The following is a 57,671-nucleotide window of genomic DNA, read 5'->3' as shown; positions in this document are numbered from 1 at the left end:
CTGCGGGCGGCGGGGGAGCCCGGTGACCCGACCTCGCCATCGCCCGCGCCCGCGGACACCGGGACCCAATCGTGACGGGCAGGGGAGGAGAGCGCGGTGGGCGGCTTCGGCCCCGGCGTCCGCGACTGCTGCTCGGCACGCTCGCGGTCATCGTCGTCGTCGCCGGTCTCGCCGCGATCGCGTACTTCACCCCGCTGATGGCCGTCCGGTCCACCGACGTGCAGTCCAACGAGGCCGTCCCGGCGGACCAGATCATCGGGGCCGCCAGGGTCGCGGACGGGACCCCGCTGCTGCAGGTCGACACGCAGGCCGTCGCCCAGCGCATCGCGGCCATCCCGTCGATCGAATCGGTGCGCGTGCAACGCAGTTATCCGTCCGCCCTCACCATCACGGTGGTGGAGCGGCAGCCGGTGGTGAAGGTGACCGACGGCGACAAGGTGCACGTCCTCGACCGCTCGGGCGTCGGTTACCTGACCTTCGAGACCTCGACCGGTGTCCCACCGGAGATCAATGCCCTCCCGGAGTTCTCCACCCCGAATCCCGGCCCCAGTGACCCGACGACGGTCGAGACACTGGGCGCGGTGTCCGAACTGCCGGAGTCGATCTCGGGACGCCTCATCGCCGTCTCCGCATCGTCGCCGGTAGACATCGAGTTCACCCTCGAGGGCGACAAGACGGTGGTGTGGGGCGACAGCGAGCGGGGAGCGGAGAAAGCCAGAACCCTCAACGCGCTGTTGACCCGGCCCGCCTCGACCTACAACGTGTCGAGCCCGGAGTTCCCCGCGTTCAGCTGATCGGGTGGCCGTATGTGGCCCGCTGACGTGCCACGTTCCCTCGCGCGTGGGATCGACGGGTACCGCGCAGAAAAAAGACCGGACCAACTTCGCGACACGCCGCCCGCTTGCTGGCGGCCCCGCCCTCGGATGCCTAGCGTCATGCCCAACATCCATCTACTTGACATAACTCTAAATCTATGGTTCAGGTTTAGGGTTTCGGATCGAACGAGGAAGGCGGGCACATGACGCCACCGCACAACTACCTGGCCGTGATCAAGGTTGTCGGCATCGGCGGCGGCGGCGTCAATGCCGTCAACCGAATGATCGAGCAAGGACTCAAAGGCGTTGAGTTCATTGCGATCAACACCGATGCGCAGGCGCTCCTGATGAGTGACGCCGACGTCAAACTCGACGTCGGCCGCGACTCGACCCGTGGTCTCGGGGCGGGTGCCGACCCCGAGGTCGGACGACGCGCCGCCGAAGACGCGCGCGACGAGATCGAGGAGCTCCTCAAGGGCGCGGACATGGTCTTCGTGACCGCCGGCGAGGGTGGCGGCACCGGCACCGGCGGCGCGCCGGTGGTGGCATCCATCGCCCGCAAGCTCGGCGCGTTGACCGTCGGTGTGGTGACCCGTCCGTTCTCGTTCGAGGGCAAGCGTCGTGGCGGTCAGGCGGAGGCCGGGATCACCGCCCTGCGTGAGTCGTGCGACACCCTGATCGTCATCCCGAACGACCGACTCCTGCAGCTCGGCGACGCGCAGGTCAGTCTGATGGACGCCTTCCGCAGCGCAGATGAGGTGCTGCTCAACGGTGTTCAGGGCATCACCGACCTGATCACCACGCCAGGGCTGATCAACGTGGACTTCGCCGACGTCAAGGGCGTGATGAGTGACGCCGGCAGCGCCCTGATGGGTATCGGTTCGTCCCGTGGCGAGGACCGGGCGAAGAAGGCCGCCGAGGCGGCCATCAACTCGCCGCTGCTCGAGGCGTCGATGGAAGGTGCTCGCGGAGTACTGATCTCGATCGCGGGCGGCAGCGACCTCGGTCTGTTCGAGATCCACAACGCCGCCACCCAGGTGCAGGAGGCGGCCCACGAGGACGCCAACATCATCTTCGGCACGGTCATCGACGACAATCTCGGCGACGAGGTGCGCGTGACGGTGATCGCGGCCGGATTCGACGGCGGCGCACCGCGAAAGCGCACCGACATCCCCGCTGCGGTGGGCAAGTCGTCCGTCGGTTCCGGCCAGGCCGGTGCGGTGGCGTCGAAGCCGCAGGACAACGACCCGCTGTTCGGCAAGATGCCTGCCGGATCGGGCGATCCGTTCACCGAGGAGCAGCCGGAGCGGCCGCGTCGCAACAACGTGACCCTCGATGACGACGACGTCGACGTGCCGTCGTTCATGAAACGCTGAGCTCCGCGATGCGGGTTCGTCGCGTGGTCACCGGACGCTCCGGAGGGGTGTCGGTGGCGCCCTACGACTCGTTCAATCTCGGCGATCACGTCGGCGACGACCCGAAGGCGGTGTCGGCCAACAGGGATCGGCTGGCCGAGCAGATCGGTCTGACACCCGGACGGATCGTCTGGATGGAACAGATCCACAGTCGCAACGTCACCGTCGTCGACGGTCCGGTGGACGGTCCGGTGCCGGCCACCGACGCGTTGGTCAGCACCGAACCGGATCTCGCGCTGGCCGTCCTGTCGGCCGACTGCGTCCCGGTGCTGCTGTCCGACGACGAGGCCGGGGTGATCGCCGGTATCCATGCAGGCCGGGTCGGCGCGCGCGTCGGCATCATCCCGGCGACGCTACGGGAGATGATCCGGCTCGGCGCGCGACCCGATCGGATGGGCGCACTGCTCGGACCCGCGGCCAGTGGGCGCCAGTACGAGGTGCCGGCGCACATGCAGCGAGACGTCGAAGAACACCTGCCCGGCAGCGCCTGCATCACCGAGAAGGGCACCGCGGGATTGGATCTGCGGGCGGGCATCCGCCGCCAGCTCCTGGCGGCCGGGGTGTCGGCGGTCGCTGCCGACCCGCGGTGCACGATCGAGGACCGCGAGCTCTTCAGCCACCGGCGGGGCGCCCCGACCGGCCGGCTCGCGTCGGTGATCTGGATCGACTCCTCAGCCGCCCCGGCGGCCGAGTCCGACTCGTCCGATTCCCCGCCGGCACATCCCGAGAACGGCGATGACCGCAGCTGACGGGGACCGCGACGCGCGTCGCGACGACCTCGCGCAGCGTTACGCGGCCGCCCGGGCACGACTCGACGCCGCGATCGACGCCGCCGGGCGTCGGCGCGACGACGTCGAACTGCTGGTGGTGACGAAGTTCTTCCCGGCCGACGATGTCGGTCGCCTCATCGGGCTCGGGGTGCGGTCGTTCGGTGAGTCCCGCGAACCCGAGGCGGGCCGCAAGATCGCCGAGGTGCGCAGCGCCGCGATCGGCGCCGCGGCGAGCGACGCCCGGTTCGACATGATCGGGTCGGTGCAGTCGAAGAAGGCGAAAACCATTGCGGAATGGGCGCGTTCGGTGCATTCGGTCGATCGGGGCAAGATCGTCGACGCACTCGCCCGGGGAGCGCAGACCGCACTCGACACCGGGGCCCGCACGGCCGATCTGGGAATCCTGTTGCAGGTCAGCCTGGACGGCGATCCACACCGGGGAGGTGCCGTCGAGGACGAGTTGCCGGCGCTGGCCGAGCAGGTGATCGGTGCGGACGGGCTCTCGCTGAAGGGACTCATGGTGATCGCGCCCGTCGAAGGGTCGGCGGAGCGGTGGATGCACCGTGCCGCGGAGATCCACCGTCGATTCGTCGAGGAGCATCCCGATGCGCGGCAACTGTCCGCGGGTATGTCCGGTGACCTCGAAGAGGCGGTTGCGCACGGATCGACATGTGTGCGTGTCGGAACCGCGATCATGGGACCCCGGCCGTTAGTCTCTCAGTAATCACATTGGTCACATGAAAACCAGCGAACACAACAACCACACTTGCACCACAGGACTGCTCCCCGGCAGCGTTGGACAACAGAGAGGCCAGCTATGACCACGATGCAGAAGTTCAAGGCATATTTCGGCATGGTGCCTCCGAGTGACTACGAAGACGACTACCTGGAGGAGCCGGGCGGAGCGGTCCGAGGTCCTCGGCCCTACCGCGATGGTTTCTACGCCGACGGCGGGTACCGCGAGCCGGGCTTCCGTGAGGGGCCGCGTGACGCCGACTTCGCCTACGTCGACGACCGGCGTTTCCCGGGGGAGTTCGAACCTCAGGCGTTCGCGCATGGCGGCTACGACCTGAACGGCTTCGACGGCGGCTTCGAGCCCGTCCCCGAGTACGCATACGCCGGGGGGCGGCACAGCGGGGAGCCGGTGGAGCGGATGCGGTCCGCCCACCGACTCGAGCCGCTGCAGCGGCCGGGTATGCGCCCGGCGGGTGTGGCGCGCAGTGGTGCGGGTGGCGATGAGCGAGCAGAACTCGAGCGCGTGTTCGCCGACGGCCCGCTGCACAAGATCACCACCCTGCGACCGTCCGACTACGGGGAGGCGCGCACGATCGGTGAACGTTTCCGCGACGGCAACCCGGTCATCATGGACCTCGTCGACATGAGCAACGACGATGCCAAGCGACTCGTGGACTTCGCCGCCGGACTCGCGTTCGCGCTGCGCGGCTCGTTCGACAAGGTCGCGACCAAGGTGTTCCTGCTCTCGCCCGCCGACATCGACGTCTCGCCCGAGGATCGTCGCAAGATCGCGGAAACGGGCTTCTACAACCACGGCTGAGGCCCTCGGGTCGTCGTCACTGCCTGGCGCCTGAAAGAACGCCCTGGTCACGGGCGGTTGCAGCGCAGGTGCGACATATCAGGCAACCTTGAGGCGTGACGATTGTGTTCCAGGTTCTCTACTACGTGCTGTTCATCTACTGGTTGCTCCTGCTGGCGCGGCTCGTCGTCGAGCTCGTCCGCTCCTTCGCACGGGAATGGCGCCCCACCGGACTGGCGGTGGTGATCATCGAGATGGTGTTCACCGCGACCGATCCGCCGATCCGTGCGTTGCGGCGGGTGTTGCCGCCGATTCCGCTCGGACCGGTCCGGCTCGACCTGTCGCTCATGATCGTGATGATCGTCGTGCTCATCGCCATGCAGGTGGTCAGCTCGCTCAGTCGTAGCTCTGCGGCTGCGCTCGCCATCGCCGGACTCGCATGACCTGGGGGAGCGGTGCGCCGGGGACACCGCGTCGACGGTGAGTCGACACGCCCGCCGTGACCTCTTCGTGACCATCGGTCGCCGGTGGTTTACCGTTGAGTGTCATCATCGAGTGACCGTTTGATTGCAGGACAGCATCGATGCTCTGCTACGAACGGTTCTCGTGTGACAGGATTTGACGCCAGTTACCCAGTGGACTGGTATGAATAAACAGTGACAGCCTGTAGCAAATACTGTGCAGACTGGTATCTGTTTGTTTCAACTGAACAGGGCTTGATCCGGCCATCCAGACAGTTCGACTGACAATGAGGGGAACCGACATGCGGCTGACACCAGCTGATGTGCACAACGTCGCGTTCAGCAAACCGCCTATCGGTAAACGCGGCTACAACGAGGATGAAGTTGATCAGTTCCTCGACTTTGTCGAGGCCGAACTCGCGCGGCTGATCGAGGAGAACGGCGACCTGAAGCAGCGTGTGGAGGAGCTCGAAGGTGAGCTCACCGACGCCCGATCCGGCGCTCCCGCCGCCGATTCCGGTGCGTCTGCGGTGCCGGCCGCCGAAGAGCGCACCCAGGTGTTCGCCGCGGCACCCGAGGCCGCGGCTCCGGAACCGGCCCCGCAGTCGCAGTTCTCCGACGACGACGCGAACGTTCGCGCCGCGCGCGTGCTCGCGCTCGCGCAGGACACCGCCGACCGGTTGACCTCCACCTCCCGGCAGGAGGCCGACTCCCTGGTCGCCGACGCCCGCTCGCGCGCCGACGCCATGGTCTCCGAGGCGCAGTCGAAGGCCGACGCGTTGCTGTCCGATGCCCGCCAACGTTCCGAGGCCATCCTCGCCGACTCGCAGACGCGGTCGGAAGCGCAGGTCCGGCAGGCGCAGGAACGCGCCGACGCCCTGCAGAGCGACGCCGAGCGCAAGCACAGCGAGATCATGGGCACGATCAACCAGCAGCGCACCGTTCTCGAAGGCCGGATCGAGCAGCTGAAGACGTTCGAACGTGAGTACCGCACACGGTTGAAGACCTATCTGGAGTCCCAGCTCGAGGAACTCCAGCAGCGGGGTAGCGCCGCCCCGGTCGAGGGTGGTCGTTCCGACTCGTTCTCCTCCGACCCCGGCAACGGCGGATTCACCAGCTACTCCCCGAGCTAGTCGGCGGACAAGCGGGAGGGTTCTCGTGCTGACGCTGGCCCTGGCGGCGACGCTCATAGGGTTCGTGTTGCTGGTGCTCGGATTGATCACCGGCACGGTCTGGCTGGCGATCTCGTGCATCGTGGTGTGCCTGGTCGGGCTGGGATTCCTGATCGCCGACGTCATCGGAGGTCGACGGGAGCGTGAAGAGCGCACCCTCGCCGACTTCGTCGACGTCGACGAATCGGCCGGTGGTCCCGGTGACCCGGGCGCCGGGGGTCGTTCGTCCGCAGAGCCGGAGCCCGCGAGACCCGGCCGCGAAACCGCCGGCGGTCGTATCGATGCCGGTGGTGCCGGCGCGGATGCCCCGGGCGTCGTCGACCCCGGTGCCGATGTCGCTGGTGAGACGCGTGGGCGCCACGGTCGTGCCGACCTACCGCCGCCACCGCCGCCGGCCCCGCCTCAGCCGGGACCCGCACCCGGGCGCGACGGCACCTACGACGACTACCTGCGCTCGGTCGGCGGATACCCGCCACCCCCGCCGGGATCGCGGCCGCCACGGCCGCCGGCACCCCCACCGGCCGGGTACGGGTCGTCGCAACGACGTGGGGACGACGCGGTGACCGAGTCACTGCCGGTCCAGCCCCCGTCTGCCGAGACCCAGTCTGCCGAGCCCCCGCGCCGCGAATCCACACCGCCGGACGAGCCGCCCAAGCAACGATTCGATCCTCTCGACCCGAACTGGCGGCCACCGCTCGACTGACTCGGGTCCAGACGCGCAGCTTCCAACCTTCCGCTCAGTGTGCTAGCTGAGCGACCGGTTGGAAGCTGCGCGTTCGGTCTCCAGACATCGCGCCCCGGTCGGCGCGGCCCGGGAAAGCGATTCGTCCGGCCGGCGCGTCGAGGGCTACACTCGAACCTGCGTTGATCCGGCCATCACCGGGGAGCACCCGGAAGAACGGGGTCGTGCGACCAGTCGCACCCCCTAGTAGAACCGGGCGGGAGCGGCCCGAGACAGCCGTGGGTTCGCGCGAGGCGCGAGCCGGAGAGTGGCGGCGCACGGATCCATCGGACCGTCGCTGCAAGCGGGGTGGTACCGCGCGGATCGAGTGGTCGTCGACCACAGGTGTGCGTCCCCGTGCCAGAGCAGTCACGACATGCCAGGCACGAGGAGACGACCATGGCGCAGACCCCACCGTTGCACACCCAGGACGCCGAAACACCTGCCGACGCCCGGGTCTATCCCGTGATCGACATGACCGGCGGCAGCCGCGGCGCCCCGTCCTTCCCCGATCTCGAACAGCACGTGCTGTCCTACTGGGCCGCCGACGACACCTTTGCCGCCTCGATCGAGAACCGCGCAGACCGTGAAGAGTTCGTCTTCTACGACGGACCTCCGTTCGCCAACGGACTCCCGCATTACGGCCACCTGCTCACCGGGTACGTCAAGGATCTGGTACCCCGGTACCAGACCATGCGCGGCAAGCGGGTGGAGCGTCGATTCGGCTGGGACACCCACGGTCTGCCCGCCGAGCTCGAGGCGGAGCGTCAGCTCGGCATCACCGACAAGTCGCAGATCGAGTCGATGGGCATGGAGAAGTTCAACGACTACTGCCGTGACTCGGTGCTGCGCTACACGGGCGAGTGGCGCGATTACGTCACCCGCCAGGCCCGCTGGGTCGATTTCGACAACGACTACAAGACGCTCGATCTCGACTTCATGGAGTCGGTGATGTGGGCGTTCAAGCGGCTGCACGACAAGGGACTGATCTACCAGGGCTACCGCGTCCTGCCCTACAGCTGGTACGAGCAGACGCCGCTGTCCAATCAGGAATCCAAGCTCGACGACGCCTACCGGATGCGCCAGGACCCCGCGATCACCGTGCGGATGCCTCTCGTCGGCGACGACGCCCATCCCGAACTCGACGGCGTCAACGCACTGATCTGGACCACCACCCCGTGGACCCTGCCGTCCAACCTCGCGATCGCGGTCAACCCCGACGTCGAGTACGTGCACGTCAGAGCGTCCGACGGCCAGGACTACCTACTCGCCAAGGCGCTGCTGGGTGCGTACGCCAAGGAGATCCCGGACGCCGAGATCGTGCACAGCTACGGGGGTGCCGAGCTCGCCGGCATGTCCTACACCCCGCCGTTCGACTTCTTCGTCGGCCACCCGAACGCCCACCGGATCCTGCTCGGCGACTACGTGACCACCGAGAGCGGCACGGGTGTGGTGCATCTCGCGCCCGCCTTCGGTGAGGAGGACATGGACCTCGCGACCGCCAACGGCATCGAGGTCGTGCAGCCCCTCGACCCGGGCGGTAAGTTCACCGCGCAGGTCCCACCCTACGAGGGCCAGATGGTGTTCGACGCGAACCGGGCGATCATCAAGGACCTCAAGGCGATCGGGAAGATCCTGCGCCACGAGACCATCGAGCACTCCTATCCGCACTCGTGGCGGTCGGGAAAGCCGTTGATCTACATGGCGGTTCCGTCGTGGTTCGTCGCGGTCACCCCGATCAAGGACCGGATGCTCGAGCTGAACAAGCAGATCACCTGGTCGCCGGAGCACATCCGCGACGGTCAGTTCGGCAAGTGGCTCGAGGGTGCCCGTGACTGGAACATCAGCCGGAACCGCTTCTGGGGCGCGCCGATCCCGGTCTGGATCTCCGACGACCCGGAGTACCCGCGCACTGACGTGTACGGCTCCCTCGACGAACTCGAACGGGACTTCGGGGTGCGGCCGGACAATCTGCACCGCCCCTACATCGATGAGCTGACCCGGCCCAATCCCGATGACCCGACCGGCAAGTCGACGATGCGTCGGGTGCCGGAGGTGTTCGACTGCTGGTTCGAATCCGGTTCGATGCCGTTCGCGCAGGTGCACTACCCGTTCGAGAACGCCGACTGGTTCGACGGCGATCCGGAGACCGGCGAGCTGCCGCACAATCCGGGTGACTTCATCGTCGAGTACAACGGCCAGTCGCGTGGCTGGTTCTACAACCTGCACGTACTCGCGACCGCGCTGTTCGACCGTCCGGCGTTCAAGAGCGTGATCGCCCACGGCATCGTCCTCGGCGACGACGGCCAGAAGATGTCGAAATCCAAGCGCAACTACCCCGACGTCAACGAGGTGTTCGACCGCGACGGCTCCGACGCCATGCGGTGGTTCCTGATGGCGTCGCCGGTGCTGCGCGGCGGCAACCTGGTGGTCACCGAACGCGGCATCCGGGAAGGCGTTCGGCAGGCCCTGCTGCCGCTGTGGAACGCCTACAGCTTCCTGCAGCTCTACGCCGAGCGGCCAGCGACCTGGCGTACGGACTCCACGCACGTGCTCGACCGCTACATCCTGGCGAAGCTGTCGGCGACCCGGAACACGATGACCGAGGCCCTCGACGTCTTCGACGTCGCCGGTGCCTGCGAGGCGTACCGGGAGTTCGTCGAGTCGCTCACCAACTGGTACGTGCGTCGTTCCCGCGCTCGCTTCTGGGTGGGACAGGACAGCGACCCCGACGCCTTCGACACCCTGTACACGGTGCTCGAGGTGGCGTCGCGTCTGGCCGCGCCGCTGCTCCCGCTGGCGACCGAGGCGATCTGGCGCGGTCTGACCGGTGGCCGGTCGGTGCATCTGACCGACTGGCCGACCGCGGACGAACTGCCGTCGGACACGGCGTTGGTGACGGCCATGGACGAGGTGCAGGAGGTCTGCTCGGTCGCCTCGAGTGTGCGCAAGGCCAACAAGCTGCGCGTGCGGCTGCCGCTGCCGGGGTTGACCGTCGCGTCGCCGACCGCCGAACAGCTGACGCCGTACACCGATCTCATCGCCGACGAGATGAACGTGAAGTCGGTGACGCTCTCGACCGACGCCGACCTGTACGGCCGGTACGAGATCGCGGTCAACGCACGAGCCGCGGGTCCGCGCCTGGGCAAGGACGTGCAACGGGCCATCAAGGCGGTCAAGAGCGGTGACTGGTCGGTGCAGGCGGGGGCCGACGGCGCCGAGGTGGTCGTCGCCGACGGCATCGAACTGCACGATGGCGAGTACACCCGCCGCCTCGTCGCCGTGGAGCCGGACTCGACCGCGGAACTGCCCGGTGGCCGCGGCCTGGTCGTCCTCGACACCGCCGTCACCCCGGAACTCGAGGCCGAGGGTTGGGCCAAGGACCGCATCCGCGAACTGCAGGACGCCAGGCGCACTCTCGGTCTCGATGTCTCCGATCGGATCGGCGTCCGGCTCGTGGTGCCGGCGAACCGCGCCGACTGGGCACGGACGCACGCCGATCTGATCGCCGGTGAGATTCTCGCGGTCTCCTTCGACGTCGTGGACGCGGAAGCCGGTGCGGCGGGTGGCGTCGAACTCGGCGACGGGGTCACCGCAGACGTGACGAAGATGGCGCGCGCCTGAGTGTGATCTGAGTCACTCTCTGTCACGTCCCGCGGGCGTACGGTGTCTCAGAGGTTGTCCACCTTTTTCGAGAGGAGCAACCCATGAAGACCACTCGACGCCCGCAGGTCGTCGTCCTCGGCGGAGGCTACGCCGGGACCATGGCCGCCAACCGGATCGCCGGTGCCGGCACCGAGCCGGCACCCGACGTGGTGCTGGTCAATCCGCGGCCGAAATTCGTCCATCGCATCCGGCTTCATCAGTGGGCCACCGGAACCGGTGTCGCCGAACACGATTTCGACCAGGTCCTCGGTCGCGAGGTGCGCCTCGTCGTCGACTCGGCCACCCGCATCGACGTCGCCGCAGGGCGGGTCGAACTCGCCGGCGGTGACACCCTCGACTACGACCACCTGGTCTACGCCGTCGGCTCGACCGCGTTGTCCGCGAACACGATTCCGGGTGCGGCCGAACACGGCTATCCGATCGGCGAATGGGAGACCGCCGAGCGACTGCGTGCCCGGCTGGCCGACCTCGCCGACGATGCGTCGGTCACCGTCATCGGCGGCGGACTCACCGGGATCGAGACGGCCGCCGAGCTCGCCGACGCCGGACGGTCGGTTCGACTGGTGTGCCGCGGCGTGCTCGCCCCGTCCTTCGGGCAGCGCGCGCGACGCGCCACCCGCCGACGGCTGACCAAGCTGGGCGTCGAGATCATGGAAGACCACCGCGTGCACAGCATCGGCCCCGGCACCGTGACGGTGTCCACCGGTGAGTCCACCGCGATACTGCCGAGTGCGACGACGGTCGTGGCCGCCGGGTTCGGGGCGCCGGACCTCGCCGCGAAGAGCGGCCTGACCACCGACCGGATCGGGCGACTGGTCACCGACGAGACACTCACCAGTGTCGACGATCCGCGCATCGTCGGTGCCGGGGATTCCGTGGCGCCGTCGGGGCAACCGTTCCGGATGAGTTGCCAGGCGGCCAATCAGCTCGGACCGCACGCCGCCGACACCGTCCGTGCGCGACTGGCCGGTGCGTTGCCGAAACCCGTCGCACTCGCGTTCCTCGGCCAATGCACCTCGCTGGGTCGCCACGCCGCCATCGTCCAGCCGACGCGACGTGACGACAGCCCGCTCGAGACCGCGATCACCGGCCGTACCGCCGCTGCGATCAAGGAACTCGTGTGCCGCAGCGTCATCCTGAGCCTGCGCCTGGAAGGGCGTCATCCGGGTGCCACGCCGTCGTTCGGCCGGCCCCGCGAACTCGCTGAGCCACCGCGCCTGGAGGCGACCGGATGACGGCCGGTACCGACGCGCACGTCGAACGATTCACCGAACTGCGGCCACTGCTGTTCACCGTCGCCTACGAGATCCTCGGTTCGGCCACCGACGCCGACGACGTGCTGCAGGAGAGTTATCTGCGGTGGGCCGACGTCGATCTCGACGCCGTCGCCGACAGCAAGGCTTATCTCGCCAAGGTGGTCACCCGCCAGGCACTCAACATGTTGCGCACGTCCGTGCGCAGGCGCGAGGAGTACGTCGGGCCGTGGCTACCCGAACCGATCCTGCTCGACGAGCGCGACGCCTCCGAGGATGTCGTGCTCGCGGAATCGGTCTCGACGGCGATGCTGGTCGTGCTGGAGAGCCTGGGGCCCGACGAACGCGCCGTCTTCGTGCTCCGGGAGGTCTTCGGGTTCGCCCACGACGAGATCGCCGACATGGTCGGCAAGTCCGTGCCGGCGGTGCGCCAGACCGCACACCGCGCCCGGGCGCATGTGCACGCCCGCCGGCATCGCTTCGAGCCGATCGACTCGGCGCGTACCGCCGAGGTGACCGAGGCCTTCCTGGCGGCCGCGTCGTCCGGCGATGTCGAGCAGCTGATGACCCTGCTGTCGCCGGATGTGGTCTTCACCGCCGATTCGGGCGGTAAGGCCACGGCGGTGCGGCGGCCGGTCAAGGGCGCGCTCGCGGTGGCGCGGTTGCTGTCGGGCTTCAACCGGGTCGGGTCGATACATCCCGACTTCCGGCTCGAAGCGGGGATCTTCAACAGCCTGCCCGGCATGCGGATCTACTTCGACGGCCGTCTGCAGGGCGTGTTCGTGTTGGACTTCGCGGACGGGGTGGTGCACGACATCTTCGCCGTCCGGAATCCGGAGAAGCTGACCGGGATCGAGACGGAGCGACCGATCGCCCGGTGAGCACCTGCGCTGCTCAGTCGCGGGGCGCCTCGGCGAGGGGAGTCAGTGCGCGCTCGATGGCGACGTCGAACAACGCGGCCGGATCGCTGAAGGTGTTCGCGCCGTACTGGCCGAACACCTCGAGGCTGACCGCACCGATGGCGGTCGACCACAGGGTCGTCGCCACCACGAGCGCGGCGTCGGAGAGTTCGACGCCGAATTCGTCCCGGATCGTGGCGAGATCGCTGCGGAGGCCGGCTGTCAGGTCCTGCTGCCGGCACTGCAGTACTCCGTCGGCCTCGGCGCGAGCGACCTCGTCGATGAGCATCGCGACCACCCGCGTGCCGGGCTCCACGGTCTGCTCGGCGGGTGCCGAGTATCCGGGGACGGGACTTCCGTAGAGCAGCGCCCACCGGGCCGGGTCGTCGACTGCCCAGGCGCGGAGTGCGCGGGTTGCGGCGCGTAGGCGGCCCCGATGACGGTCCGGCGGGACTGCTTCCATCGCCTGCTCGACTGAGTCCGCCACGTCGGAATATGCCTCCACCAGCAGCAACGTGAGCAGGTCGTCGCGGCTCGGGACATAGCGGTACACCGCCGACGACACCACGCCGAGATCGCGGGCGACCGCACGGAGTGAGAGGCCTGCGGCGCCGTAGGTGCGCAGGTGCTCGCGGCCGAGTCGTCGGATCTCCGATTCCATCGCCGCCCGATTCGCGGCGCGTGTGGTGGTGGCCATGAGGACATCGTCGCACAACTGAGAGCAGTGCTCTTGATTTTTCCCTCGGGGGCGCGCACACTAGAAAACGAGAGCGGTGCTCTCGATTCTGATCTCACGAAGGGGACTCATCATGCACGCAGCTCAGCCGCACTATCGCGGGCCCAAGGGAATGGACGCCGCCTTCAACCGCGTCGCTCGATGGCTGGTCGAACGCGGGGTGAACCTCGCGGGCGCCCAGACACTGACCGTCACCGGACGCAAGTCCGGCACGCCGCAGACCGTCCCGGTCAACCCGATGCCGTTCGAGGGCCGCGAGTACCTGGTCTCGCCGCGCGGCAACACCCAGTGGGCGCGCAACGCCCGGGTGAACGACGCGGCGAAGCTGCGCCGCGGCCGTCGGAGCCGGTCGGTCCGGCTGGTCGAGGTGGCACCGGCCGACCGCGCGCCGATCATCCGCGCCTACCTCGGAAAATGGGGATGGGAGGTCAAGCGGTTCCTACCCGAGGGGATGGGCACCGAGCCCGACGATGCCACCCTCGCCCGGCACGTCGACGACCTGCCCGTCTTCGAGATCCACTGAGGAATCACCGATCTGCGGCCGCATACGATGCGGGGGTGGACTCCGCCGTCCCGCCCGAGGCCGAGCCCGGGCACGCCGATACCGAACGCAGTGCGCGGTGGGTGATGCATCTCGACATGGACGCGTTCTTCGCCTCCGTGGAGCAGCTGACGCGCCCGACCCTGCGTGGCCGGCCGGTGCTGGTGGGCGGCACCGGCGGTCGGGGAGTGGTGGCCGGTGCCAGCTACGCGGCGCGCGCATTCGGTGCCCGGTCGGCGATGCCGATGCACCAGGCGCGACGACTCGTGGGCCCCGGAGTCGTGGTGCTGCCGCCTCGAGGCGGGGTGTACCGGGTGGTCAGTGCCCGGGTGTTCCGGCTCGTGCGGGATGCGATACCGGTGATCGAGATGTTGTCGTTCGACGAGGCGTTCGGCGAGCCTGCGGAACTCTCCGGCGCCGGCATCGAGGACGTGACCGCGTTCGCCGAACGGCTCCGTGCGCAGATCCGGGACACCGTGGGTATCTCGGCGTCGGTCGGGTTCGGCAGTGGTAAGCAGATCGCGAAGATCGCGTCCGGTCTCGCCAAACCCGATGGGGTGATGGCGATTCCACCCAGCCGTGAGCTCGCGTTCCTGCACGCGCTGCCCGTGCGCAAGCTGTGGGGGATCGGCCCGGTGTCCGGTGACCGGCTGCATCGGCTCGGTATCGAGACGATCGGCGACTTCGCCGCGATGTCCGACCTGGAAGTCGTCTCGGTGCTGGGGGCCACGCTCGGCCCGGCGCTGCATCGTCTGGCCCAGGGCGTCGATGAACGTCCGGTCACCGAACGGGCATCGGCGAAGCAGATCAGCGCCGAATCGACCTTTCCCCGCGACCTCGTCGACCTCGATGAACTCCGGCCCGCCATCGACGCGGCCGCCGAAGGTGCGCACCGGCGGCTGCTCGCCGACGGCCGGGGCGCGCGGACCGTGGTGCTCAAACTCCGGCGCTCGGATTTCTCGATCCTCACCCGGTCGACGACGCTGCCCGCGGCGACCACCGAACTGTCGGTGCTCTCGACGGCGGCCCAGCGGTTGGCCCTCGATCCGCGCAGCATCGGACCGATCCGGCTGGTCGGCGTCGGATACTCGGGACTGACTGCGGTGCAGCAGTTCTCGTTGTTCGCCGACCTGGACGACCTGCCCGACGAGGCCGTCGTCGAGATCGGCGACGTCGACGACGTGGAGGCGGCGTTCGTCACCGCGGGTCCCGAACCCGACGTCGCGGAGCCGACTGCCGGACCGCCGGACGAGACGGCGGCCCCGCGATGGGAGACCGGGACCGACGTGGCGCACCCCGAACACGGTCACGGCTGGGTGCAGGGCAGCGGGCACGGCGTGGTGACGGTGCGATTCGAGACACGGGCCACCGGACCCGGCCGGGCCGTGACGTTCCCGGTCGACGATCCCGCCCTCGCTCGCGCGGATCCCATCGCCAGCCTCGCGTGGCCCGACGTCCGTCCCACCGCGGACGCCGACTGATCCGCAGAACCGTTGCGTATGTGGGTCAGGCGGGGTCGATCCGGGCGAAGAAGTCGCGGACCTCGTCGATCGTGGCGCCGGTGGAGAGCAACGCCAACAACGCGATCCGGGCCTGCGGCGGCCGCAGCCAGCGCGACACGATGGCGCCCGCGCGCTCGAGATCGACGCCACCCCCGCCCCCTCCGTACGTCGGCACCACCGGACCGAAGGGCACCCGCGTGGACACCACCACCACGATCCCCTCCCGGACCGCCGCGCTCACCTCGGCCGTGATGTCCGGGTGGGTGTTTCCGGAACCGGTGCCCGCCAGCACGATTCCCGCTGCGTGCTGGCTCATCGCGGCCGCGATGAGTCCCGGGGACACGCCGGGGTAGAGGCCGAAGGAGTCGACTCGGGCGTGGCCGGTGGCCGGTGGCGGTGCGTCGAGGACGACCCTCGGTATGGCGTCGTGAACGGTGTCGAACGCCTCGAGCGCGGTGGTGGAGGATTTGAACAGCCCACGTGCCGAATGGATTCGGCCACCCATCGCGACGAGGGCGCCGCGACCCCGGTGGTCGGCGGTCGCGGCGGCCCGGATCGCATCGGCGATGTTGCGCGGACCGTCGGCGGTGTGCGAGTCCGCGGTGTGTTGCGCACCGGTGAAGACCACCGGACGGTCATCGATGTGGAACAGGTCGACGAGGTAGGCGCTCTCCTCCATCGTGTCGGTGCCGTGGGTCACCACGACGCCGGTGACGGCGGGATCGGCGAGGGCGTCACGGACCGCGGCGGCAATCGCGAACTGGTCGGCGACCGACATCGCCGAGCTGTCCACGGACATCAGATCCGTCGTGGTCACCTCGACCTCGTCGAACGCGAGGTGATCGCCGTCGGCCGTGCCGAGGAGGTCGTGCCCGGACAGGGCCGGAACCGCGCCGTCGGCGGTCGCCCGGGCCGATACCGTGCCGCCGGTCGAGATCAGGACGATGCGGGTGGCCGTCATGGTGTCCCAGCGTATGGTCTCCGGGCGCCGGGAACCCACGGCGCCTCCCGACCGTTGCGCTTCCGACGTGCGACGACCCGCATCGAATGTTGGGTGCGTTCTCGTCGGTTTGGCATAGTGGTGGGAGTTTTGGCGGCCCCGCAGGGGATGAGCGTCCAGAATCCACCGGGATCTGCGAGACGAACACGCAGACCGGACGAACGACTAGTGAGGGGAATTTTCGGTGAAGTTTCCGAAGATCGTGACCGCCGCGTTGATCGCGGGTGCGGTGGCATCGGTGGCCGCCTGCGGCAGCGATGACAGCGACGTCCCGGCAGTGCCGACGGTGTCGTCGGCGACGGCGGATGCCGGTGCCGGCGACGGCGGGGTGACCGACCCCGATACGCGCCCGTCGGTCGCGACACTGAACCAGATGCTCGAAGAGGCGCTCGACCCGGACATCCCGAACTCGGAGAAGACCGAGCTGGTCGAGGGGTCTGCTGCGGATCCGGCCATCTTCGACGAGCTCGTCAAGGCTCAGCAGGACAACCCGGACGTCACCTACGAGATCTTCCCGCCGGTCATCCCGGCCGGACCCAACAAGGCGTCGGTGAAGGTGCAGGTCAAGCTGCCCGACAACCCGCCGACCACGCTCGATGCCAGCATCGTCTACACCGACGGCCGCTGGAAGCTCTCCCGCGACACCGTGTGCCCGTTGATCACCGCCAACAACGTGCAGACGCCGATGTGCACCGAGGGTGCGTCGGGCTAGCGAGGCCGAACTGATCTGAGGATCGCGCGACCGGAGGCCGGTGGTGCGGGCGAGAGCCCGCGTCGCCGGCCTTCTCGTTTGTGCCGGGTTCGAGGTCCGTCCGACGCGGGCGGCGATCAGCGCCAGGTGACCGACAGCCCGGTCTGCTGGAGCAGTGGCTGCGCCGGGTCGGCGCCCACGAGTTCCCGTGCCCCGCCGAGTTCGATCGACCCCGAGACGGGTAGGCCGCGTGTCAGGTCGAGGGTGAGTTGCCCGGTCCCGGTGTTGGTGAAGCGGGTGATGGTCAGCGAGTCCTGCGAGCCGGGGATCGCGAACACCGAGTTCACCGGCGTCTCCTCGACGGTGACGTCGATGGTCATCCGGTTGCCATCCCAGGCGGCCAGGGTGGCGTCGATCTGCTGGGTGATCGTCATCGCCGAGTCGATGGTGCGTTCCACCCGCCACTGCGCCCCGACCCCGATCGGCTCGGTCGGCAACGGAACCGACATCTGCAGTGCCTGTAGCAGGGTCTGTTCGACCGCCAGTCGCGCCTCGGGGCCCGCGTCGTCGGCGGGCAGCAGGCGCAGCGAGATCGGCATGGATCCGGGGCCGATCGCGAGCCCCGCCCGCGACCCGGCCACCGACTCCAACTGCTCCGCGAGCGCCGCGTCCGGCGAGGTGACCGAGCCCAGGGTCACCTCGAGGTCGGTCGAGTCCGTGCAGTGGAAAACGGCGTCGAGCGGCATCTGGACGGTCTGGGTCTGATCGTCGCCGGCCGAGCGCACCGACGACGTGGTCTCGAGCGTGACCGTCTGTGGGCTGGTCCGATCGGGTGACGCGGCCGGCGGTCGCCGCTCGCCGGTGCCCGCGTCCAGGACGGTGATCTCGGCCGGTGGGACGGGCAGCAGATTCACGCCCTCGAGCCCGGATGTGGACTCCTCGGTGCATCCGGCCGTCGTTCCCGACGGGGTGGCGTCGGTGGGCGGGACGTCTGATCCGCATGCGGTCAGCCCGATCAGCAGGGCCGCCGCGACGGTGAGGCTGGCGAGACGGGGGTACACGGCAGCCAGCGTATGGGAGCGCTCATGGATGATGATGAGGTGGATGATGGACTCATGAGCGAACCGACATCTCCTCCGGTGGACTCCGGCGGTCGGTCGTCGCGGCACGAGAGCCGCCGTGTGGTGCGGAACCTGCTGGCCCTCGCGGCCGTGATCATCGGGCTCGATCTGCTGACGAAGACCCTGGCCGTCGCGTTTCTCGATCCCCAGGACCCGATCGAGATCATCGGCGACGTCGTCACGCTGACGTTGGTCCGCAACAGCGGCGCGGCGTTCTCGATGGCGTCCGGCTACACCTGGGTGCTGACCATCGTGGCGTTGTGCGTGGTGATCGGGATCATCCGCTACAGCAACCGGCTGCGCTCCGCCTGGTGGATCGTCGGGCTCGGCCTGGTCCTCGGCGGCGCCGTGGGAAACCTCATCGACCGCATCTTCCGGTCCCCGGGCCCCCTGCGCGGACACGTCGTCGACTTCGTGTCGGTGGGCTGGTGGCCGGTGTTCAATGTCGCCGATTCCGCCGTCGTCTGCGGTGCGGTGCTGCTCGTGGCCCTGTCGCTGCTGGGCTTCGAGTACGACGGTTCCCGCACCGGATGGGCCGCACGGCGCTCCGGTGGGGGTGACGCCGACGACCGGCCGGCCGCTGAGGACGCCGATGCGTGAGTCGCGATCGATGCCCGTACCCGACGGGCTCGACGGGATGAGACTCGATGCCGGTGTGTCTCGTGTCCTCGGGTTGTCGCGGACAGTGGTCGCCGCGCTCGCCGAGGACGGCGACGTCACCGTCGACGGTGTCGCGGTCGGCAAGTCGCACAAACTGACCGCGGGCAGCTGGCTCGACGTCACGCTGCCGGAGCCCGAGGAACCGCTGCGGATCGAGCCGACCCCGGTCGAGGGGATGGACATCATCTACCACGATTCGGACATCATCGTGGTGGACAAACCCATCGGGGTCGCCGCCCACCCGTCGCAGGGCTGGACCGGCCCGACCGTGGTCGGAGCGCTCGCGGCGGCCGGCTACCGGATCGCCACCTCGGGTGCCCAAGAACGCCAGGGCATCGTCTCGCGCCTCGATGTCGGCACGTCGGGAGTGATGGTGGTGGCCGTGTCGGAACGGGCGTACTCGCTGCTCAAGCGCGCGTTCAAGAATCGCGAGGTCGACAAGGGCTATCACGCGCTGGTGCAAGGACACCTCGATCCACCCGAGGGGACGATCGACGCGCCGATCGGGCGGCACCGGGGCAGCGACTGGAAGTTCGCGGTCACCGCGGCCGGCAAGCCGTCGGTCACCCACTACGACACCGTCGAGATGTTCGCGTCGGCATCGCTGCTCGACATCCACCTGGAAACCGGGCGCACCCATCAGATCCGGGTGCACTTCGCGGCCCTGCACCATCCGTGCTGCGGAGACCTGACCTACGGCGCGGACCCGGTGCTGGCCCAGCGTCTCGGCCTGGCCCGGCAGTGGCTGCATGCCCGGTCTCTGTCGTTCGCACACCCCGCCGACGGACGGCAGGTCACGTTCACCAGTCCCTACCCGGCCGATCTGCAGCACGCGCTCGACATCCTGCGCGACGCCTGACCCGCCGCCGACGGAACCCGGAATCCCGCCGACAGAACCCGGGTCGCCCGACACGCCGGTCCGACACACCGCGCCCCGTCGTCCCATCTGTCACATCGGGCGTGCCATGGCCGAGGCTGTCGGATCATCGGCATACAGTTGGGGCTGCCCGTTGGACACGCGATGGCCGGCACCGCGCGGGTGGGGAAACATTTCGTCGTAGAACATGAGGTGAGAGGCGTCCGTGGCCGATTCGTTCGTTCACCTGCACAACCACACCGAGTACTCGATGCTCGACGGTGCCGCGAAGGTGTCCCCGTTGTTCGCCGAGGCCAAACGCCTGGGGATGACGGCGATCGGTATGACCGACCACGGCAACATGTTCGGCGCGAGCGAGTTCTACAACACCGCCGTCGCCAACGACATCAAGCCGATCATCGGCATCGAGGCGTACGTGGCGCCCGAGTCGAGGTTCAACACCAAACGCGTCACCTGGGGCACCCGGGATCAGAAGTCCGACGACGTCTCCGGCTCGGGTGCCTACACCCACATGACGATGGTCGCCGAGAACGCGACCGGTCTGCGGAATCTGTTCAAGCTGTCGTCGCTGGCGTCGATCGAGGGACAGCTGGGCAAATGGTCGCGCATGGACGCCGACCTGATCGCGCAATACGCCGAGGGCATCATCGCCACCACCGGCTGCCCGTCGGGTGAGGTACAGACCCGGCTGCGACTCGGCCACGACCGCGAGGCCCTCGAGGCCGCGGCCAAGTGGCAGGAGATCTTCGGCAAGGAGAACTTCTACCTCGAGCTGATGGAACACGGCCTGGAGATCGAGCGCCGGGTCCGCGACGGCCTGCTCGACATCGGCCGCAAGCTCGGCATCAAACCACTGGTCACCAACGACTGCCACTACGTCACCCAGGAGCACGCCAAGAGCCACGAGGCCTTGCTGTGCGTGCAGACCGGCAAGACGCTGTCCGATCCCACCCGATTCAAGTTCGACGGCGACGGCTACTACCTGAAGTCGCCTGCCGAGATGCGCGAACTGTGGGACTCGATGGTCCCGGGTGGGTGCGACTCGTCCGTCGAGATCGGCGAGCGCGTGCAGAGCTACGCCGAGGTCTTCACCCACCGCGACCGGATGCCCGTCTTCCCGGTCCCCGAAGGTGAGTCGCAGCAGACCTGGCTGCGCAAAGAGGTCGCGAAGGGCCTGGCGGAGACCCGTTTCGCGGGCACCGAGGTGCCCGAGGAGTACCAGCGTCGGGCCAACTACGAGCTCGACGTCATCATCCAGATGGGCTTCCCGGCCTACTTCCTCGTCGTCGGCGACCTGATCGCGCACGCCCACGAGGTCGGCATCCGGGTCGGTCCGGGACGTGGTTCGGCGGCCGGTTCGCTGGTCGCCTGGGCGTTGGGGATCACCAACATCGACCCCATCCCACACGGGCTGCTCTTCGAGCGATTCCTCAACCCGGAACGTGTCTCGATGCCCGATATCGACATCGACTTCGACGATCGCCGCCGCGGTGAGATGGTGCGGTACGCGACCGACCGGTGGGGTAGCGACAAGGTCGCCCAGGTCATCACCTTCGGCACCATCAAGACGAAGGCCGCGTTGAAGGACTCGGCACGTGTGCAGTTCGGTCAGCCCGGTTTCGCCATCGCCGACCGGATCACCAAGGCGCTGCCGCCGCCCATCATGGCCAAGGACATCCCGGTGTCCGGGATCACCGACGAGAACCACGAGCGGTACGCCGAGGCGGCCGAGGTGCGCACACTCATCGAGACCGATCCGGACGTCAAGAAGATCTATGACACCGCGCTCGGCCTCGAGGGGCTGATCCGTAATGCGGGTGTGCACGCCTGCGCGGTCATCATGTCGTCGGAGCCGCTCACCGATGCGATCCCGGTGTGGAAGCGTGCCCAGGACGGCGCGATCATCACCGGCTGGGACTATCCCTCGTGTGAGGCCATCGGCCTGTTGAAGATGGACTTCCTCGGTCTGCGCAACCTCACCGTCATCGGTGACGCGATCGAGAACATCAAGACCAACCGCGGCACCGATCTCGATCTCGATGCCGCCCCACTCGATGACCCGAAGACCTACGAGTTGCTCGCCCGCGGTGACACGCTGGGTGTGTTCCAGCTCGACGGTGGCGCGATGCGCGAGCTGCTCAAACGCATGCAGCCCACAGGGTTCGAGGACATTGTCGCAGTGCTCGCGCTGTACCGTCCCGGTCCGATGGGCATGAACGCCCACAACGACTACGCCGACCGCAAGAACGGTCGCCAGCAGGTGAAGCCGATCCACCCCGAGCTCGAGGAACCTCTCAAGGAGATCCTGGCCGACACCTACGGGCTGATCGTCTACCAAGAGCAGATCATGCAGATCGCGCAGAAGGTGGCCGGGTACTCGCTCGGTCGAGCCGACATCCTGCGTCGTGCGATGGGCAAGAAGAAGGCCGAGGTCCTCGCCGCCGAGTTCGAGGGCTTCGAAGAGGGGATGAAGTCCAACGGCTTCTCCTCTGCCGCGATCAAGGCGCTGTGGGACACGATCCTGCCGTTCGCCGGATACGCCTTCAACAAATCGCACGCCGCCGGCTACGGCCTGGTGTCGTTCTGGACCGCCTACCTCAAGGCGAACTACAAGGCCGAGTACATGGCCGGCCTGCTCACCTCCGTCGGCGACGACAAGGACAAGGCGGCGATCTACCTGTCGGATTGCCGCAAGCTCGGCATCACGGTGCTGCCGCCCGACGTCAACGAGTCACAGCGTCACTTCGCGGCGGTCGGCGGCGACATCCGCTTCGGTCTCGCCGCTGTGCGTAACGTCGGTACGGGTGTCGTGTCGTCGATCCTGGCCGCGCGTGAGGAGAAGGGGAAGTTCACCAACTTCTCGGACTACCTCGGCAAGATCGACGTCACCGCATGCAGCAAGAAGGTCACCGAATCGCTCATCAAGGCGGGCGCCTTCGATTCGCTCGGCCATCCCCGCAAAGGGTTGTTCCTCGTGCACGGCGACGCCGTCGAGTCGGTCATCGGCACGAAGAAGGCCGAGGCCATCGGTCAGTTCGACCTGTTCGGTGCCGCGGGCGGAGACGACGGCTCAGCCGACGACAGCCTCGCCGAGGTGTTCGCGGTGAAGATTCCCGACGAGGAGTGGGAGTCCAAACACAAACTCGCCCTCGAGCGCGAGATGCTCGGGCTCTACGTCTCCGACCATCCCCTCGCGGGTGTCGCGCACGCCATCGCTGCGCAAACCGACACGTCGATCACCCAGCTGTTGGAGGGGACGGTGCCCGACGGGGCGCAGATCACGATCGGCGGCATCATCTCCGCGGTGAATCGTCGGGTGAACAAGAAGGGTGAACCGTACGCGGTGGTGACCCTCGAGGACATGGTCGGTGGCGTGGAGGTCTACTTCTTCCCCCGTGCGTTCTCCGTGTTCGGGATGGACATCGTTCCCGACAACATCGTGCTGATCAAGGCGCGGGTCAACGTTCGTGACGATTCGACGATGATCAGCGCCAACGACCTCGCGGTGCCGGATCTCGCTGCGGTGGGGACCGCGAAACCGGTGGCGCTGACCCTGAGCGCCCGCATCTGCACCCCCGACCGTGTGCAGGCGCTCAAGCAGGTGCTGTCGCGTCACCCCGGCACCGCGGACGTGCATGTGACGCTGATCAGCGAACAGCGGTCCACGGTGTTGCGGCTGACCGAGGCCCTGCGGGTCAGCCCGAGTTCGGCGTTGATGGGCGATCTGAAGGCCCTGTTGGGGCCGAGCTGTCTCGGCGGATGACCTCAGGCCGGCCTGGTCGGACGTGAACGTCATCACATCCGAACAGCAAGTTTCGGCCCACCGAACATTTTAGTTCCGGACGCGTTACACTGGCGTGCAGTGGAGAACACCCAGCCCGTGATCACCACCGAGCACGAGGAGCGTCATGACCGCAGCGAACATCTCCGGCCTGGTCGAACTCCGCCCCGCGCGGGTGCGCTCGCTCCCGCCGACGGTCGTCATCGCAGGTGTCCGGTGGCCGGCGTACAAGGTCCACGCCCTGCTCGTGGCGGTGCTCGTCGCCGTCGGCGCCCTGCTCATCACCGGATCGGGCCAGGTCGTCGCCTGTGCCGCCGGGGCGGCATTGCTGAGCATCTGGTGGGGCGAACGACTCTGGGTCACCCGCCGGAGCGCATGAGCGGCGTGCGATAGCCACAGTGACTTGGTGAATCCACCTTCCTTCCGAAGGAAGGTGGATTCTTCATTTCCGGGGTGCCTGCGGCCGCTCAGCGACCCGGGTATGCGGCGGTCGCACCTCGATCGAAGCCACCGGGGATCTCGTAGATTCGTCCGTCGAAACCGGCGCGGAACAGTCGGCCGGCCGAGAACCCACGGTCGCCGCGTCCATAGGACACCACGCTGGCGAATCCGGCACTCGACCCGAGCACACAGAACTGCCCGGGTGAGGTGACGCGGACGATCTGCCCGCTCACGTTGAACGGCACCACCGGCCGATCCCGCGAATCCAGCGTCAGCCCGTCGGGTGTCGCGGTGACATCGACGCCGCCGAGATTCAGCAGGCTCTGCACGATCCGCGGGTTCGACGTGGAGATGCGACTGACGCCCGGATTGACGAACGTCCGTGAGACGTAGAGCCATCGGTCGCCGCGGCCGAGGACGGCGCCGTTCGCGCTCGGCAGCGAGCCCCAGTCGGCCTGTACCGCACCGTTCGGGTAGGCGCGTCCGACGAGGTTGCCGAAGTCGTTGGTGGCGTAGACGATCCCGTTGCCGGCGACGTCCATCCCGTTGGATGCGGACAGTCCGCGCACCCAGGGCCGCATCGCGAGGGTGCCGATGTCGAGGCGTGCGATTCCGGCGTGACGCAGCGCGTCGCCCGCGACGACGCGGGGATCGGCTCCGTAACCCACCAGCAGTGTGCCGTCCGGCGTCCAGGCCAGCCCGCCGGCACCGCTCTCGGGTACCCGGGCGATCGGAACCGCCGGCGCACCCGGTGCGGACAGCCGGAACACACGGCCCGAGATCAGGTCGGTGGTGTACATGCGTCCCGCGGCGTCGACGGTCAAACCCTGCAGCGCAGCACCCGGGACGACACCGACCAGCCGCGGTGCCTGGCCCGCGCCGGCGCAGATCGGTGCGGCCGATGCGGTTCCGGGTGCAATGGCGGTCAGCAATGCGGCGACCATCGATATGGCGGCCGCGATCACCCCGGCAGCGGGAAGCCGTCGTCGGTGTGGTCGGGGCCGCCGGCCCGGAGCGTGGGAACGACGATCGTCAGGGTCCGAGCTGCTGCGTCCGAACATGCCGGCCTCCCGCATCGGTGGTGGTCGCCTGCCACCCGGGATCTCGAACGGCTACGGCGTTGGCCCTGTGCGGAGTCTATGCCGCCCGCGAGGAGCCGTCGAGGAACGAACCCGACCCGACCCGGCGCCGTGACCTCCCGCGCGCCGCCGATCGGGGCAGGTGAGAGCATGGAGATCGTGAGTACCCAGCAGGCACCGGTTCATCAGCACGACCACCAATTGACGGGCGACGCCGTCAGCGCGTCGGTCGAGCGAATCGCCGCCGCGGTCGCCCGCACCCCGCTCGAGGAGGCACCCCGCATCTCGGCGGCCATCGGAGCACGGGTCCTGCTCAAGCGTGAAGACCTGCAGTCGGTGCGCTCGTACAAGATCCGCGGGGCCTACAACGTGATGGCGCAGCTGTCCTCCGAGGAGTTGGCCCGCGGGGTGGTGGCCGCCAGCGCCGGCAACCATGCACAGGGTGTCGCGTTCGCGTGCCGGTCCATGGGGGTGCGCGGTCGAATCTACGTCCCGACGACCACGCCGAAGCAGAAGCGCGATCGGATTCGTTGGCACGGCGGGGAATTCGTGGAGCTGCTCGCGGTCGGGGAGACCTACGACGCTGCTGCCGCGGCGGCGCAGGCCGACGTGATGCGCACCGGGGCGTCGTGGATCCATGCATTCGACGACCCGCGTACGGCCGCCGGTCAAGGCACCATCGCCCACGAGATCGTCGAGCAGCTCGGTACCGTGCCCGACGTCGTGGTCGCCCCGGTCGGCGGCGGCGGCTGCCTCGCCGGGATGGCGACCTACCTCCGGTCGGTCGGCGACGACGTGGCCATCGTCGGCGTGGAACCCACCGGTGCCGTGTCGCTGAGCGCCGCACTCGCCGCGGGCGGGCCCGTCACGCTGGACACGATCGATCCCTTCGTCGACGGTGCGGCGGTGAAGCGGATCGGTTCGATCGGGCACCGGGTGATGTCGTCGCTGGGCGCCACCATCACCGATCACCCGGTTCTCGCCGAGGTCGCCCCCACGTCGGCCGTCGATGTTCTTCCCGCCGATGCCTGCCATGTCACGTCGCCGGGCAGCGTTCACATCACCCACGTCGACGAGGGCGCGATCTGTACGACCATGCTCGCGCTCTACCAGAACGAGGGGATCATCGCCGAGCCGGCCGGCGCGTTGGCCGTGACCGCGCTGTCGTCTCTGCAGATCGCGCCGGATGCGACGGTCGTCTGCCTGGTGTCCGGCGGCAACAACGACGTCTCGCGCTACGGCGAGATCATCGAGCGGTCGCTGGTCCACAAGGGTCTCAAGCACTACTTCCTCGTCGACTTCCCGCAGGAGCCGGGCGCGCTACGCCGCTTCCTGAACGAGGTCCTGGGACCGGACGACGACATCACCCTGTTCGAATACGTCAAACGCAACAACCGCGAGACGGGTGCCGCGCTCGTCGGCATCGAGCTGGGCGAGCCTGCCGGGCTCGCCGGACTGATGGACCGGATGTCGCACTCACATCTGCATTGCGAGCGCCTGGAACCGGGCACGCCGGCATACGACTACCTGACCTGACCGCGTAACTCCCGCTGATCGAGTAGACCGGAGCGTGACCCTCCCGTTGATCGAGTAGACCGGAGCGCTAGCGGAGGTCGTATCGAGATCTATTTCGCGGCAAGGGATCTCGATACGGTCTCGCCTAGCGGCTCGCCCTACTCGATCAGCGGTTGGGGGTGTCTTTTGTCGATCGAGTGGACCGGAGCGTGACCTCCCGTTGATCGAGTAGACCGGAGCGCTAGCGGAGGTTGTATCGAGATCTATTTCGCGGGAGGGGATCTCGATACGGTCTCGCCTAGCGGCTCGCCCTACTCGATCGGCGGTTGGGGGTGTCTTTTGTTGGTCGAGTGGACTGGAGCGTGATCTCCCGTTGATCGAGTAGACCGGAGCGCTAGCGGAGGTTGTATCGAGATCTCGCTGGGCGGCTGGGGATCTCGATACGGTCTCGCCTAGCGGCTCGTCCTACTCGATCAGCGGTTGGGGGTGTCTTTTGTTGGTCGAGTGGACTGGAGCGTGACCCTCCCGCTGATCGAGTAGACCGGAGCGCTAGCGGAGGTCGTATCGAGATCTCGTTGGGCGGCTGGGGATCTCGATACGGTCTCGCCTGGCGGCTCGTCCTACTCGATCAGCGGTTGGGGGTGTCTTTTGTTGGTCGAGCGGGCTGGAGCGTGACCGTCCCGTTGATCGAGTAGACCGGAGCGCTAGCGGAGGTTGTATCGAGATCTCGTTGGGCGGCTGGGGATCTCGATACGGTCTCGCCTGGCGGCTCGTCCTACTCGATCACCGGTTGGGGCGGCTCGTCCTACTCGATCAGCGGTACGGGGTGGCTCGCCCTACTCGATCAGCGGACCATCACCGAAGCCTTCCGATCACGACATTGTGCCCCGGACTGCGCACCGCAGCGTCATCGACGGTCACGTCCTCCCACACCAGCGCCGGGTCCATCCGGATCGGCACGGCCGTCTCGTCCTCGCCGAGCACGCACACGACCACCCAGCCGCCCCGGAACATCGCGAACCAGCCGGCGTCGTCGTCGAAGTCGGTGGTGACGGAAGCGAATCCGGAGGCGGCGAAGTCGGCCTCGGACTTCCGCAGCGCGACGAGATCCCGGTAGAACGCGAGCATGCGCGCGTGCTTGGGCTCGTCGAGCTCCGACCAGTCGAGCTTCGACGACTCGAAGGTGGCCGGATCCTGCGGATCGGGTACCTCCGCCGCGTCCCAACCGTGCTCGGCGAACTCGCTGCGTCGCCCGGTCCGCACCGCCTCGGCGAGTTCCGGTTCCGGGTGGGAGGTGAAGAAGGCGAACGGGGTGGCGGCGGCCCATTCCTCGCCCATGAACAGCATCGGCGTGAACGGTGACAAGAGCACCAGGGCCGCTTTGATCGCGAGTTGCCCACTATCGAGGTACGCCGACGGCCGGTCGCCGGTCGCCCGGTTGCCGACCTGGTCGTGGTTGCAGGTGTAGGTCACCAGCGCCGAGGCCTCGATGATGTCGGTCGGGATCGGCCGGCCATGGCGGCGGCGGCGAAAAGACGAGTAGGTGCCGTCGTGGAAGAAGCCGCCCTCCAGAACCTTTGCCAACCCGTCGAGACCGCCGAAATCGGCGTAGTAGCCCTGGCGCTCACCCGAGACCGTGGCGTGGATCGCATGGTGGATGTCGTCGTCCCACTGGGCGGCCAGCCCGTAGCCGCCCAGTCGACGGGGGGTGATGAGCCGCGGGTCGTTGAGGTCGCTCTCCGCGATGAGGGTCAAGGGTCTGCCGAGTTCCTCGGCGAGCCGGTCGGTGGCGACGGCGAGCTCTTCGAGGAGGTGGACGGCACGGTGGTCGGCGAGCGCGTGCACGGCGTCCAGACGGAGACCATCGACGTGGAAGTCGCGAAGCCAGCGCAGCGCGTTGCCGAGAATGAACGCGCGTACCTCGTCGGAGTCGGGCTCGGCCAGGTTCACCGACGACCCCCAACTGGTGGTGCCCTCGGTGAGATACGGGCCGAAGTCCGGTAGATAGTTTCCCGACGGCCCGAGATGGTTGTAGACCACGTCGAGCACCACACCGAGACCACGCGAGTGGCAGGCGTCGATGAATCGCGCGAATCCGTCGGGCCCGCCATACGGTTCGTGCACGGCGTACCAGGCGACCCCGTCGTAGCCCCAGCCGTAGGTGCCGTTGAAGGCGTTGATCGGCATCACCTCGACGACGTCGACGCCGAGCGCCACCAGATGGTCGAGCCGGCCGATTGCGGAGTCGAATGTGCCCTCCGGGGTGAAGGTGCCGATGTGCAACTCGTAGAGCACGGCACCGCGCATGTCGATGCCGGACCAGTCCTGGTCGGTGAAGGTCGACTCGTCGAGTCGGTGCAGGGCGGACGCCGAGTGCACTCCGTCGGGCAGGCGGACCGAGCGCGGATCGGGCAACGGGTCCCCGCCGTCGACGACGAACCGGTAGCGCACGCCGGCGCGGTCCGCAGTACGGATCTCGCTCGGGATCGCGCCGGACGGGGACATCCACCATTCCGGCTCGGACGGGTCGCGCTGCAAGGCGACATCGGTGGTATCGCCGGCATCGGTACCGATGACCAGGGTGACGGTGCCGGCGGCGGGTGCCCAGACACGGATCTCACCCGGATGCGACGGCGGTGTGTAAGGACTCGCCGGGACCGAAATGCGAGTATTTCGCGCACGTTGGTCGCTCGTCCCAGTTATGGTGTCCGGAGCCCCTGACTGATCGGTCATCCAACACAAGGTATGTCGCGGACGCTACCGCCGCAGATGTCGGTACTGTGACCCGTAGCACAAGCAAGATATCGAAGCGAGGTATATTACCGGGCCGGGGGTCGTCGACAGGGGGAAGCCGTGCTCGAGTGGTCTGACAGGACACTCTGCACGGATCATATATGTGATATGACGAGCCTCGATCAGGGGCAGCCGACAGCAGGGGCAGGGGAGTGACGACTGACACGGCGACCTCGCGCGGCGAGGGCACACGTGGTTCCGGCGGTGTTCGTCGGTGGTTCCGTGAGCACGTACTGGCGTCGTTCGACACCTTCGGCCGGCAGATGGCGATGTTCGTCGAGGTCTTCCGCGTCCTGATCGTCGACCTCGTCAAGGGCCGGTTCCCGTTCCGGGAGTTCGTCCGCCAGTGCGCCTTCATGGCCAGCACCTCGGTGTTCCCGACCCTGTTGGTCGCCATCCCGATCGGCGTGATCGTCTCGATCCAGGTGTCCAACATCGCCGGTCAGATCGGTGCCACGTCGTTCTCGGGTGCCGCCACCGGTCTCGGCGTCATCCGGCAGGGCGCGCCGTTGGTCACCTCGCTGCTGCTCGCCGGTGCGGTGGGGTCGGCCATCGCCGCCGACCTGGGTTCCCGCACCATCCGCGACGAGATCGACGCGATGCGGGTGATGGGTGTCAACCCGGTCGAGCGCCTGATCTCGCCGCGACTGCTGGCCACCATGGTGGTCAGCTTCCTGCTCTGCGGATTCGTGTGCTTCGTCGGGTTCATCACCGGCTACGTGTTCAACGTCTACTTCCAGGGCGGCACGCCGGGCAGTTACACGGGCACATTCGCGTCATTCGCGTCGGTGGCCGACCTGGCCTTCGCGATCACCAAGGCCGTCATCTTCGGGGCGATCGTGGCCATCGTCGCGTGCGATCGTGGGCTGACCACCAAGGGTGGGCCGGCCGGCGTGGCCAACTCGGTCAACGCCGCGGTGGTCAACTCGGTGTTACTGCTGTTCACCGTCAACGTCGCGCTGACCCAACTCTTCGCGATCCTCGTCCCGTCGAGGGTGGTGTGACGTGACCGCATCACGCTACGTACCGCCGCTCCTGCGCCCGGTCGAGGCGGCCAAGGGCCTCTACCGGGGCCCGCGGAACGCGCTCGCCGCGATGGGGCACCTGATCACCTTCCTGGTGAAGTCGATCGGTTCGGTCCCGATCACGTTCACCCACTACCGCAAAGAGGTGTGGCGGCTGCTGTCCGACGTCGCCTGGGGCAACGGCGCGATCGTCGTCGGCGGCGGCACCGTCGGCGTCATGGTCATCCTCGGCATCATGGGCGGCGCGACGGTCGGCATCGAGGGTTACACCGCGCTCAATCTGCTCGGCATGTCGCCGTTGACGGGTGGTCTGTCCGCGTTCGCGACGACCCGCGAGATCGCCCCGCTGCTCGCGGCAACCGCGTTCACCGCGCAGTCGGGGTGCCGGTTCACCGCCCAGCTCGGTTCGATGCGGATCAGCGAGGAGATCGACGCGCTGGAATCGATCGCGATCCGCCCGCTGCCGTATCTGGTCACCACCCGGATGTCGGCCGCGGTGCTCGCGATCGTCCCGCTCTACTCGGTGTCGCTGGCGGCCAACTACCTCGCCTGCCAGGTCATGTTCCAGCTGCAGAGCGGCCAGGGCGCGGGCACCTACCTGTACTACTTCAACCAATTCCTCGTCTCCGGGGACATGGCGTTCTCTTTCGTCAAGGTGATCGTCTTCGTGCTGCTCACGACGTTCATCCAGTGCTACTACGGGTATTTCGCCTCAGGCGGACCCGAGGGAGTGGGGGTGGCCGCGGGTCACGCGATCCGCATGGCGATCATCGTGATCGTCTTCGCGAATCTGGTCATGACACTGGTCTTCTGGGGCACCTCGCCCGGAATTCAGATATCGGGTTAGGGGGACAGACCGATGCAGATCGACACCGACGGCCGCAACCCCTCGCTCCCGCAATACATCCTGCGCGGGGTCGCATTCCTCATCGCGCTGCTCATCCTGTTCGTGCTGCTGTTCATGCGCTACCAGGGCGTGTTCACCTCGACCGTCCCGGTGACCGCGAAGCTCACCGACGTCGGCGACGGACTGATCACGCAGGCCGACGTGCGCTACAACGGGCTGATCGTGGGGTCGGTGAAGTCGATCGAACTCAGCGACGAGGTGGGGCCGCGCAATCTCCAGTACAAGAACGTCGAGATCGACATCGACCCCGACCAGGCCGACGGCATCCCGGAGAACGTCACCGCGCGCACGGTTCCGGCCAACCTGTTCGGTGTGAACTCGGTCCAGCTCATCCGGCCCGCCGACCCCAGCGAGGACCATCTCACGTCGGGGACCACGATCCCGGCCGACGAGTCGTTGCCCACGCTGAAACTGCAGGACGCCCAGAACGAGTTGCGAATCCTGTTGCAGGCCGTCCCACCCGAGGATCTCGCCTCGGTGCTCGGCGTCATCGCCGACGCACTCGAAGGGGGCGGCGCGGTGTTCGGCGCGTTCGTGCCCCTGCTGGACAACTACTGGCAGACCATCAACGCACAGTTCCCGCCGGGTGCACCGGGCGGCTTCGACAACTTCGACAACGCGGTCCGGGGTCTGGCGGAATCCACGCCCGAACTGCTCGACACCCTGGGCCGCAGCGTCATCCCGGCGATGACCGTCGCGGAGAAGCAGCAGGAACTGACCGCACTGTTGTCGGCGGGCCAGGGCCTCCTCGACGAGACCCAGGCGTTGTTCGCGGCCAACGGGGACAGCGGCAAGCGCGTGGTGGGTGATCTCAACCGGCTGATCGGTGCCGCGGTGCTCGAGCCGGAGTCACTGCCGCAGGGGTTGGAGGCACTCAACAACCTCGCGGCCCGGGTGCTCACCGTCTTCACCGGTGTCAACGGCCATCCGCAGCTCAACATCGGGGTGAACTTCGGTGCGTTCGAGCGCTACACCCGGCAGAACTGCCCCGTCTACAACGGGGGGCCGTACGGAACGATGCGCGGCCCGAACTGTGTCGGCCCCGGCACCGGCACCGGCCCCACGAGTTCGGGTCCGCTGACGATCTATCCGTCCGACGGCATGCGCCGTGCCGCGGAGACCTTCGGGATGGTGTCGACGTCCGGTGACAAGGTGACGTTGGGTGAGGCGCTGCGCCGCCAGCCGAACACCGCCGACACACTGATGCTCGGACCACTCGTGCAGTCGTCGCAGATCGTGCCGGACGCACCGGGCGAGCGGGAAGGGGGCCGCTGATGAGCCACGGACAAACCAGTATTCGCAGGCCCCTCATCGGTTTCTCGATCTTCGCCGTCATCGCGGTGTTGCTGACCTACGTCATCTGGTCGACGCTGGAACGTGCGCTGCCGGGCGACACCCGCACGTACGACACCGTCTTCAACGACGCGTCGGGTCTGGCCTCCGGCGACGATGTGCGGATGGCGGGTGTGCGGGTCGGTCGCGTCGACGAGATCGTGCTCGACGACGGGCGCGCCCGGGTGAGCTTCGAGGTGCTGACCGATCAGTCGGTGTTCACCAACACCAAGGCGGCCATCCGCTACCAGAACCTGATCGGGCAGCGGTATGTCGCGTTGTCGCTGGTGCCCGACGAGCCCAGCAACCCCCTGCCCGCCGGGTCGACGCTGCAGCAGCCGTCGGAGGATTCGTTCGACGTCACGGAGTTGCTCGCGGGATTCCAGCCGGTCTTCGAGACGCTGGAACCCGATCAGGTGAACGCGTTGTCGGAGGGTCTGATCCAGGCGTTCCAGGGCAACGAGGTGTCGTTGAGCTACACGGTCGCCGAGGTGGGTCAGGTGGCCAGTGACATGGCCGACCGTGATGCGGTCATCGGGGCCATCATCGACAATCTCAGCGGCGTCATGCGTGACCTCGCACTGCAGGGTTCGCAGGTCGGGACAGTGATCGACAGCATCTCCACCCTCATCGAGAACCTCAACGCCAACTCGGCCGCGTTCGGTCGCTCGGTGTCCCAGATCGGGGAGACGGCAACCGGTTTCGCCGACGTCCTGGCCCGCAGCCGCTCGTCGCTGGCCGGCGCCGCCACCGACGCGCGCGCCGCGACCGACACACTCATCGCCAACGGCTCCAAGCTCGACGGGATGGCCTTCCAGCTGCCGATCTTCCTCGGACACTTCCCGATGGTGCAGGGGCAGGGAGCGTATCTGAACATCTACGCATGCGACCTCGACATCGCGATCGGTGACGTTCTCTTCCCGCCCGGGATCATCAACAAGATCGGCGGCACCAAGCACTCGGAGGTGTGCCAATGAGTAGGTGGCGCAACTATTTCCGCGAGAACAAGCGGATGTGGTACGGCGTGATCGGCGCCGTGGTGATCGTGCTGCTGGTCCTGGGCGTCACCGCTCTGGCCCAGGCGCACCTCGGCAAGAAGACCTACGTCGGTGAGTTCGCGCAGGCCGGCGGCATCCGTCCCGGCGACAAGGTGCGCGTCGCCGGCATCGACGTGGGCGAGGTCAGCGCCACCGACCTCGCCGGCGACCAGGTGGACGTCACCATGAAGGTGAACGACGACGTCGACGTCACCGCGAACGGGTCGGCCGAGATCAAGATGTCGACCCTGCTCGGACAGCGCTACGTCGATGTCACCCTGGGTGATTCGCCCGACCTGCTCGACGGCGACCGCATCACCGACACCCGGGTCCCGTATGACCTGCAGAGGACCATCGAAGAGGGCACACCGATCATCGCGGGCATCGACGACGTGGAACTCAGCGAGAGCATCCGCACCCTGAACCTGCAACTCGCCGGCGCACCCGCGGTCACCAAGCCGACGCTCGACTCGCTGACCGCCATGTCGGAGATCATCACCAACCGGCGCGATCAGATCAACCAACTGGTCAGCGACACGAAGGCCGTCACCGCGATCGTCGACGACAGCCAGGCTCAACTGTCCATCATCGTCGGTCAGGGTCAGCAGCTCGCCGAGAAGATCGCGACCCGGGAGGCGCTGGTCACCCGGATGCTCGACGGCATCGCGGAACTCGCCGAGCAGGCCCGCGCCGTCGCACGCGAGAACGGCAACCAGTTCGCGCCGATCATGGCCAACCTCAACACCATCTCGCAGGGTCTGGAGAAGAACCGGGCGAACCTGCGCAAGATGCTCGAGGTCCTGCCGCTGACGGCACGCACCACCAACAACGTCCTCGGCGACGGCCCGTACGCCAACGGCTACCTGCCGTGGGGCATCTTCCCCGACAACTGGTTGTGCACCGCCCGGGTGGTGGACGGATGCTGACAAACCGTATGCGTCGTTCGATCGCCCTCACGGCGGTGTCCCTGTTCGCCGTCTTCGGAATCTCGGGATGCTCGCTCATCCCGGCATCGTGGACCTCCGCGTTCGGTTGGGCCATCGAGGCGACCGCCTACTTCGACGACGTCTCAGGTCTCTACGAGGGCAACGACATCGCCGTGCTCGGCATGCCGGTGGGCCAGGTGACCTCGGTGCAGCAGCAGGGCGGTCGGGTCAAGGTCACGTTCACCGTCGACGAGGACGTCCCGGTGCCCGCCGACGCCACCGCGGCCATCGTCAACACCTCGATCGTCACGACCCGTCACATCGAACTCACCCCCGCCTACACCGAGGGGCCCGAACTCGTCGACGGCGGGGTGATCGAGGAGACGAAGAGTCCGGTGTCGGTCGGCGAACTGTTCGACTCGATCGACCGTTTGATGGTGTCGTTGTCGGGCGACGGCCCGGGTGAAGGGCCGATCGCGGACATGATCGACATCACCGCCGGCATCACCAGCGGCAACGGCGAACGGATGCGAGTCGCGCTGGACGAACTCGGCCAGGCGGCGGAGGTGGCCTCCGGCAACGGCGACGCGCTCGTCGACATCATCCGTACAGTGCAGGACCTCACGTCGACATTGGTCGCCAACTACCCGAAGATGACGGCCTTCTCCAACTCCATCAACGACGTGTCCCAGATGCTGCGGACACAGGCGCCCGGTCTGCAGGCCGTGCTCGGCGACCTCAATGTGGCTCTGCAGAACACCACGGTCTTCCTGCAGAACAACTCCGGTGCGATCGGTTCCTCCACCGGCCGGCTCGCGGCGCTCGCGGCCAATCTCAGCGACTTCTCCCGCCAGGTGGTCGAGACCATCGACCTCGGCCCGCTGCTGTTCCAGAACCTGAGCAACTCGGTGTCACCGGAGCAGGGAGCCTGGCGAGCACAGGTGCTCCTCGACAAGTCCCTCATCGACACCGAATTGGTGTCGACGTTCTGCCAGGCGATCAACCTGCAGGAGAACGGTTGCCGAACGGGACGGCTCGAGGACTTCGGCCCGGACCTCGGGGTGTTCTCCGCGATGTTGGAGTTGGCGAAATGACCCGGGACGGAGTGCGGCCCTTCCGAGCGGTCGGCGAACCGCGGAGCCCCCGGCGGCTGCGCCGGCGCGGGGTGGTGACGCTGACGGCGGCCGCCGTGCTGGCGATGTCCGGGTGTGGGGTGGTGCCCGGGCTCACCGTCGAGCAGATCCCGCTGCCGGCACCCGGCGGCATCGGTGACTCCATCGACATCACGGCGACCTTCGACAACGCCCTCAACCTGCCCACGCGCGCGAAGGTGAAGCTCAACGGTATGGATGTCGGCCAGGTGTCCGACATCGTCGCCGAGGATTACACCGCGGTGGTCACCATGCAGGTCGGCGACGCCACGCAGCTGCCCGTCGGGACGGGCGCCGAGCTGCGCCAGGCCACGCCGCTCGGTGATGTGTTCGTCGCGCTGCTGCCGCCACCCGGCGAGCCGGAAGGCTATCTCGCCGACGGCGATACCCTGACGGGTCCGACGTCGGCGGCGGCCACGGTGGAAGACCTCTTGGTCAGCACCGCCGGGGTCGTCGACAGCGGATCGATCAACTCGCTCACCGTGATCCTGATCGAGCTGAGCAAGGCGGTCTCGCCGAACCCGGATGCGTTGTCCGGGTCGATCGAGGGCCTCACCACCGCGATCACCAAGTTCAACGAGAACGCGTCGCGGGTCGACGAGTCGATGCGCCAGACGAGCGTGCTGACCGGTCAGCTCGCGGCCGGCCGCGCCCAGATCATGGCGTCGATCAACAAGCTCGCACCGGCGGTGAACGCGGTGAACAGCCAGATCGGGCAGATCCTGACCACACTGGACAAGACCAACCAGGTGACTGCGGCGACGAACGACTTCCTCGGCTCCGAATCGGACAATCTCGTCGAACTGCTGGCGCACCTCGAGACCGCCCTCGACGGACTCCGGGAAGGGGCGGTCACGCTGGGCCCGCTGGCGGACAATCTCGCCGAACTGACGCCGAAATGGGTGAAGGCGACCCCGGGTAGCGCTGCCGCGTTGTCGTCGAAGGTGTACTACCTGAACCCGGGTGTCGGATTCGACTCGGCGACGCGGTTGCCGGAACTCGAGGACGTCGACGCGGCCTCGGAGGCGTTACAGCAGACGCTGACCCGACTCCTGGCGCGGCTCAACGGAACACAGGGGTGCTGCGGATGAGCGCGTCGGGAGGCCCGATCATGTGGCTGCGCAAGCATGCGGTGTTGTTCGGCAACCTCGGGTTGATCCTGGTGATGCTGGTCGGCCTGGCGTATCTGTCGTTCGGAGCGCTGCGCTGGGATCCGTTCCAGGGCACCTATCAGCTCACCGTGCACTTCCCGAACTCCGGTGGGCTGCAGGAGACCTCGGGTGTCACGGTGCGTGGCGACCGTGTCGGCGACGTCGAGGACATCCAGGTGCAACCGGACTCCGTCGACGTGACCGTCGCGATCGCCGAGGACGTGAAGATCAACCGCAACGCCGTGGTCGCCGCCCTCGGACTGTCCGCCGCGGGTGAACAGTACGTCGACTTCCAGCCGGCCACCGCCGACGGTCCGTACTTCACCGACGGCGACGAGATCAACATGAATCAGACCCGGGTCACCGCGCCGTTCCCGGGAACACTGGAGGCGACGCTCGACGTCGTCGACCAGATCGACCCGGTGAAACTGCGGTCGGCGATCGACAACCTGGAGGTCGGGCTCGGCGCCGACGGCACCGGCGACAACGTCCTGGAATCGTTGTTCGTCTCCGGCGGAACGATTTTCGCCGACCTCGCGCGGGTGTTGCCGGAGACCACGGAACTGATCTCGAACACCGGCACGATCCTGCAGACGACCGCCCAGATCCAGCCCGATCTCGGGACGACCGTCGATTCGCTGAGCACCATCGTCAATGCCGCGGTCGCCGCCGACCAGGAGTTGCGGACGCTGCTCGATCGGGGGCCGACCCAGCTGACCAGCCTGACCGGCTCGCTCAACCAGATCCGGGATCCGGTCACCGACGTGGTGGGCCAGCTCGTCGACATCGCGCGTCAGGGCGCACTCCGGGCGCCCGCGATCGCCAATCTGTTGCCGTCGATTCGGGACGCGAGCGTCAAGAGCCTCTCCATGTTCCACGACGGTGCCTGGTGGGCGTTCGGATCGGTGTATCCGCGGCCCCACTGCAACTACGCGGTCACGCCGGTCCGGCCGACCAAGATCCTGGAACTCACCGTCCCGACGAATCTGTACTGTGTCACTGAGGATCCGCAACAGCAGATCCGGGGATCGGCCAACGCACCACGGCCGCCCGGTGACGACACCGCCGGTCCGCCCCCCGGTTTCGACCCGAACGCGCGAACCGTGCCGCTCGACAAATGATGTGAAGAGTAGGAATGACCGAGCAGGACAAGCCGACCGACGACTCCGCAGAGACCGAGGTCGACGAGACCCCCACAGCCGAGGCCACCCCGCGACCGCGGACGAAGGCCGCGCGTAAGTCGGGTGGATCGTCGGCGCGGCCGTCGACCGACCGTGAACGCGACGAGACCACCGCACAGACCGACGAACCCGGGAAGATCCCGTCGTCGGAACCACGTCAGTTCTCGTTGACATTCACCAGCGCAGGCCTGGCGAAGGTCGCCGCCGCGATCATCGCGATCGTTGCAGTCGTCGGCGTCGCCTTGCTCGGGTGGGGGTATTACCAGGAGCGTCAGCGACTCGACGCGTTCGACGGCAGCAAGGCGGCCTCCGAGGAATTCGTCACCAAGTTGGTGAGCACGATGACCAAGGACGGGGTCGGCAGCATGAAGGAGCTGCTGGGCCCGTTGTCGACCGGCGAGTTCCGCCAGCATCTCGAACAGCAGCAGTCCGACACCGCCGAAGCGGTGGAGCAGCTCAACCTGCAGGACGCCGAGTCGGCGGTGAAGTCGGTGTCGGTGGAGACCTTCGACACCGATACCGCGCGCACCGCCGTGCTGATGGAGGTCAGCGGTACGAGCACGCTCGCGCCGGACGGTGGCCAGAGCCTGATGTTGATGTGGCTCGATCTGCGCAAAGAAGACGGGCAGTGGCTGGTGTCGGAGCTCAGCGGGGCGCAGGCCGGCATCGGGCCGGAACAGGGTGGTGGCGCCACGCCGCCCGCGCCGGAACCGCAACCGGCTCCGGCGCCTGCGCCGGCGGGCTGACACAGACCGTCTCGGCGCTCCGGTCCCGGCAGGTCTCGAGCGGTAGGTCGTGCGGAGCTGTAGCGTTCACTCGGCCGGGGTCAGCAGGGCCAGACCGTGCCAGGTCGCCAGGTCGGCGAGCGATAGCGTTGCCTCCCGGAACTTTTCGCCATCGGCGCCGGAGGCGAGCTCGTCGCGCCACCGACCCGCGGGGAGGGTGACGGTGGTCGACGCCCGGTCGTGGTCGGACAGCGCATGGGTGAAGCGGGTCGCGACCACGACGACGCGCGGGTTGTCGCCGGCGGTCCGGGCGAAGGCGATGACGTGATCGGCGCCCCGTCCCTCGGCGTGCACGGGCAGATAGCCACTGCCGGCGCGGAAGGCCTCAGCGTGCTCGGCGCGCACTCGCAGGGCGGTTCGGACGAGCCGGGTCTTGGGGTGGTCCGTGGACTGCGTGTGATCCACCGGTCGTCGGTTGTCCGGGTCGACCAGCGAGTCCTCCCACCATTGGGTGCCCTGGTAGACGTCACCGACCCCGGGACCCAGGAGCGCGATCATCTTGCGGCCCAGCGCTTCCGACCGCCAACTGGGGGCGATCTCGGTCACCAGCCCGGAGATGGCCTCCGCGGCGGGCCCGGACGTGATCGCCGCGATCCAGTCCGAGAGTGCGGATTCGAAGTCGTCGTCGACCTCGGTCCAGGTGGTGCGCAGGCCGGCTTCACGGACCGCCTTGGTCGCGTAATCGGTGATGCGGCTGCGCAGGATGTCGTCGACCGCACCATCGGTCGGCCACACGCCGATGATGTTCTGCAGCAGAAAGTAGCCGGTCAGATCGTCCGGAGGCGGGGTGGACCGCCAGATCGTGTCGACCATCATCGACCATCGTTCGGGCACCTGGGTCAGCACGGCGATACGTGCACGCACATCCTCGCCGCGTTTGGTGTCGTGTGTCGAGGTGGCCGTCATCGCCCACGGCCACTCACGCGCCCGGTGGACGTTGTGCGCGTGGAACTCCCGTAGACCCATCGTCGGGTCGGCCGGGTCGCCGCCCACCTCCTGGGCCGACACCAGGCGGGCCGTGCGATAGAAGAGGCTGTCCTCGACACTCTTCGCGGTGACCGCCCCGCACGTCTGAGCCAACCGTGACGTGGCCGCACCCGGACTCGCCGTGGCGCGCACCACCAGCTCCATGGCGGGGGCGAGACGAGCTGTGCGCGAGGTGATCTCGGATGCGATCCGCTCCAGTCGCGGACGCAGCGCCGGGTAGTCGGCGCGATACACCCCCAGGTCGGCGATGAGTTCGGCGGTCGCTTCCTCGACCGCCTCGGCGTCGGCCGACGGATCGGAATGGGTGACCGCACGCACCAGGCGGCGGTGCTCGGTCGGGAACATCGAGCGCAGCGTGGTCAGCTTGCGGTCACGCTCGGTGCGGTGCAACCACGCTCCGTCGCCGGGGACGCCGGTGATCCGTTCGTGGATCTCGCCGAGTTCGATGACCCCGGTCGGTGCGGTGAACACCGCGTCGATGACCCGCATCTGGTCGTAGCCGGTGGTGCCGTCGACCGGCAGGGTGGGCTCCAGCGGTTCGTCCGGGGCGAGGATCTTCTCGATGTAGAGGAGGCGGTGTTCGCCGATGTCGCCACGCAGGCGCCGGAGATACGACTGCGGATCCCACAGACCGTCCGGATGATCCACCCGGACACCGTCGATCAGGTCCTCGTCGATGAGGTCGAGGAGCCACCGGTGGGTCGCCTCGTACACCGCGGGCTCCTCCTGGCGGAGGCCCGCGAGCTCGTTGACGGTGAAGAACCGTCGGTAGCCGATCAGGCCGCTGTTCCACGGCACCAGGCGGTAGTGCTGCCGGTCGTGGACCTCGAGTGGGCTAAGTGCACCGGTGCTGCCGGGAGCGGTCGGGAAGACGTGGTCGTAGTAGCGCAGGTGCCCGTCCTCGACCACGAGTGGGGACAGGTCGCCGTCGGCGGCGAGCACGGGTAGCGCGATCTTGCCGTCGGCGCCGTTCGCGGTGGAGAAGTCGACGTCGAAGAAGCCGGCATAGCGCGACGCCGAACCATAGCGCAGCAGGTCGCTGAACCACGGGTTCTGCGACACGTCGGCGACCCCGGTGTGGTTCGGCACGATGTCGATGATCAGGCCCAGTCCGAGAGCTGTTGCGGCGCTGCGTAATTCGCGTAGACCGGACAATCCGCCGAGTGCGGGGGCGACACCGGGCGGCGGCACCCAGTCGTAGCCGTGCATCGAGCCGGCGGTGGCGCGGCCGATGGGGGAGAGGTAGAGATGGCTCACCCCGAGTTCGGCGAGATGGTCGAGGATGCCGATCACCTCGGCGAAGCCGAAGTCCGGGGTCAGCTGGATGCGATAGGTCGCGACGGGTTCACGTGACCCGCCGGTGGCGGTCGAGCGGTCGGTCGTCATCGGTGGCGGCTCACGCCGTCCGGCGCAGCACCAGCACCGATCGCCCGCCGACGGGCACGGTCTCCTCGGCGGCGGCCGTCAGATCCGTGCTCCCGGTGGGGTCGGTGGTGTCCAGTTCACCGATCCATTCCGCGCCCCACGACGCCGACGGGAGCCGGAAGTCGATGTCGCCGTCGTGGGCGTTGAAACACACGATGAAGCTGTCGTCGACGATCTTCTCGCCGCGCTCGTCGGGCTCGCCGATGCCGTAACCGTTGAAGTAGACGGCAAGACTGCGGCCGAAACCGCTGTCCCAGTCCTCCGACGTCATCTCCTGACCGGCCGGGGTGAGCCACACGATGTCGAGGGCCTGATCGCCCCAGCGGATCGGTTTGCCCGCGAAGAACCGTCGCCGCCGGAACACCGGATGACCGGTGCGCAGCTCGATCGCCTTGCGGGTGAACTCGAGCAGGTCGGCGTTCTTCTCGGCCAGCGCCCAGTCCATCCACGCCAGCTCGGAGTCCTGACAGTAGACGTTGTTGTTGCCCTGCTGGGTGCGCCCGAACTCGTCGCCGTGCGCGAGCATCGGGGTGCCCTGGGACAGGAAGAGGGTCGCGAGGATGTTGCGTTGCTGCCGGGCACGCAGTTCCAGGATGTCCGGGTCGTCGGTGGGACCTTCGACGCCGCAGTTCCACGACCGGTTGTGACTCTCCCCGTCGCGGTTGTCCTCGCCGTTGGCCGAATTGTGTTTCTCGTTGTAGGAGACCAGATCCCGCAGGGTGAATCCGTCGTGGGCGATGACGAAGTTGATGCTCGCCAGCGGGCGTCGTCCGGTGGCCTCGTACAGATCCGACGAGCCGGTCAGGCGCGAGGCGAACTCGCCCAGGGTGGCCGGCTCGCCTCGCCAGTAGTCGCGGACGGTGTCGCGGTACTTCCCGTTCCACTCGGTCCACAGCGGCGGGAAGTTGCCGACCTGATAGCCACCCTCGCCGACGTCCCAGGGTTCGGCGATGAGCTTGACCTGACTGACCACCGGATCCTGTTGGACGAGATCGAAGAACGCCGACAGACGGTCCACGTCGTGCAGCTCCCGGGCCAGGGTGGACGCGAGGTCGAAACGGAATCCGTCGACGTGCATCTCCAACACCCAGTACCGCAGCGAGTCCATGATCAGTTGCAGGGTGTGCGGGTGGCGGCCGTTGAGGCTGTTGCCGGTTCCGGTGTAGTCCATGTACATCTCAGGATTGCCGTCGACCAGCCGGTAGTAGGCGGCGTTGTCGATCCCGCGGAACGAGATCGTCGGCCCCAGATGGTTGCCCTCGGCGGTGTGGTTGTAGACGACGTCGAGGATGACCTCGATGTCCGCGCGGTGGAACTCCCGCACCATGGCCTTGAACTCGGTCACCGCGCTGGCGGGCTGCTCGGGCTGCGACGCGTACTCCAGATGGGGGGCGAGGAACCCGAAGGTGTTGTATCCCCAGTAGTTTCGCAGCCCCTTGTCGAGCAGCACGAAATCCTGCATGAACTGGTGCACCGGCATCAGTTCGATCGCGGTGACGCCGAGGGACTTGAGGTGGTCGATGATGACCGGGTGGCACAGGCCGGCGTAGGTGCCGCGGAGATGTTCGGGCACATCGGGGTGCGTCGCCGTCATGCCCTTGACGTGCGCCTCGTAGATCACGGTCTGGTGGTAGGGGTGACGCGGGGCCCGGTCGCTCTGCCAGTCGAAGTACGGGTTGATCACCACCGACACCATGGTGTGGCCGAGCGAGTCGAGTTGCGGCATGTCGGACGGGTGCGCCGACGCCATCGGCACGCTGGGGGTCGCCGTGCCCGACACCGCCGGTTCGGGCTGGCCGCTGGTCGCCCGCACCCGGTCGGTCTCGATGATCTCGTCGCCGGTGGCGGCCGTCGGTTTCGCTGCCGGGGTCGTGTCGGCGCCGGACGCCGGCTCGGCGGTCTGGTCCCCGGGTGCCGTGTCCGCCTCGTCGGACGGTTCGGGCGCATCCTCGGCGGAGGGCTCCTCGGCAGGGGCGGCCATCGCGTAGGAGAACAACGAGGCATCCCCGTCGAACGCCCCGTGGAATGCCTTGCCGTACGGGTCGAGCAGCAGTTTGCTGGGATCGCACCGGAGCCCCTGCGACGGGTCGTAGGGACCGTGCACCCGGAAGCCGTAGAACTGTCCGGGTCCCACGTTGGGCAGGTAGCAGTGCCAGCAGTAGCCGTCGACCTCTTCGAGTCGGATCCGCTGTTCCACGCCGGCGCTGTCGATCAGGCAGAGGTCGACCGCGGTGGCAACCTCGGAGAACAGTGAGAAGTTCGTTCCCACACCGTCATAGGTGGCCCCGAGGGGATAGGCGTTCCCGGGCCAGACGATGAACGGGGTGGAGTCGGCCGGCGTCTGGGTGTAGTCGACCGGGGCGGGGACGTTGGCGATCTCCGCGGGACCGGATGTGCTCGATCCGCCGGTGGCGGGGGCCGCGAACCTGGTGAACTCGGCCTTCGGCGATTCCATGAGAAAACACTAGCGGGCCGCGGTCACCTGTTCATCTCGGACAGAATGGCTTCCGGTGTGATATCGGGCGCTGCCCTCACGGCCCCGGTGGGGCGGTCCAGGGTGCGGTCGCGGCCATCTGCCGACCGAGTTCGTCGGTCAAACTGCGGACATACGTGGCACTGAGGTGATGCCAGTCCTTGTAGACAACGATGTTGCCGACGACGGCGGGGCAAATCTCGGCGTCGCACACGCCGTCGGACAGATCGAGGGCGTGGAACATCGGGCGGGTGGCCGCGAGCTCGTCGGCGGGGTTCTCCGGTGCCAGCGCCACCGCACGACGGGTCGCGCAGCTGGTGGCCGAGCCGCCGTCGGCCAGACAGGTGGGTGTGTCGATCAGTCCCTGCGCATTGTGCGGCCAGGGAGTGTCCCGGATGCCGAACACCTCGATGCCGGAAGCAATGAATTCGTCGAAGATCGGCGGATAAGTGGGCGGCACCCAGTCGCCGGGCTGGTAGTCGCGGGGCCGTGTCGCATTGGTGAACACCGCGTCGGGATCGTCGGCGATCACCTTGTCCACGACGCGCATGACCCAGTCATGACACTCGGGGTAGGGGACTCCGTCCTGTTTGGGGACGAGTTCGGTCGACATCGGACAACCCATCTTCAGGTACGTGGTGACCTTGAAGTGATTGCGCTGGCCCAGCAGGTCCAGCGCCGAGATCCACATCTCGGCGTGGGAGCCGCCGATCAACGCGATCGTCCTGGTCGCGGTCGGGTCACCATAGACGCCGACATGAATCCTCGGGTCCTCGAAGTCGCTCATGTACCCGTCGGTGGAGGTCTCCGGAAAGTCCTGCGTGACCATCAGCGGCGATGGCTGCGGGTCGACGGCGGGAACCGGCCAGCCCTCGAGCAGGGCACGTGCGCCGGGGTAGGTCCGCGGATCGAGGTTCTTGGTGTCGACGACCATCGTGGCCACGCGGTGGTCCCAGACCTTGATGCCGATACCGGTGACCAGAGTGCCGATCACCAGCACCGACGTCACCACCGAGGTGTAGGTGACCCACTGCCTGCGACCGTCGCGGCGGGCGTGTGCCGGCTCGGCGCGGCCGCCGCGCAGCGGGTCCTCGATGTAGCGTTTGGTCAGCCACGCGAGGCCCACCGAGAGGGCCAGCAGCCCGACACCCTCGATGAAGTTGGCGTGGTTCTTCTCCCGCCAGGTGAGGTAGAAGATGAGCAGGGGCCAGTGCCACAGGTACAGCGCATACGCGATGGTGCCCAGCCACACCGGCCAGCGACTCGCCAGCATCCGATTGACCGGTGGCAATCCCTGTGGCGCGGGTGTTCCGGCACGCGGTCGTTCCAGCGCGGTGGCCCCGGCCCAGATGATGAGCAGGGTCGAACCCACCGGCACCAGCGCCCACGGGCCGGGGTACGCGTTCACGCCGTCGATCCACCAGCCGCACGTGACGATCAGCGCGAGTGCGACGACTGCGGTGACGGTGCGCAGCCAGCGCGGCACCCGCCAGCTCGGCAGCCAGATGGCGAGCAGTCCGCCGGCGAGCGGCTCCCAGAGACGCGAGAAGGTGTCGTAGTAGTTGAACTGCTGATTGACGCCCATCCGCATGTGCGCCCAGTAGAACGAGACGAGTGCCACCGCGAGGACGGCGAGGCCGACCAGGAGTCGGATGGCCCGTGGGTCGGCCACCGGGGCGATGAATCGCGCGACGAGTTTGATGAGCGCGGCGAACGCGAGCGCGACGACCAGGGTGAGTACGAAGAACTGTCCCTGCACCGACATCGACCAGATGTGTTGCAGCGGGCTGTTGGCGGAGCTCGCCGCCAGGTAGTCCTGCGAATTGAAGGCCAGATGCCAGTTCTGGTAGTACAGCGCGCTGGCGATCAGCTCGCGGCCGATGCTCACCCACCGGGTCTGCGGGATCACGACGACGGTCAGGACGGCGACAGCGATCAGCACCGTGAACAGGGCCGGGATCAGTCGTCGCAGCAGCCGCTTGAGCCGTGGCCACGGATTGATGGTGTCGCGCAGCGTGACATGGGTGGCCTGGCTGTGGATCGCATGCCGCAGCAACGACCCGACGAAGAAGTACCCCGACAGGACGAGGAAGACGTCCACACCGCCGGAGACGCGTCCGAACCAGACGTGGAAGCACGCGACCAGCGCGATCGCGATCCCGCGGAGACCGTCGAGGTCCGTGCGGTACGCGGGCACGTTGTCCGCCGGGGCCCGATGGGTCGAGGCGGTGGTGGGGGTGGTGGCTGCCACGGACTGGGGCGTCTCTCTGCTCTTCTGTGCTCGGGTCCCGGTGCTCGAGTCCGGTGCCGGGTGTCCCGGAGCGATTTACGCAGAGCAATTTACAGGTCGAAGCTGTGATATCCCGATTCGGTCCGGTGCGACACACCGTGTGCCACACCCGCCCCTGACCTTTACGTTCTCTTGACTTCAGCCGAGCTCTCGACGTCCGCCGAGGTGACGGCGGAGCGATCCGCGCGCAGGCGCGCACCGTCGAGGATCACCCCGAGGCCGTCGCCGAACTCGCCGCCGAAATCGCGTCCGGACGGTCCGGTCACCTGCAGGCGCTCCATCTGCGCGCGCGTCTGCTCCTCAATCGTGAGTCCGATCGCGAGCTGACACACGGCGGTCGCGACCGCGTGGGCGTCGCGATCGCTCAGTCCGCCGTCGCGGGCGGCTGCCGCCAACTGCGTCACGATCGTCTTCGCCGACAGCCCGCTGGCCCAGCTCGACGAGACGACCTCGGCGCTGTCCGGAACCTCGAGCAATGCCGCGCGCAACCCCCTGGCGAGGTGGGCAAGTCGGTCGTCCCACCGCAGGTGGGTGGGTGCGTCGGGTATCTGCTCGAGGATGTCGTCGGACAACGCGGCCAACAGGGTCTGCTTGTTCGGGAAGTGCCAGTACAGCGCATTGGGACGGACTCCGAGGTCCGCGGCGAGCCGCCGCATCGACAGGTCGGCCAGGCTGTGCTCGGCGAGGATGTCGCGGGCCGCGCGGAGGACATCGACTCGGCTGTTGCTCACCCGCCCAGCGTAGGCGGCCTGTACAGCGTTCAGGAAAAAGCCTGTACAGTGTTCAGGAAATCGCGTCCTGGACACCGTCCAGGGCGACCGCCCGAGACGCGCCGCCGGCGTGGACTCGCCGACACCGTGAGGACGATCTGGCGTGGACCAGCCCACCATCAGCCGTATCGATGCCGAGCACATCTGGCATCCGTACGGTGCGATGCCGGCGCCGGTGGCGCCGCTGGTGGTGCGCGGTGCGCGCGGCGTTCGGATCGAACTCGCCGACGGCCGGCACGTCGTCGACGGGATGAGTTCCTGGTGGGCCGCCATCCACGGGTATCGGCATCCGGTGCTCGATGCCGCCCTGGTCGAGCAGTCGGCGTCGATGTCGCACGTCATGTTCGGCGGCCTCACCCACGAACCGGCTGCGCGGCTGGCCGAACTGCTCGTGTCGATCACCCCCGACGACCTGCAGAAGGTGTTCTTCTGCGACTCCGGCTCGGTCTCGGTCGAGGTCGCGGTCAAGATGGCGCTGCAGTACTGGCGCAGCTGCGGCGAGACCCGGCGCACCCGACTCCTGACGTGGCGTGGCGGATACCACGGCGACACCTTCACCCCGATGAGCGTGTGCGACCCCGAGGGCGGCATGCACTCGATGTGGACCGACGTCCTGACCGATCAGGTGTTCGTCCCACCGCCACCGGTCGGGTTCGACGCCGACTATGTCGCGGTTCTCGAGGCGGCCGTGGCCGAACACCGCGACCGGCTCGCCGCGGTCATCGTCGAACCCGTCGTGCAGGGTGCCGGGGGCATGCGGTTCCACGACCCGCGCTACCTCACGGAGTTGCGGCGCATCTGCGACCGTGCCGGTGTGTTGCTGATCTTCGACGAGATCGCCACCGGGTTCGGACGTACCGGGGAGCTGTTCGCCGCCGACCACGTCGGGGTCACCCCGGACATCATGTGCCTCGGCAAGGCACTCACCGGCGGCTACCTCACCCTCGCCGCCACCCTGTGCACCACCGAGATCGCGCAGACGATCAGCGAAGGCGAGGCAGGCGGACTCGCCCACGGCCCGACCTTCATGGCGAATCCGCTTGCCTGCGCGGTCGCCGTCGCCGCGATCGAGCTGCTGCTGTCGTCGGAGTGGCGCCAGCGTGTGCGCGCGATCGAACGCGGCCTGAACGACGGCCTCGGTGACCTCGCGGGCAAGGGCGGGGTCGTCGACGTCCGCGTCCTCGGCGCCATCGGCGTGGTGCAGCTGGACCGGCCGGTCGACATGGGCGCCGCGACGTCGGCGGCGGTCGATTCGGGGGTGTGGCTGCGGCCGTTCCGCGACAACGTCTACGTGATGCCGCCGTTCGTCTGCACCGACGACGACATCGCCACCATCTGCCGCGGCGTGCGCGCCGCCGTCGACGCCTGCCTGTCCGCCGACCTCGCCGTGGAAGGTGCCCGATGACCACCACCGATTCCGTGCTGTCGGACCTGCTCGACACCGCCACCGCGCGCGAGGACGCGCTGGGTTGGCTCGCCGAGGAGGCCGAGCGGGTGAAGTCCGCCGGACTGCACCGCGACCCGGTCGTCCGCCGCGCCGAACTGCCGATGATCAACCTGGCATCCAACGACTACCTGGGACTCTCCACCCACCCCGACGTCGTCGCCGGCGGCCACGCCGCACTGGACACCTGGGGTGCCGGGTCGACAGCGTCTCGGCTCGTCGTCGGCACCACCGCCGCACACGTCGACCTCGAGGACGACCTCGCCGGCTTTCTCGGATTCCCCGCGGCGCTCGCATTCTCCTCGGGCTACCTCGCCAACATCGGCGCGATCACCGCGCTCGCCGGACGCGGCGATCTCATCGTCAGCGACACCGGAACCCATGCGTCCCTGATCGACGGGTGCCGTCTGTCGCGGGCACGGGTGGTGGTCGTGGACCGCGGCGACCACGCGGCCGTGCGCGATGCGCTGCGGGCCCGCACCGAAGCCCGGGCCCTGGTGGTGACCGACTCGGTCTACAGCATCGACGGTGAACCGGCGCCGGTGGCGGAGCTGTACGCCGCCGCTCGCGACGGCGGCGCCGCGCTGCTCGTCGACGAGGCCCATGCCGTCGGCGTCCGCGGTCCCGGCGGGCGGGGACTGATCGCCGAGCTCGGCCTGTCCGGGGCCCCCGACCTGGTGATGACGACCGTCCTGTCGAAGTCGCTCGGCGCCCAGGGCGGCGTGGTGCTCGGCCCCGAACTGCTGCGATCGCATCTCATCGACCGCGCTCGCACGTTCATCTTCGACACGGGGCTGAACCCGGCAGCGGTGGGCGCCGTACACGCCGCGTTGCGCCTGCTGCGAGCCGATCCGTCGATGCCCGGACGGTTGCGCGACAACGCCATTCGCCTCGCGGAAGCCGTCGGCGCGCCGATGCCGTCGGCCGCGGTGATCTCGTTGATCGTCGGCGACCCGCGAGCCGCCGTCGCGGCTGCGGCACACTGTCGCGACCGTGGTGTGCTGGTGGGCTGCTTTCGGCCACCCTCGGTTCCCGCCGGCACCTCGCGGCTGCGGCTGACCGTGCGCGCCGACCTCGACGTCGACGTCGTCGACCATGTCGCCGACGTCGTCAACGAGGCACTGACCACGGTGGGCGCCCGATGACGGCGCCCGGCCGCGTCATCGCGGTCGCCGGTACCTCGACCGATGTCGGCAAGACGATCGTCACCGCGGCGCTGGTCGCCGCCACCCGCGCCGCCGGGCGCTCACCCGCGGTGTGCAAGCCGGCGCAGACGGGGATCGGGCCCGGCGAACCGGGCGACCTCGCCGTCATCGACGACCTGGCGGGACCGGTTGCCACAGCCGAATGCGTCCGCTATCCCGACCCCCTCGCCCCGGAGACCGCCGCCCGACTGGCCGGGCTGTCGGCGCTGGACCTCGACACCGCATCGGAGGCGATCGCCGGGCTCGCGGCGGCTCACGACGTGACCTTCGTCGAGGGTGCCGGCGGGGTGTTGGTCCGGCTGGCCGGCGGCCTCACCCTGCTCGACGTCGCCGCCGTTGCCGACGCCCCGATCGTCGTCGTGGTCCCGGCCGGACTCGGCGCCCTCAACCACGCGGAGCTGACCACTCGCGCCATCCGCGCCCACGGCCTGCGCCCGGCCGGCCTGATCATCGGGTCCTGGCCGACCGACCCCGACCTCGCGATGCGCTGCAACCGCGACGACCTGCCGCGACTGACCGGGGTGCCGATCGTCGGGACGATCCCGGCGGGAGCCGGCGATCTGGAGCCGTCCGAGTTCCGCCGCCGCGCCCCCGGCTGGATCGATCGCACCTGGCTGCTGCGCGAACTCGCCCCCACCGCCCCGCCGACGGAACCCCGATTCGCGCCGACAGCACCCACTTTCGCGCCGACAGCACCCTCCACGTCACCGAACCGACAGTCCACAGAAGGAGTTCTCCCGTGACCCAGGCCCCCGTCGCCCCCGGCTCCGCGCAGTCGCAGACCGCCGACGACATCCTCACCGTCGCCCGCACACAGGTGCTCGAGCAGGGCCAAGCGCTCGACCGCGAGCAGGTCCTGCAGGTGCTGCGTCTGCCCGACGACCGGCTTCCCGAGCTGCTCGAACTCGCCCACGACGTGCGGATGCGGTGGTGCGGTCCCGAGGTGGAGGTCGAGGGCATCATCTCGCTGAAGACCGGAGGCTGCCCCGAGGACTGCCACTTCTGCTCGCAGTCGGGCCTGTTCGAATCGCCGGTGCGCAGCGCCTGGATCGACATCCCGTCGCTGGTGGAGGCGGCCAAGCAGACCGCGAAGACCGGCGCCACCGAGTTCTGCATCGTCGCGGCGGTCCGCGGCCCGGACAAGCGTCTGCTCAGTCAGGTCGCCGCCGGCATCGAAGCGATCCGCAACGAGGTCGACATCCAGATCGCGTGCAGCCTCGGCATGCTCACCCAGGAGCAGGTCGATCAGCTCAAGGACATGGGTGTCCATCGCTACAACCACAACCTGGAGACCGCGCGCAGCCACTTCCCGAATGTCGTCACCACGCACACGTGGGAGGAGCGATGGGACACGCTGCGGATGGTGCGCGACGCCGGCATGGAGGTGTGCTGCGGCGGCATCCTCGGCATGGGGGAGAGCCTCGAACAGCGCGCCGAGTTCGCCGCCGACCTCGCCTCCCTCGAACCCGACGAGGTCCCGCTGAACTTCCTGAACCCGCGGCCGGGCACCCCGTTCGGTGATCTCGACGTCCTGCCGGCGTCCGAGGCGCTCAAGTCGGTCGCGGCGTTCCGGCTCGCTCTGCCCCGCACGATCCTGCGTTTCGCCGGTGGCCGGGAGATCACGCTCGGCGACCTCGGTGCCAAGCAGGGCATCCTCGGCGGGATCAACGCGGTCATCGTCGGCAACTACCTGACCACCCTGGGGCGTCCGGCCGAACAGGACCTCGATCTGCTGACCGATCTGTCGATGCCGATCAAGGCACTCAACGACAGCCTCTAGGCTCGAACACGTGACCATGTCGACGACACCGGACCCCGCGCCCACCCTGGCCCCGTCACCCGTCGCGCCCGAGATCCCCGGCCCGCTCGCCCAGCCGTGCCGGTTCGGCGTCTACACCGGCCTGGAACTCGAACTCCAGGCGGCCGACGCCGTCCCGACCTCGGCTCGGATGGGCCTCGAACCGCCGCGGTTCTGCGGGCAGTGCGGCCGGCGGATGGTGGTGCAGGTGCGCCCCGACGGCTGGGGTGCGCGCTGTTCGCGTCACGGGACGGTCGACTCGACCGAACTGGGACAACGGTGACCGACCCGGCGCCGAGCGCGCCGGTCATCCCCGAAGAGTCGCCCGCGGCCACCTTGCGACGGCACTCGGCCGACCGGCCGATCGCCGCGCTGGCCGCGGTCGCCGGCGCGATCGTCCTGCTCGGCGTCGTCGTCGGGGTGCTGTGGGCGGTGGTGACGCCGGCCTTGACCGGCCGGGTCGTGTCCGCGGATTCGGCGATCGTGCCCGCCACCGCGTTCGGTTCGGAGTTCGCGGCGGTCGGCACCTTCGCATTGCTGTTGTTCGGGTACGGCATCATCGCGGTGCTCATCGGCTGGATCGCATGTCGGGCCTGGCGCGGGCCGGTCGGATTCGTCGTCGTCGCGGCGGCGACGGTGGCCGGCTCGATCGTGGCGGCCGTCGTCGGCACCTGGGTGGTCGACTGGCGATTCGAGGATCCGCGGGCGATGCCGGTGGGATCGACCTTCTACGTCGTCCCCGACCTGTGGCTCGACGGAGCCGTACGCGGCGGATTCGGTGGCAGCTGGGTCCTGTTCGTCTGTGCACCGCTGGCCGCCGCCCTGTTCTACCTGGGTGCGGCGCTGGCGTCGCGCACCGCGGATCTGGGTGTCGGCGACCTCGACGAAATGCACGAACCGGCCGCGGCCGGCTGACCGGCACCTCCGCCGGGCGACCCGCTCAGCCGGTCTGGACCGGGCTGCCGACGACGACGTCGGCGAGCTTCTCGACCGGCACCTCGAGCGATCGGGCCAACGCGACGACCGTCGCGAACGACGGGGTCAGCAATCTCCCGCTCTCGATCTTGCGCAACGTCTCCGGGGAGATCCCCGCGCGGTCGGCGACGTCGGCGACCGTCCGGTCGGCACGGGATTCCCGCAGCACCCCGCCGAGCCGTCGGCCGGCGGCGATCTGTTCGGGGGTCAGCGGGGCGCGCACCATGCCCAACCCTAACCCGGACCGGTATGAAAATACCGATGACGTCGCGTACCGTGAGGCGGGAAGTGGTATTTAAATACCGACACAGCGGAGAGGGCATCGTGATCGAACTGAAGAGTCGCGACGAGGTCGCCGCCATGCGGGTGACCGGACGATTCATCGCCGACCTGCTCGACGACCTGTCAGCGCGCGCCGAGCCGGGCATCAACCTGCTCGACCTCGAGATGCGGGCACGCGAGCTGATCGAGCGACGCGGGGCGGTGTCGTGCTACTGGGACTACGCGCCGTCCTTCGGCCGCGGGCCCTTCCGGAACGTGATCTGCCTTTCCCTCAACGACGCGGTGCTGCACGGTCTTCCGCACGACGAGGTGCTCGCCGACGGGGATGTGCTGAGTATGGACATCGCCGTGGCGATCGATGGGTGGGTCGCCGACTCGGCCCGGACGGTGATCGTCGGTTCCCCGCGCGACGACGACGCATTCCTGGTCGAGACCACCCGGCTGGCATTGGCCGCCGGGATCGACGCCGCGCGACCCGGCAATCGGCTCGGCGACATCTCGGCCGCGATCGGCACGGTCTGCACCGAGCGGGGATTCCCGGTCAACACCATGTTCGGCGGGCACGGCCTGGGTCGGACGATGCATGAGGATCCGCACGTGTCCAACCAGGGGCGCCGGGGAACCGGCATGCGGTTGCGGCCCGGCCTGACCCTGGCGCTGGAACCGTGGCTGGCGCACAGCACCTCGGACATCGTCTACGATCCGGACGGCTGGACGATCCGGTCCGCCGACGGTTCCCGCACCGCGCACAGCGAGCACACGATCGCCGTCACCGACACCATTGCCGAGGTCCTCACCGCCTGAAGCGGGTCACATCGGCGGTCGCAGGGTCGCGAACTCGTCGGTCACGCGAAGTTGTTTGTCGGCGAACGCGTACAGCGCGGGCGGACGGCCCCCGGAGCGGCCGGTCTTGCCGACGGTGCCGGTGGCGACCACCACGGCCCGGCGACTCAGAATGCGCAGCAGATTGGTCGTGTCGACCGCGTAACCCAATGCAGCGCAATAGATCTCCGACAGTTGCGACATGGGGAACCGACTCGGGGCGAGCGCGAACGCGATGTTGGTGTAGGACAGCTTCGCCGCGAGCCGATGCCGCGCGGCCTCGACGATCTCTGCGTGGTCGAATGCCAGGGTGGGCAGGGCGTCGACCGGATGCCATGCGCTGGCGTGCGGTAGTTCGGTCGGCACATCGCTGGGGACCAGCGCCAGATACGTCGACGCGATGGTGCGGGTTCCCGGGAGCCGGTGTGGATCGGAGAACACGGCCAACTGTTCGAGGTGGGCGATGTTCGCGATCGCGACCGAATCGGCGACGGCCCGTCGCGCGCTGGTCTCCAGCGTCGCGTCGGCCGCCACCGCGCCACCGGGCAGCGTCCACGGTCCGTCCGTGTCGTGTCCGAGAAGGACACACAGCACCGGGTCGGTGTCTGCGGTCATCTCCTGCACCTGGAACACGGCGGTCAGCGTCTCGACCTCCACGTCCGATGTCCCGGCGGCTGCGGGCGAACTCGGCGGGGGCGTCGGCATGGCGTCGATTGTAGGGTGACCGGCGGCGATCCTCGGGCCGCCGCGGTGCGCCACACCGTCGGTGCGCTCACAATTCGTCGAGCGACATGATCCCGTCCTGGATGGCGCGTGCGGCGAGCGCGGCCTTGGTCCGAGCAGTCCGGTCGACGGCCGTGTACTTGGCACGAATCCGGGTCAGGTGTGTGTTCACCGTGCCGATCGAGATCGTCAATTCCTCGGCGACGGCGATCTTCGAATCGGTGAGCAACCAGGTCCGCAGCACCTGGATCTCGCGGTCGGTGAGTCCGGGGCGGCGGCGCACCACCACGCCGGGGCTCGATGCCTCGGGGGTCGGGGGGTGTGCAGAGTGGGTGCCGCCGAAAGCGGGCGCCGGGCGGGACGGTGCCGGCGGGCTGGGCCGTGTGGTGGCGGCGGGGGTGACCAGGTGCATGTGGCCCCGCGCGCGCGGGTCGTCGAGGGGCCGTCGCACGGTGGCCGGGTGCCCGTGGGCCGGCGGTGCCGGTGTGGGCGCCCCGGGCTGACCGGGGAGCGGCATCCGTCGCGCGGTGAGGCGGGCGAGTGCGGCCTCCCGGCGCTGGGCCGCGGCCTCCGCGCGCCGGCTCGCGCCGGGTGCTGCCCCCAGCGGGCCGGCGGGACGCGGTGAGGTGGGTGGTGCGTCGAACGGTGAAACGGTCATCGCGCTGCTCGCAATCTGCTTTACGGCCCCCGGGCTCGGTCTCCCGATGTCGACCTGACCCGGACGGATGTGTGGGTACATCGATGACGCTAGGTTTCGGGCGCGCCGGGGTAACGAGTAGTCGACTACTCGAATTGCCGACGGGAATGGCGCAGATCGACCCGGTGTTACGATGGACATAGTTTTCGATCACCAGTCGAAAACTTCAGGCGCCGGGGCCGGCCCGCCCCGAGCCAGACGCGTGAGGAGTGTCCGATGAGCATCACCAGCGACCGCCCAGCCGTGGCCGACACAGCAACCGTCACGGTCGGTCTGATGGACGCCGAGTGGACCGATGGTCCCGGCGGATACGGCGGTGTGGAGCCCACGCCGGAATGGGCCGACGAGGTGCGCCGGCTCGCCCGCGCCCGCAACGCGACCCTGCTTGCGCACAACTACCAGTTGCCGGCCATCCAGGACGTCGCCGACCACGTCGGTGACTCGCTGGCGTTGTCCCGGATCGCCGCCGAGGTCGACGCCGACGAGATCATCTTCTGCGGCGTGCACTTCATGGCCGAGACCGCCAAGATCCTCAGCCCGGACAAGCGTGTACTGATCCCGGATGAGCGCGCCGGCTGTTCGCTCGCCGACTCGATCACCGCCGACGAACTGCGGGAATGGAAGTCCGAACACCCCGACGCCGTGGTGGTCTCGTACGTGAACACCACCGCCGAGGTGAAGGGCCTCACCGACATCTGCTGCACGTCGTCCAATGCGGTCGACGTGGTCGCTTCGATCGATCCGGATCGGGAGGTGCTGTTCCTGCCGGATCAGTTCCTCGGCGCGCACGTGAAACGGGAGACCGGGCGCGACAACATCCACATCTGGGCGGGCGAATGCCACGTCCACGCCGGCATCAACGGCGACGAACTCGCGGACCAGGCGAGTAGTCACCCCGACGCCGATCTGTTCATCCACCCGGAATGCGGGTGTGCGACGTCGGCCCTCTACCTGGCCGGGGAAGGTGCCGTGCCGGAAGAGAAGGTGAAGATCCTGTCCACCGGCGGGATGCTCGACGCGGCCCGCGAGACCGGCGCCAAGCAGGTGCTCGTCGCGACCGAGATCGGCATGCTGCACCAGCTGCGCAAGGCTGCCCCCGGCGTCGACTTCCAGGCCGTCAACGACCGTGCGTCCTGCCCATACATGAAGATGATCACCCCGGCCGCCCTGCTGCGGTCGCTACGCGAGGGGCGTGACGAGGTGTTCGTCGCCGACGACGTCGCAGAACGTGCCCGCAAGAGCGTCGAGCGGATGATCGCGATCGGTAACCCGGGTTCCGGTGAGTGACGGTTTCGTCGGACAGGTCGGGGCAGCGGCGGAGCTCGACCTCGCTGTCACCGACGAGGTCCGCGCACTGATCCGGACCGCCCTCGACGAGGACCTCCGCTACGGTCCGGACGTCACCACCGCCGCCACCGTCCCCGCCGACGCCACGACCGACGCGGCGATCGTCAGTCGCGGACACGGCGTGATCGCCGGGGTGCCGGTGGTTCTCGCGGTGCTCGACGAGGTCATCGGAGCCGGCGGTTACTCGGTGACCGCCGCTGTCGACGACGGCGCCCACGTGGGCCCCGGCGACGTCGTCCTGGGCATCCACGCGCCGACCGGCGCACTGCTCACCGCCGAACGGACCGCCCTGAACCTGATCTGCCATCTGTCCGGCATCGCGACCGCCACCGCGCTCTGGGTCGACGCCGTCGACGGCACCGACACCAAGGTGCGTGATTCCCGCAAGACCCTCCCCGGGCTGCGTTACCTGCAGAAATACGCGGTCCGCGCGGGCGGGGGAGTCAACCACCGGCTCGGGCTGGGCGATGCCGCGCTGATCAAGGACAACCACGTCGTGGCGGCCGGTTCGGTGAGCGCGGCACTGTCCGCGGTCCGCGCGAGCGCGCCCGGCCTCCCGGTCGAGGTGGAGGTGGACTCGTTGGCCCAGCTCGACGAGGTGCTGGCCCTCGAACCGCAACTCGTCCTCCTCGACAACTTCGCGCTGTGGGAGACCCAGATGGCGGTGCAGCGACGCAACACGCGCTCACCGCAGACGAAGCTCGAGAGCTCGGGCGGGTTGACGCTGGACGTCGCCGGTGATTACGCCCGCACCGGCGTCGACTATGTCGCCGTCGGCGCACTCACCCACTCCGTCGCCGCGCTCGACCTCGGCCTGGACATCCCCGCGCCCTGATCCCACGCGCTTACGCGCACCCTCCACCCAGACGCGCAGGCAGCAGCAACCTGCGCGTCTGGTTGGTGGGTGCGCGTTCCCGTTCCACGTAGCTCGATACGGGAGGGTGTGTTCGCCACGCCCCCGACCGGATTCGAAACCAGGTGGCGCCACCCCATATCCTGAAGGGGAACCCCAGCTCACCAGGAGAGAACATGCTCGCCCGAACCGACCTGCGCGGTGCCACGCCGACGCTCGCAGAACTGCGACGTGCGTTGCCGCGCGGGGGCACCGATGTCAACGCCGTCCTCGACACGGTGGCGCCGGTGGTCCATGCGGTCGCCGACGGGGGCACCGAGGCCGCACTCGGCTACGGCGAGAAGTTCGACGGCGTGCGCCCGACGTCGGTGCGCGTACCGGCGGCCGTGATCGCCGATGCGCTCGACCGGCTCGACCCGGCGGTCGCCGACGCGCTGCGGGAATCGATCGCGCGGGCCCGCACGGTGCACGCCGACCAGCGTCGGGAGACCACCCGCACCCAGGTGGTCGACGGCGGCGTGGTCAGCGAGAAGTGGATCCCGGTCCGTCGGGTCGGCCTGTACGTCCCGGGCGGCAACGCCGTCTACCCGTCGTCGGTGATCATGAACGTGGTCCCGGCACAGGAAGCGGGAGTCGGTTCCC

51 protein-coding genes (2 of these 51 cut by a window edge) are annotated in these 57,671 nt (G+C 68.3%); 39 read left to right on the top strand and 12 right to left on the bottom strand.

Annotated features, from left to right (window positions below; all coding sequences use genetic code 11):
• From murC to sigJ, 12 genes are all read left to right on the top strand, one after another.
• Positions 1 to 75 carry the final stretch of a UDP-N-acetylmuramate--L-alanine ligase gene (gene murC / locus V1Y59_RS08805; RefSeq protein WP_330504452.1) on the top strand. 1,503 nt of this gene lie to the left of the window's left edge, so only the last 75 of its 1,578 coding nucleotides appear in the window; its start codon lies off the left edge, out of view; the stop codon is at positions 73 to 75.
• Positions 72 to 794: a cell division protein FtsQ/DivIB gene (locus V1Y59_RS08800; protein ID WP_330504451.1), complete on the top strand. Its 723-nt coding sequence runs from the start codon at positions 72 to 74 to the stop codon at positions 792 to 794. The genes murC and V1Y59_RS08800 overlap by 4 nt, the downstream gene beginning before the upstream one ends.
• A gap of 224 nt (positions 795 to 1,018) precedes the next feature.
• The gene (gene ftsZ / locus V1Y59_RS08795; protein WP_330434677.1) at positions 1,019 to 2,191 is read left to right on the top strand and encodes a cell division protein FtsZ; all 1,173 of its coding nucleotides are present in this window, start codon (positions 1,019 to 1,021) and stop codon (positions 2,189 to 2,191) included.
• 8 nt (positions 2,192 to 2,199) lie between these two features.
• Positions 2,200 to 2,979: a peptidoglycan editing factor PgeF gene (pgeF, locus tag V1Y59_RS08790; protein ID WP_330504450.1), complete on the top strand. Its 780-nt coding sequence runs from the start codon at positions 2,200 to 2,202 to the stop codon at positions 2,977 to 2,979.
• On the top strand, positions 2,966 to 3,724 hold the full coding sequence (locus tag V1Y59_RS08785) for a YggS family pyridoxal phosphate-dependent enzyme (RefSeq protein ID WP_330504449.1): 759 nt from the start codon (positions 2,966 to 2,968) through the stop codon (positions 3,722 to 3,724). Before pgeF ends, V1Y59_RS08785 begins: the two co-directional genes overlap by 14 nt.
• Before the next feature lie 93 nt (positions 3,725 to 3,817).
• The gene (locus V1Y59_RS08780) at positions 3,818 to 4,555 is read left to right on the top strand and encodes a cell division protein SepF (RefSeq protein ID WP_330504448.1); all 738 of its coding nucleotides are present in this window, start codon (positions 3,818 to 3,820) and stop codon (positions 4,553 to 4,555) included.
• A 95-nt stretch (positions 4,556 to 4,650) separates the two neighbouring features.
• Positions 4,651 to 4,977, top strand: a complete 327-nt coding sequence (locus V1Y59_RS08775) for a YggT family protein (protein WP_330504447.1) — start codon at positions 4,651 to 4,653, stop codon at positions 4,975 to 4,977.
• A gap of 320 nt (positions 4,978 to 5,297) precedes the next feature.
• On the top strand, positions 5,298 to 6,128 hold the full coding sequence (wag31, locus tag V1Y59_RS08770; RefSeq protein WP_330504446.1) for a DivIVA-like cell division protein Wag31: 831 nt from the start codon (positions 5,298 to 5,300) through the stop codon (positions 6,126 to 6,128).
• Between the two features lie 25 nt (positions 6,129 to 6,153).
• Entirely contained in the window at positions 6,154 to 6,870 is a 717-nt protein-coding gene (locus V1Y59_RS08765) for a hypothetical protein (protein ID WP_330504445.1), read from the top strand.
• 417 nt (positions 6,871 to 7,287) lie between these two features.
• Positions 7,288 to 10,512: an isoleucine--tRNA ligase gene (ileS, locus tag V1Y59_RS08760; RefSeq protein WP_330504444.1), complete on the top strand. Its 3,225-nt coding sequence runs from the start codon at positions 7,288 to 7,290 to the stop codon at positions 10,510 to 10,512.
• 83 nt (positions 10,513 to 10,595) lie between these two features.
• A complete protein-coding gene (locus tag V1Y59_RS08755; RefSeq protein ID WP_330504443.1) occupies positions 10,596 to 11,789 on the top strand; it encodes an NAD(P)/FAD-dependent oxidoreductase in 1,194 nt (397 codons plus the stop codon).
• A complete protein-coding gene (sigJ, locus tag V1Y59_RS08750) occupies positions 11,786 to 12,688 on the top strand; it encodes an RNA polymerase sigma factor SigJ (protein WP_330504442.1) in 903 nt (300 codons plus the stop codon). The genes V1Y59_RS08755 and sigJ overlap by 4 nt, the downstream gene beginning before the upstream one ends.
• Positions 12,689 to 12,701: 13 nt before the next feature.
• Here sigJ and V1Y59_RS08745 read toward each other — a convergent pair whose 3' ends face one another.
• Positions 12,702 to 13,403, bottom strand: a complete 702-nt coding sequence (locus tag V1Y59_RS08745) for a TetR/AcrR family transcriptional regulator (protein ID WP_330504441.1) — start codon at positions 13,401 to 13,403, stop codon at positions 12,702 to 12,704.
• A gap of 112 nt (positions 13,404 to 13,515) precedes the next feature.
• Here V1Y59_RS08745 and V1Y59_RS08740 point away from each other — a divergent pair, with 112 nt between their 5' ends.
• Complete coding sequence (locus V1Y59_RS08740; protein WP_330504440.1) at positions 13,516 to 13,965, top strand: nitroreductase/quinone reductase family protein; 450 nt, start codon at positions 13,516 to 13,518, stop codon at positions 13,963 to 13,965.
• A gap of 104 nt (positions 13,966 to 14,069) precedes the next feature.
• Positions 14,070 to 15,464, top strand: coding sequence for a DNA polymerase IV (locus tag V1Y59_RS08735; RefSeq protein ID WP_431309138.1), 1,395 nt, complete (start codon positions 14,070 to 14,072; stop codon positions 15,462 to 15,464).
• Between the two features lie 25 nt (positions 15,465 to 15,489).
• Here the strand turns inward: V1Y59_RS08735 and V1Y59_RS08730 are convergent, their stop codons facing one another.
• Entirely contained in the window at positions 15,490 to 16,446 is a 957-nt protein-coding gene (locus V1Y59_RS08730; protein ID WP_330504438.1) for an asparaginase, read from the bottom strand.
• A gap of 223 nt (positions 16,447 to 16,669) precedes the next feature.
• Here V1Y59_RS08730 and V1Y59_RS08725 point away from each other — a divergent pair, with 223 nt between their 5' ends.
• A complete protein-coding gene (locus V1Y59_RS08725) occupies positions 16,670 to 17,197 on the top strand; it encodes a WKL family lipoprotein (protein ID WP_330504437.1) in 528 nt (175 codons plus the stop codon).
• A gap of 116 nt (positions 17,198 to 17,313) precedes the next feature.
• On the opposite strand, the gene V1Y59_RS08720 is transcribed toward V1Y59_RS08725, so the two are convergent.
• Positions 17,314 to 18,237 carry a hypothetical protein gene (locus V1Y59_RS08720; RefSeq protein ID WP_330504436.1) on the bottom strand — a complete coding sequence of 308 codons (924 nt, stop codon included), beginning with the start codon at positions 18,235 to 18,237 and terminating at the stop codon, positions 17,314 to 17,316.
• A gap of 54 nt (positions 18,238 to 18,291) precedes the next feature.
• Between V1Y59_RS08720 and lspA the strand changes: the two genes are divergently transcribed.
• The 4 genes from lspA to V1Y59_RS08700 all read left to right on the top strand — a co-directional run bounded on the left by lspA (position 18,292) and on the right by V1Y59_RS08700 (position 23,994).
• On the top strand, positions 18,292 to 18,897 hold the full coding sequence (gene lspA / locus V1Y59_RS08715) for a signal peptidase II (RefSeq protein ID WP_330504435.1): 606 nt from the start codon (positions 18,292 to 18,294) through the stop codon (positions 18,895 to 18,897).
• A complete protein-coding gene (locus V1Y59_RS08710; RefSeq protein WP_330504434.1) occupies positions 18,890 to 19,816 on the top strand; it encodes an RluA family pseudouridine synthase in 927 nt (308 codons plus the stop codon). Before lspA ends, V1Y59_RS08710 begins: the two co-directional genes overlap by 8 nt.
• Positions 19,817 to 20,039: 223 nt before the next feature.
• Positions 20,040 to 23,597 (top strand): DNA polymerase III subunit alpha, encoded by a 3,558-nt coding sequence (dnaE, locus tag V1Y59_RS08705; RefSeq protein ID WP_330504431.1) that lies wholly within the window; start codon positions 20,040 to 20,042, stop codon positions 23,595 to 23,597.
• Between the two features lie 145 nt (positions 23,598 to 23,742).
• A complete protein-coding gene (locus V1Y59_RS08700; RefSeq protein WP_330504430.1) occupies positions 23,743 to 23,994 on the top strand; it encodes a hypothetical protein in 252 nt (83 codons plus the stop codon).
• Positions 23,995 to 24,082: 88 nt separating this feature from the next.
• Here V1Y59_RS08700 and V1Y59_RS08695 read toward each other — a convergent pair whose 3' ends face one another.
• Positions 24,083 to 25,000, bottom strand: a complete 918-nt coding sequence (locus tag V1Y59_RS08695; RefSeq protein ID WP_330504596.1) for an SMP-30/gluconolactonase/LRE family protein — start codon at positions 24,998 to 25,000, stop codon at positions 24,083 to 24,085.
• A gap of 285 nt (positions 25,001 to 25,285) precedes the next feature.
• On the opposite strand from V1Y59_RS08695, the gene ilvA reads away from it, so the two are divergent.
• Positions 25,286 to 26,671: a threonine ammonia-lyase IlvA gene (gene ilvA, locus V1Y59_RS08690; RefSeq protein ID WP_330504428.1), complete on the top strand. Its 1,386-nt coding sequence runs from the start codon at positions 25,286 to 25,288 to the stop codon at positions 26,669 to 26,671.
• A gap of 834 nt (positions 26,672 to 27,505) precedes the next feature.
• On the opposite strand, the gene treZ is transcribed toward ilvA, so the two are convergent.
• Positions 27,506 to 29,383 carry a malto-oligosyltrehalose trehalohydrolase gene (gene treZ / locus V1Y59_RS08685; protein ID WP_330504427.1) on the bottom strand — a complete coding sequence of 626 codons (1,878 nt, stop codon included), beginning with the start codon at positions 29,381 to 29,383 and terminating at the stop codon, positions 27,506 to 27,508.
• Between the two features lie 212 nt (positions 29,384 to 29,595).
• Here treZ and V1Y59_RS08680 point away from each other — a divergent pair, with 212 nt between their 5' ends.
• Genes V1Y59_RS08680 through V1Y59_RS08640 form a run of 9 tightly spaced genes read left to right on the top strand, consistent with a single transcriptional unit; the run spans position 29,596 to position 38,899 of the window.
• On the top strand, positions 29,596 to 30,447 hold the full coding sequence (locus tag V1Y59_RS08680; RefSeq protein WP_330504426.1) for an MlaE family ABC transporter permease: 852 nt from the start codon (positions 29,596 to 29,598) through the stop codon (positions 30,445 to 30,447).
• A 1-nt stretch (position 30,448) separates the two neighbouring features.
• The gene (locus tag V1Y59_RS08675) at positions 30,449 to 31,315 is read left to right on the top strand and encodes an ABC transporter permease (RefSeq protein ID WP_330504425.1); all 867 of its coding nucleotides are present in this window, start codon (positions 30,449 to 30,451) and stop codon (positions 31,313 to 31,315) included.
• A gap of 12 nt (positions 31,316 to 31,327) precedes the next feature.
• Positions 31,328 to 32,650: an MlaD family protein gene (locus V1Y59_RS08670; protein WP_330504424.1), complete on the top strand. Its 1,323-nt coding sequence runs from the start codon at positions 31,328 to 31,330 to the stop codon at positions 32,648 to 32,650.
• Positions 32,650 to 33,684: an MCE family protein gene (locus V1Y59_RS08665; protein WP_330504423.1), complete on the top strand. Its 1,035-nt coding sequence runs from the start codon at positions 32,650 to 32,652 to the stop codon at positions 33,682 to 33,684. Before V1Y59_RS08670 ends, V1Y59_RS08665 begins: the two co-directional genes overlap by 1 nt.
• Positions 33,681 to 34,670, top strand: coding sequence for an MCE family protein (locus V1Y59_RS08660; RefSeq protein WP_330504422.1), 990 nt, complete (start codon positions 33,681 to 33,683; stop codon positions 34,668 to 34,670). Before V1Y59_RS08665 ends, V1Y59_RS08660 begins: the two co-directional genes overlap by 4 nt.
• On the top strand, positions 34,664 to 35,764 hold the full coding sequence (locus V1Y59_RS08655; RefSeq protein WP_330504421.1) for an MlaD family protein: 1,101 nt from the start codon (positions 34,664 to 34,666) through the stop codon (positions 35,762 to 35,764). The genes V1Y59_RS08660 and V1Y59_RS08655 overlap by 7 nt, the downstream gene beginning before the upstream one ends.
• Positions 35,761 to 36,912 carry an MlaD family protein gene (locus V1Y59_RS08650; protein WP_431309132.1) on the top strand — a complete coding sequence of 384 codons (1,152 nt, stop codon included), beginning with the start codon at positions 35,761 to 35,763 and terminating at the stop codon, positions 36,910 to 36,912. The genes V1Y59_RS08655 and V1Y59_RS08650 overlap by 4 nt, the downstream gene beginning before the upstream one ends.
• Positions 36,909 to 38,093: an MlaD family protein gene (locus V1Y59_RS08645; RefSeq protein ID WP_330504420.1), complete on the top strand. Its 1,185-nt coding sequence runs from the start codon at positions 36,909 to 36,911 to the stop codon at positions 38,091 to 38,093. Before V1Y59_RS08650 ends, V1Y59_RS08645 begins: the two co-directional genes overlap by 4 nt.
• Positions 38,094 to 38,107: 14 nt before the next feature.
• Positions 38,108 to 38,899: a hypothetical protein gene (locus V1Y59_RS08640; RefSeq protein ID WP_330504419.1), complete on the top strand. Its 792-nt coding sequence runs from the start codon at positions 38,108 to 38,110 to the stop codon at positions 38,897 to 38,899.
• Positions 38,900 to 38,965: 66 nt separating this feature from the next.
• On the opposite strand, the gene treY is transcribed toward V1Y59_RS08640, so the two are convergent.
• The 4 genes from treY to V1Y59_RS08620 form a co-directional block, all read right to left on the bottom strand.
• Complete coding sequence (treY, locus tag V1Y59_RS08635; protein ID WP_330504418.1) at positions 38,966 to 41,311, bottom strand: malto-oligosyltrehalose synthase; 2,346 nt, start codon at positions 41,309 to 41,311, stop codon at positions 38,966 to 38,968.
• Between the two features lie 10 nt (positions 41,312 to 41,321).
• Positions 41,322 to 43,805: a glycogen debranching protein GlgX gene (gene glgX, locus V1Y59_RS08630; RefSeq protein ID WP_330504417.1), complete on the bottom strand. Its 2,484-nt coding sequence runs from the start codon at positions 43,803 to 43,805 to the stop codon at positions 41,322 to 41,324.
• 76 nt (positions 43,806 to 43,881) lie between these two features.
• On the bottom strand, positions 43,882 to 46,074 hold the full coding sequence (locus V1Y59_RS08625) for an acyltransferase family protein (RefSeq protein ID WP_330504416.1): 2,193 nt from the start codon (positions 46,072 to 46,074) through the stop codon (positions 43,882 to 43,884).
• Between the two features lie 161 nt (positions 46,075 to 46,235).
• Positions 46,236 to 46,844 (bottom strand): TetR family transcriptional regulator, encoded by a 609-nt coding sequence (locus V1Y59_RS08620; protein ID WP_330504415.1) that lies wholly within the window; start codon positions 46,842 to 46,844, stop codon positions 46,236 to 46,238.
• 142 nt (positions 46,845 to 46,986) lie between these two features.
• On the opposite strand from V1Y59_RS08620, the gene V1Y59_RS08615 reads away from it, so the two are divergent.
• From V1Y59_RS08615 to V1Y59_RS08590, 6 genes are read left to right on the top strand one after another with little or no spacing between them, the layout of a single operon-like run.
• Entirely contained in the window at positions 46,987 to 48,288 is a 1,302-nt protein-coding gene (locus tag V1Y59_RS08615; RefSeq protein ID WP_330504414.1) for an adenosylmethionine--8-amino-7-oxononanoate transaminase, read from the top strand.
• Positions 48,285 to 49,472, top strand: a complete 1,188-nt coding sequence (locus tag V1Y59_RS08610; RefSeq protein ID WP_330504413.1) for an 8-amino-7-oxononanoate synthase — start codon at positions 48,285 to 48,287, stop codon at positions 49,470 to 49,472. The genes V1Y59_RS08615 and V1Y59_RS08610 overlap by 4 nt, the downstream gene beginning before the upstream one ends.
• Positions 49,469 to 50,275 (top strand): dethiobiotin synthase, encoded by an 807-nt coding sequence (gene bioD / locus V1Y59_RS08605; protein WP_330504412.1) that lies wholly within the window; start codon positions 49,469 to 49,471, stop codon positions 50,273 to 50,275. The genes V1Y59_RS08610 and bioD overlap by 4 nt, the downstream gene beginning before the upstream one ends.
• Positions 50,272 to 51,312 carry a biotin synthase BioB gene (bioB, locus tag V1Y59_RS08600; protein ID WP_330504411.1) on the top strand — a complete coding sequence of 347 codons (1,041 nt, stop codon included), beginning with the start codon at positions 50,272 to 50,274 and terminating at the stop codon, positions 51,310 to 51,312. Before bioD ends, bioB begins: the two co-directional genes overlap by 4 nt.
• Positions 51,313 to 51,328: 16 nt before the next feature.
• Positions 51,329 to 51,613, top strand: a complete 285-nt coding sequence (gene bsaP, locus V1Y59_RS08595) for a biotin synthase auxiliary protein BsaP (protein WP_330504594.1) — start codon at positions 51,329 to 51,331, stop codon at positions 51,611 to 51,613.
• Positions 51,610 to 52,245, top strand: a complete 636-nt coding sequence (locus V1Y59_RS08590) for a DUF2567 domain-containing protein (RefSeq protein ID WP_330504410.1) — start codon at positions 51,610 to 51,612, stop codon at positions 52,243 to 52,245. Before bsaP ends, V1Y59_RS08590 begins: the two co-directional genes overlap by 4 nt.
• Before the next feature lie 25 nt (positions 52,246 to 52,270).
• Here V1Y59_RS08590 and V1Y59_RS08585 read toward each other — a convergent pair whose 3' ends face one another.
• Positions 52,271 to 52,531 carry a helix-turn-helix transcriptional regulator gene (locus V1Y59_RS08585; RefSeq protein WP_330504409.1) on the bottom strand — a complete coding sequence of 87 codons (261 nt, stop codon included), beginning with the start codon at positions 52,529 to 52,531 and terminating at the stop codon, positions 52,271 to 52,273.
• Between the two features lie 98 nt (positions 52,532 to 52,629).
• Here V1Y59_RS08585 and map point away from each other — a divergent pair, with 98 nt between their 5' ends.
• Entirely contained in the window at positions 52,630 to 53,391 is a 762-nt protein-coding gene (gene map, locus V1Y59_RS08580) for a type I methionyl aminopeptidase (RefSeq protein WP_330504408.1), read from the top strand.
• A gap of 6 nt (positions 53,392 to 53,397) precedes the next feature.
• Here map and V1Y59_RS08575 read toward each other — a convergent pair whose 3' ends face one another.
• Positions 53,398 to 54,114, bottom strand: a complete 717-nt coding sequence (locus V1Y59_RS08575) for an NUDIX hydrolase (protein WP_330504407.1) — start codon at positions 54,112 to 54,114, stop codon at positions 53,398 to 53,400.
• A gap of 67 nt (positions 54,115 to 54,181) precedes the next feature.
• Complete coding sequence (locus V1Y59_RS08570) at positions 54,182 to 54,790, bottom strand: helix-turn-helix transcriptional regulator (protein WP_330504406.1); 609 nt, start codon at positions 54,788 to 54,790, stop codon at positions 54,182 to 54,184.
• Positions 54,791 to 55,045: 255 nt separating this feature from the next.
• On the opposite strand from V1Y59_RS08570, the gene nadA reads away from it, so the two are divergent.
• The 3 genes from nadA to hisD all read left to right on the top strand — a co-directional run.
• The gene (nadA, locus tag V1Y59_RS08565; RefSeq protein ID WP_330504404.1) at positions 55,046 to 56,116 is read left to right on the top strand and encodes a quinolinate synthase NadA; all 1,071 of its coding nucleotides are present in this window, start codon (positions 55,046 to 55,048) and stop codon (positions 56,114 to 56,116) included.
• Positions 56,109 to 57,011, top strand: coding sequence for a carboxylating nicotinate-nucleotide diphosphorylase (nadC, locus tag V1Y59_RS08560; protein WP_330504403.1), 903 nt, complete (start codon positions 56,109 to 56,111; stop codon positions 57,009 to 57,011). The genes nadA and nadC overlap by 8 nt, the downstream gene beginning before the upstream one ends.
• 194 nt (positions 57,012 to 57,205) lie before the next feature.
• Positions 57,206 to 57,671, top strand: the beginning of a protein-coding gene (gene hisD / locus V1Y59_RS08555) for a histidinol dehydrogenase (RefSeq protein ID WP_330504402.1). Its footprint extends 875 nt past the window's final position; the window shows 466 of its 1,341 coding nt (coding positions 1-466); it begins with the start codon at positions 57,206 to 57,208; its stop codon lies off the right edge, out of view.

Source organism: Gordonia prachuapensis (assembly GCF_036350515.1).
In the GTDB taxonomy this organism is placed as follows: domain Bacteria; phylum Actinomycetota; class Actinomycetes; order Mycobacteriales; family Mycobacteriaceae; genus Gordonia; species Gordonia prachuapensis.
The sequence above is the reverse complement of the archived record's forward strand: the minus strand, read 5'-3'. Positions and strand labels throughout refer to the sequence as shown.

Bases quoted from the DNA above. Each gene is read 5' to 3' on its own strand.
- bsaP (WP_330504594.1), top strand. From the start codon at position 51,329: ATGTCGACGACACCGGACCCCGCGCCCACCCTGGCCCCGTCACCCGTC.
- V1Y59_RS08570 (WP_330504406.1), bottom strand. From the start codon at position 54,790: ATGACCGTTTCACCGTTCGACGCACCACCCACCTCACCGCGTCCCGCC.
- wag31 (WP_330504446.1), top strand. From the start codon at position 5,298: ATGCGGCTGACACCAGCTGATGTGCACAACGTCGCGTTCAGCAAACCG.
- glgX (WP_330504417.1), bottom strand. From the start codon at position 43,805: ATGGAATCGCCGAAGGCCGAGTTCACCAGGTTCGCGGCCCCCGCCACC.
- bioD (WP_330504412.1), top strand. From the start codon at position 49,469: ATGACGGCGCCCGGCCGCGTCATCGCGGTCGCCGGTACCTCGACCGAT.
- V1Y59_RS08655 (WP_330504421.1), top strand. From the start codon at position 34,664: ATGCTGACAAACCGTATGCGTCGTTCGATCGCCCTCACGGCGGTGTCC.
- V1Y59_RS08610 (WP_330504413.1), top strand. From the start codon at position 48,285: ATGACCACCACCGATTCCGTGCTGTCGGACCTGCTCGACACCGCCACC.
- V1Y59_RS08640 (WP_330504419.1), top strand. From the start codon at position 38,108: ATGACCGAGCAGGACAAGCCGACCGACGACTCCGCAGAGACCGAGGTC.
- V1Y59_RS08755 (WP_330504443.1), top strand. From the start codon at position 10,596: ATGAAGACCACTCGACGCCCGCAGGTCGTCGTCCTCGGCGGAGGCTAC.
- V1Y59_RS08780 (WP_330504448.1), top strand. From the start codon at position 3,818: ATGACCACGATGCAGAAGTTCAAGGCATATTTCGGCATGGTGCCTCCG.
- nadA (WP_330504404.1), top strand. From the start codon at position 55,046: ATGAGCATCACCAGCGACCGCCCAGCCGTGGCCGACACAGCAACCGTC.
- treZ (WP_330504427.1), bottom strand. From the start codon at position 29,383: ATGACCGATCAGTCAGGGGCTCCGGACACCATAACTGGGACGAGCGAC.
- V1Y59_RS08665 (WP_330504423.1), top strand. From the start codon at position 32,650: ATGAGCCACGGACAAACCAGTATTCGCAGGCCCCTCATCGGTTTCTCG.
- V1Y59_RS08660 (WP_330504422.1), top strand. From the start codon at position 33,681: ATGAGTAGGTGGCGCAACTATTTCCGCGAGAACAAGCGGATGTGGTAC.
- ilvA (WP_330504428.1), top strand. From the start codon at position 25,286: ATGGAGATCGTGAGTACCCAGCAGGCACCGGTTCATCAGCACGACCAC.
- ftsZ (WP_330434677.1), top strand. From the start codon at position 1,019: ATGACGCCACCGCACAACTACCTGGCCGTGATCAAGGTTGTCGGCATC.
- pgeF (WP_330504450.1), top strand. From the start codon at position 2,200: ATGCGGGTTCGTCGCGTGGTCACCGGACGCTCCGGAGGGGTGTCGGTG.
- V1Y59_RS08670 (WP_330504424.1), top strand. From the start codon at position 31,328: ATGCAGATCGACACCGACGGCCGCAACCCCTCGCTCCCGCAATACATC.
- V1Y59_RS08710 (WP_330504434.1), top strand. From the start codon at position 18,890: ATGCGTGAGTCGCGATCGATGCCCGTACCCGACGGGCTCGACGGGATG.
- V1Y59_RS08650 (WP_431309132.1), top strand. From the start codon at position 35,761: ATGACCCGGGACGGAGTGCGGCCCTTCCGAGCGGTCGGCGAACCGCGG.
- V1Y59_RS08785 (WP_330504449.1), top strand. From the start codon at position 2,966: ATGACCGCAGCTGACGGGGACCGCGACGCGCGTCGCGACGACCTCGCG.
- V1Y59_RS08740 (WP_330504440.1), top strand. From the start codon at position 13,516: ATGCACGCAGCTCAGCCGCACTATCGCGGGCCCAAGGGAATGGACGCC.
- V1Y59_RS08735 (WP_431309138.1), top strand. From the start codon at position 14,070: ATGCATCTCGACATGGACGCGTTCTTCGCCTCCGTGGAGCAGCTGACG.
- sigJ (WP_330504442.1), top strand. From the start codon at position 11,786: ATGACGGCCGGTACCGACGCGCACGTCGAACGATTCACCGAACTGCGG.
- V1Y59_RS08695 (WP_330504596.1), bottom strand. From the start codon at position 25,000: ATGGTCGCCGCATTGCTGACCGCCATTGCACCCGGAACCGCATCGGCC.
- V1Y59_RS08645 (WP_330504420.1), top strand. From the start codon at position 36,909: ATGAGCGCGTCGGGAGGCCCGATCATGTGGCTGCGCAAGCATGCGGTG.
- V1Y59_RS08575 (WP_330504407.1), bottom strand. From the start codon at position 54,114: ATGCCGACGCCCCCGCCGAGTTCGCCCGCAGCCGCCGGGACATCGGAC.
- V1Y59_RS08700 (WP_330504430.1), top strand. From the start codon at position 23,743: ATGACCGCAGCGAACATCTCCGGCCTGGTCGAACTCCGCCCCGCGCGG.
- V1Y59_RS08745 (WP_330504441.1), bottom strand. From the start codon at position 13,403: ATGGCCACCACCACACGCGCCGCGAATCGGGCGGCGATGGAATCGGAG.
- ileS (WP_330504444.1), top strand. From the start codon at position 7,288: ATGGCGCAGACCCCACCGTTGCACACCCAGGACGCCGAAACACCTGCC.
- treY (WP_330504418.1), bottom strand. From the start codon at position 41,311: ATGACGACCGACCGCTCGACCGCCACCGGCGGGTCACGTGAACCCGTC.
- V1Y59_RS08585 (WP_330504409.1), bottom strand. From the start codon at position 52,531: ATGGTGCGCGCCCCGCTGACCCCCGAACAGATCGCCGCCGGCCGACGG.
- V1Y59_RS08730 (WP_330504438.1), bottom strand. From the start codon at position 16,446: ATGACGGCCACCCGCATCGTCCTGATCTCGACCGGCGGCACGGTATCG.
- lspA (WP_330504435.1), top strand. From the start codon at position 18,292: ATGAGCGAACCGACATCTCCTCCGGTGGACTCCGGCGGTCGGTCGTCG.